The sequence below is a fragment of the Stutzerimonas zhaodongensis genome, from assembly GCF_003696365.1.
GTDB classification, from domain to species: domain Bacteria; phylum Pseudomonadota; class Gammaproteobacteria; order Pseudomonadales; family Pseudomonadaceae; genus Stutzerimonas; species Stutzerimonas zhaodongensis.
On the sequence record NZ_RFFM01000008.1, the window covers coordinates 1 to 57,035 of the forward strand.

A 57,035-nucleotide genomic window follows, 5' to 3' on the forward strand; every position below is an offset into this window, starting at 1 on the left:
TGCGCATTATAGGCACTGCAATTCTCACGTCAACGCCTTTTTTGCCTCTTTAGAAATTAGGCTTCTTTAATATGAGCATGCACGTATAGCCGAGGTGTCATCCACGGCGATCTCAAGCCGAGCAACGTGATACTTGCCGAGGATGGCCTACGCCTCTTCGATTACGGGCTAGGTCAGCCCATCGACGGAATTCTCAGAACGCTGCCGCGGTTGTCGCGCAACCGTTTCAAGGCGTGGACCACACGCTATGCCGCACCAGAGCTACTGGACGGCGCCGAGCCCTGCGCCGCCAGCGATGTCTACGCGCTTGCCTGCCTGCTGTTCGAACTTGCGAGTGGCCAGCACCCCTTTCGACGATTGAGCGCCAAGCAGGCCAAGACCGTGGCCCTCGACAAAGAGTTGCGGTGCCCTGCTACTTTCCCGACCCACGGGTGGCCAGCACTGCGCTCCGCACTGGCGTTCGATAGCGACAAGCGTACGACCAGCGTCGCCGACCTGCTGAACATTTTTCGTCGCCCCGCACCCAGCCGCCTGCAGCGCTGGTTCGGGCGTACCCATGGATGATATGAGAACAAGGAAGCGCTATGTTCAACGCGGCCAATGACACCCATTTCAGCCTCACTATCGAAGGTATCGAGCATGACCTGCAGGTGCTCGCCTTCACCGGTCGCGAGGCCATCAGCCAGCCCTTCCACTTCGACCTGGAGCTGGTCAGCGAGCGCCCTGATCTGGATCTCCAGAGCCTGCTGCATCAACCAGCTTTCCTGACGCTATCGCCGACCGGTAACGGTATTCATGGATTGATCTACCGCGTCGCCCAGCGCGAGTCGGGCAAGCGCCTGACACGCTACCAGCTGGCCATCGTCCCGCAGTTAGCCTATCTGGCGCATCGCACCGACCAACGCATCTTCCAACACCTGACCGTACCGCAGATCATTGCTCAGGTACTCGACAGTCACGGCATCCAAGCGGACGCCTATCGTTTTCAGCTCGGACCAGTGGTCTATCCGGAGCGTGATTACTGCACCCAGTACGACGAGACCGACCTGCACTTCATCCAGCGTCTGTGCGAAGAAGAAGGTATTCACTATCACTTCGAGCACAGCGAGCGAGGCCATGTGCTGGTGTTTGGCGACGACCAGACCAGCTTCCCCAAACTCGGCCAGCCCACCGCCTATCTGCAGGACAGTGGGCTAGTTGCTGACGAACCGGTGATCAAGCGCTTCGCCGTCCGCCTGGAAACCCGCACCAGTCGAGTCAGCCGTCGCGATTACGACTTCGAGCAGCCGCGTCTGGTCATGGGGGCCACCCACAACGGCCAGCCAGCCAACAGCGAAACCCCGTCAGAGCCGGACCTGGAAGACTATGACTACCCTGGTCGTTTCACCGATCGCGCAAGGGGCAAGCACCTGTCCCAACGCGCCCTGGAGCGACATCGCTCGGACTATCGCCTGGCGGAAGCCAGCAGCGACCAGCCCAGATTGATCAGCGGTCATCTGCTTGCGATTTCCGACCACCCGCGTCAGGAATGGAACGACCTCTGGTTGCTCACCGAGGTGAATCATGAGGGCAAGCAACCGCAGGTTCTGGAAGAGTCGGTAACCAATCCGTCAGCTCACATGGAGCACGCTGCCGGTGATTTTCGGCAGGGCTACCGCAACCGTTTTACCGCCACCCCGTGGAACGTTCCGTTTCGCCCACCCCTGCTCCATCCTAAACCGCGCGTGCTGGGTAACCAGACCGCCGTGGTCACCGGGCCCGCTGGCGAAGAGATCCACTGTGATGAATACGGGCGTATCAAAGTCCAGTTTTTCTGGGACCGTGTAGGACAGGCTGATGACAAGAGCAGCTGCTGGCTACGCGTGACTTCAAGCTGGGCGGGCGACCGCTACGGCGGCATCGCCATTCCTCGGGTCGGCATGGAAGTGTTGGTCACTTTTCTGGAAAGGGACCCGGATCAACCACTGGTCACCGGCTGCCTGTACCACAAGGAGCATCAGGTCCCCTACGACCTGCCAGCCAACAAGACCCGTAGCGTCTTCAAGACGCTCAGCTCACCCGGCGGTGGCGGCTACAACGAGCTGCGCATCGAAGACCGCAAGGGCGCCGAGCAGATCTACATCCATGCCCAGCGCGACTGGGACGAGAATATCGAGCACGACCAGAAGATCCGCGTCGGCCACGAACGCCACGACACGGTGGAAGCCAACAGCTACAGCGACCTCAAAGCTGAGGAACATCTCATCGTCGCCGGCGACCGCAAGGTGGAAGTCAAACCCGACGACCACCTCACCGTCGGCCAGACCCAGCACATCAAGCTCGGCACCGCCCAGCTGACCAAAGCCGGCCGCGAGATCCATCTCAAGGCTGGCCAGAAGATGGTCATCGAAGCCGGCATCGAACTGACCCTCAAGGCCGGCGGCAGCTTCATCAAGCTCGACCCAGGCAGCATCACCGTCTCCGGCCCGCTGGTACGAATCAACGCCGGCGGCGCGCCGGGCAAGGGCTCGGGGATCAAGATCAAATCACCGGTGTTGCCGGGAGTGGCCGATAGGGATAAGGCCGGGAGGCTGTTGGAGCAAGCGTCCGCCAGTCCGGTCAAGCCAAAACAGAAAGTCAAAAGAATGATGAATTTTTCAGGCTGAACCAAACGATGATTATCAACTTCAAGTACCGTCGCCCCTTTCACCACCCTGCACGCCAGGTCCTCCTGTTCGTCCTGTCCTGCGGGTATCTGGTTGGCTGCTCCGCGCTCGAACTCGAACCAATCACTTATCAGGAAGCCCTCACTCGGTATCAGGAAACAGGCGGTATCGAGAATTACCGCTGCGCACTGGTTCCAGCCGATGACCACTATCGGGCTATACGTGACGCCCTGCCAATTGCTGTTGAGATAGATGAAATGTTGTTCGTGAAAACTGCCGGTACCGTTCAACAACTGCAACAGACCGACATGTCTGAAACCCATACGGGTTACGCGGCTGATGGCATGACTGCCACCCTCACCATAGTCCGCCAGTTCAATTATTCGGAGTACAACGAGTCGGGCGACCGGCACGTTGACCTTGCCTTTGTATTACAAGGCAAAACAGCGATCCACAAGACCTTCGGAGCGGCCTGCGGCCTCTAAGCGCACGACTACAACCAAGGAATGAACATGACAGGACGTCGCTACAAAATTGTTGAAAGTGTCGGAAACCGCATCGAGGATGTGTTCCGCTACGAAGACCTCGCCAAACATCACCCTTCCTCAGGGCGTGAGCCAAACCGCGACTACGAGACCATAAATGGGCAGCTCGAAGAGGTGCGCTATGTCGGTGGCCGCACGCTCATCAAGAAGGATTTCGTGTTGCTTGTGGATGGCAGCAACCAATCCATCCCAGTCCCCAGCCCGTTGGCCGGCTACGCCAGGACCGACAGGTCTTACGGCACGCTGCAGATTTATGACTCCCCGAGCAACGGGCAGCTGCTCGGGCAGATCCTACATCTTCATCCGACATTCAAAGTCAACGATGGCGATGCGGTTACTTACGGCCAGCATGTTGGCCTACAAGCCGGAACTGACAGGGTAGGCGGGCAGCGCTACGCCATTCACGTTCATGCTGAACTCGAGGAAAGCGCCTTCAAGCGCTATATCGCGGACATAGTCGACGGCACCCTGCATCCTAATGACAAAACGCCAAAAACCGCGGTTAATGGCAGCGAAGACGCAGCCATAGGGGACTGGTGCTACCCGTGCAAACCATTAGCAGGCCATCCGTTACAACCACTGGCCGCCCTATGCAAGGCCCAGGCAGGGTTCTACCCCATCGGCGGGAACGGGCTGTGGCATGGCGGCATTCACTTCGACGAGGGCACATCCGGCGCCTTCGATCAGAGCCGCGTCAACTGCATCACCCATGGCGAAGTGATCGCTTATCGGATCGACGACGAATATCCACTCAGCACCTACGCCGGCAATTTGCCGCTCCAGATAAGAGCCCCGTTTTCCACGGGCTTCGTGCTGGTTAAACACACTCTTCAGGCCAAGGTCTCCAATACCGAGGATCACGCAAATCCGCCGGCGCTGACAATCTTCAGCCTGTACATGCACCTCAAGTGCTGGAAAGAATATCGCCAAGACGAGAAGCTGGAGCGACCATCGTTCTGGGCTTCTGGTGTGTATACCGTTAGTACCGGCAGCGGCGAACTCAACGTCAGAGCGGAAGCCCGGATGAACTCAGCTGTCGTGGGCAAGCTTAGTAAAGGCGCCCAGATCCGCGCATCGGGCGAAGGTGTGTTTCTCAAGCTCGAACAGGTGATTAGCGGCAACAACGAGCCGGCGCTGACGCCACAGGTAGATGGGTCTATGCCTGGCTATGTCTCTTCTTCCTTTCTGACGGCCCAATCGAAACCCCAGGCGCTGGACTCCGTGGTGCTTCTTGATCCACCCGTGCCCATCAAGACCGGTGGCCTGATCGGCCATTTAGGCAAGTACCAAAATCAGAGCCACAATTCACCTCATGAGCTACTGCATCTGGAAGTTTTCAGTTGTGAAGATGTGCCAGCGTTCATAAGTGAATGCCGCAAATGGGCGAAAAATCTGCCCGATGAGAAAAAATCCCTGCTCAAAATTCATGCAGGTGCCAGCAAGTTGATCCCTCACCGGGAGGACATCAATAGCGAAAACCCTCCGAATCAAAATGAAGAGGGAAGCGAGATCGGCGTCGACCTGATCCTGCCGCAAAGTCTCCTAGATGCGCTTCCAACCGAAGCCAAGATCAAGACTCCTACGAGTAACAAAACAACCGGCTACTCGCCCAAGACCATTTGGTGGCGACTCGATGACCTGCTAGCCGACAAGAATGGCCGACCCGTCAGTGGCTGGCTACTGGAACAGGACCTGATCACCACCCGTCACAGTCCCTGGGAATGGGAAGGCTTCGACTTCCTTGAGGATACTGATACCCCCAGTTCCGGGCTGGCCTATTACCTCAACTCGGCTCGCCGCCTGTCTGCCGACGAGAAGGCCCGCTACCAGGCCGCTATTGACCAGAGCGACAAAGGCCCTGTACGCAGCCGTCTCTACGACATCATTGACACCAACCGGGACGGCAAGATGACATCCGCAGAGATTCAGGCAGCTCTGGAAAAGCCTTGGCACGCTCAATCCATCTCGCAACTCATTACGCGGCATGAAAGTGAGTGGTTCTGGAATGCTACGCGTTGGGACGAGCTCGATGAGCTTATGGGGCACAGTCCGGATGACCCCAATCTGGATTGGGTTACGGAAAAACTAAGGATAAAGGCTTTATCTTGGTGGACGGTGCTAGCTGGCCAGCACGGAATTAATTCAGATGGTTTAGCTTGGCATTTTCACCCAATGGCATTGATCAATCCCGACCCCGCCGATCTCGGTGAACTAAGAGTTCGTGCATTTTTACGAATGGTACGAGTTGGAGAAGGAACCGAAGGGGATACTGGGTATGAAAAACTGTTTGGAGGCTCATCTTTTATAAGAGACTACGGCAAAACATTCTCTGATCACCCACAAATAAAAATCAAAAAAAGTGGCTACACATCTTCAGCCGCTGGCGCATATCAGGTTATGGGTTATACATGGACAGACAAATCCGTTATGAAATTCAGGAACAGGCTGAACATCCATGATTTCACCCCAGAGTCCCAAGATAAGTTTTGCGTAGCGTTACTAAAATTCAAAGTTAGAGGAGAAACTTTGGATTTAGTTATCGCCGGTAAAACTAGAGAAGCAATAGAGAACAGCAGCTGGGAGTGGGCTAGCCTTCCCCCAGGCCGGTATAGTCAGCCCATCGAGACCATGGATGACGCCATCGCCAACTATGATAAGTTTCTCGAAGAGGAATTAGAAGGCATCACAGACCTTCACCTCAAAAAAGGATTTCTAAAGGAATTTGGATACTAATGAGAACCTTGAGATTCACTGTATTTACCGTAGCTTTTTTTTCCGCAGCAAGTTGCTCTATGGCTTCATATCAAAGCTCTAACATTCAAATTCAATCGCCGAAGCCCATCAATTTTCAAGGAAGATGGTCCCCAGACTGCGACAAACTCAGTGGAATAAAAATAATCGATAACGAAAACATTATAATCGAGGTAAACTTAAATCAGATATACGTAAGTTCCGCCGGAGTTTTAAAGGGCGACACGTTAATTATTAATTTACAAGCTCCAGAGGACCTAGGAAGAGGTGGCATGATGTTAAACTGGGATGATTTCTCAAAGAAAATCCCCATTGCAAAGATGATGATGATCACTGAAAACATATCGAAAGTAGAATGGCTAGGCTTCTATGACGAGAGTTTGAAAGCTCGAACCTGGACCAATGAGGCGGACTTTCTTACAACGAAGAGTGACACTTTCGCCAAGTGCAACGACCACTAACCTAACATCAAACAAACAGGGTCCAATACTTACATGATTAGGCGATGGCAGCATTAACGCGATTATTGAAACCAATACTTAGCAGCATCAAGCGGACATCGGCACGCAGATCTTTAAATCTTGGCTTGTGCATCTCACCATTCCGGCTTTTTCTCAATCAGCCGCTTCACCAAGTCGACTCGATATCCACGCCCTACTGTATGCAAGAACGCCGGCGGCCATCCTCGTCGGGAAATGAATGAAACCGTGCGGGCAATGGGGCAGCAGGTGCACCTCGACAGCCGCCGAGGTATTCCACCGAGCAGCGATGTCGAGGGTGTCGTCTCGGAGTGGATCCAGTTCACCAGCAAACATGAGCGCGGGCGGCAATCCCTCAAATTCACCATACAGGGGCGACAAGGGCGGCTGCTTGCGTTGCTGGTCGGTCATGCCTGGCGTGAGCATGCGAAACGCTTCAACCATTCCCGGCCCATCCAGCACAAGCGTCTCAGGCGGTGCTGTGCGAACGCTGGCCGTTCCGGTCAAATCGTAGACGCCGTAATACAGAACTGTGCCCCGCACGCGTTTAAGCAAGTCAGGCCAGCGTTTCAGTGCGAGCAAGGTAGCAGCGGCAAGATGCCCGCCGGCCGACTCCCCCACGACGACTACGGGTAGATCCGCGAACTCTTCACAGCTATCGCTCAGTAGCCAACGCGCAGCAGATAGACAGTCTTCCATCAGACCCTCAACAGGCGTCGACACGGCCAGCCGATAATCGACCGAGACGACCGTAACGTTGCACGCATCGACGATGGCAATGTTCATGTCGTCATTCATCTGGGCATTGCCGATAACCCATCCGCCGCCGTGGAAGTCCAGCACCACGCCTTTGGATTTTCCTCTCGGCCTGATGATTCGTACGGACACGGGCGCGCCGGGCAAACCCACCACACGGCTTTCAGCCTCAAGCCCATGCTTACGCAACTTGTTCGCCCCGCCGATCTGGCTGGCCCGCAATAACGCCTGGATCACACGGGGCGTTATGCGATTGCGGATTCGAAAGCGCGGTAAGCGGACAAGCTTCCGGTTGAAGCGCAGCACTTGCTCGATGTCTTTCCTGGCCGGCCAGCGTTCATTGATATCCAACTTCATGCTCCGTTCTATGGATTACACGACCACACATATCGGCGGTTTCGCCAAGTCAGCGGGCGAGCGAGTGAGCCGTGATGACTGCTGAGAGTGTACCGATGGGTGTCAATCTGGTGGGCTGGAGCCCACCCTGCACTGCTGTACAAGAAGCGGTTTGCCTGATGATGCTTCGCTTGCCTCACGAATGAAATCAGCCCTCTTCTCCCTCGCTGAGGGAGCGCACGCTCCGCATGCCGAGCACCGCCACACTGCCCACTGTTGATCCGCTCCCAACGTTGTTCCCATACTCCCCCTTTGCCTTCAGCTAGAGGGATCCCATGTTCACCTTCAGCGAAACGCTGCAACGCCGCTTCGCCGCCTTGCATTCGACGGCCGACTTCTGGTCATTGCGCCATATACGCGAAACCACCGAGCGCTACTGGGTGCGCCGCAACGTGGCGCTGGCGCCGTCGTTCACCGACGATGCCGGCGCCATGCTCAGTGTGCGTATCGCCGGGGTGGAGGCCTATGCGGCGACCAGCGATCTCAGCCAGGCGGGATTGCAGGTGGCGCTCGACCAGGCCGAGCATCTTGTCCGCCAACTGGCCGGTCGCAACCTGCTGGATATGCAGGAGCTGCCCGTACCCCATGAGCAGGCCGATGACGTGATGCCGGGCTATGAGCAAAGCTTGGCCAGCCCAGCGCATTGGTACGAGCTACTTGCTGCGGAGTCTGCGCGGGTGCCGGCGGATGAGCGCATGGTGGACTGGTATGCGGGGCTGACTTTCACTGCAACCGAGCAGATCTACCTCAACAGCGTCGGTGCCCGTTTGCGGCGTGCCCAGCGTTACGTGTTCCCGCAACTGGGCGTGACCGCCAGCGATGGCGCGGACAGCCAGCACCGAAGCTTCGGCGGCATGCACCTGGCTCGTCAGGGCAGCTCCGAGGTGATCGATCACCTGGGGCTGGTCGGCACCGCCAGCCGTATCGCCGACGAGGCACTGCAACTGCTGCTGGCGCCCAATACGCCGAGCGGGCACCGAGACTTGCTGTTGACGCCGGACCAGATGATCCTGCAGATCCACGAATCCATCGGCCACCCGCTGGAGCTGGATCGCATCCTAGGCGACGAGCGCAACTTCGCCGGCACCAGCTTTATCCGCCAGGACGATTTCGGCAGCTATCAGTACGGCTCGCCACTGCTCAACGTCACCTTCGACCCGACGGTTTCCGGCGAGCTGGCCAGCTACCGCCATGACGACGACGGCACCCCGGCGCAGCGCGAATACCTGATCCGCGAGGGCGTGCTGCAGCGACCGCTCGGTGGGGCGCTGTCGCAGTGGCGCAGCGGCCTGGACGGTGTCGCCAACAGCCGCGCCTGCAGTTGGAACCGGCCGACGCTCGATCGCATGGCAAATCTCAATATCGAGCCGGGCACGAAAGCGCTGGACGAGCTGATCGGTAGCATCGAGCGCGGCATTCTGATGAGCAACAATCGCTCCTGGTCGATCGACGATGCGCGCAACAAGTTCCAGTTCGGCTGCGAGTGGGGCCAATTGATCGAGGACGGCGAACTGAAGACCGTGGTGAAGAACCCCAATTATCGCGGCATCTCCGAGCGGTTCTGGCGCAACCTCAAGGGACTCGGTGATGCCAGCACCTTCGAAATGCTGGGCACGCCTTATTGCGGCAAGGGCGAACCCAACCAGGTAATCCGCGTCGGCCATGCCACGCCGGCCTGCGTGTTCGCCGATATCGATGTATTTGGAGGGGCCGCCTGATGGACGCACGTCGACACTTCGAGGCGCTGCTCGGCCACCTTGAAAACCAGATGCAGGCTGGCGAAGGCTTCACGCTGGAATATCAGGCCGAGGCCTCGGACTTCATACGCTTCAATCATGCCCGCGTGCGCCAGGCCGGCAAGGTGCAGCAGGCATACGCCACCCTTGCGCTGTATCAAGGCGAGCGGCACGGAGAGTTCGAGCTGGCCCTGAGCGGAGTGTCCGAGGATGACCAGCTACGCCTCGACCAGTCCCTGCAAAGACTGCGTACGGTACTGCCGACGCTGGCCGATGACCCATACCTGCGCCTGAATCGTGAGGCGTGGCGCAGCGAAACGGCTGCTGGAGTGGCGACTCAGGACAGCGCCGCCGCCATCAGCCAAATCGTCGAAGCGTCGGCCGGACTGGATCTTGTCGGTTTCTATGCTGCTGGCCCCCAATACCAGGGCTTTGCCAGCTCCTGGGGCGCGTTCGGCTGGCATGCGGCGAGCAGCTTCAACTTCGAATTCAGCCTGTTCCATGAGAACGGTCAGGCGGTGAAGAGCAATTACGCCGGAGAACGCTGGGACGCTCAGGCCTTCGCCAGCAAACTCGCCTTCGCCCGTGAGCAACTCGAGCACCTGGGCAAGCCGGCCCACAAGCTGCAACCCGGTGCCTATCGCGCGTACCTGACGCCCGCGGCGCTGGAAGAATTGTTCGGTCTGTTCGCCTGGGGTTTTTCCGCCCAGGCGCTGGCCACCGGCGGCAGCCCCTTGCAGCGACTGTTCGCCGGCAGCGCAAGCCTCAGCAACAAGGTAACCCTGGAAGAGCGCATAGAGGGCGGCCTGGCACCGGCATTCACGCGTGAGGGGCCGCGCCAACCGTTGCGGCTGCTGAGCGCAGGGCAACCCGGCGAGCGCTTGGTCAGCTCACGCAGCGCCGCCGAATACGGGCTGCTCGCCAATGGTGCGGGAAGCGGTGAATACCCGCTGTCACTACGCATGTATGGTGGCGAACTGGACGAGCGCGAGATTCTCGGGCGCCTCGGTACCGGGCTGTATATAGGCAACCTGTGGTACGGCAACTTCTCCGACCTCCCGGCCGGGCGCCTGACCGGCATGACTCGCTTCGCTACCTTTTGGGTAGAGGATGGCCGTATCCAGGCGCCGATCAATACCATGCGCTTCGACGATTCACTGTTCGATTTCCTCGGCCCCAACCTTGAAGCCCTGACCCGCGAGCCGGAGTTGCTGCTGCCCAATAGCACCTATGGCGCCCGGCAAACCGGCTCAATGGCGCTGCCGGGTGCGTTGCTGTCGCGGTTTACCTTGACCTTGTAGGGCGACCTTGCCCGATAGCCCCAGCTCGGATTACCAAGCAACTCGAGCAGGTCGGTTCAGGATGGGGCAGGGTACGACGTCAGTTACTGGCGCGCTGCTTGGTCGAATCCAGCTCGGCCTTCTTGGCGGTGGTAACTTCGGTGACCCTTGCAGACTTCTCGATGGCGAAGTCGAACACGTCCTGCATCTTAGCGATGGCTTCTGTCGAAGTACCTTTCAAGCCGCCGTCAGCAGCCCAGTCGAAGTTCCAGACGCCAGACAGGCTGTCGGCTCCGGCGACATCATGGGTCTCTATAGCGGTGAAGACGTCCGGGTGACGCTGCAGATACTGGGCCGCAGCCGAGACATCTGCCGGGACCTGGCCCGATCCGTTCTCGGCCAGCTTCGCCAGCTCCTGCCCGGTGATGGCGGATTTGCCTTCCTGCCGCAGATAGTCGGCAATGATCTTGCTCGACTTGGCAATGTTCAATTTCTCGTCGAACAAAGAGGTGGAGGTGTTCTGAGGCGTCGTGCTGCCGCTGGTAGGGGTTACTGTCGACATCGGCTCGGCTTCCTGTGGAGGTTAGACACACCGCAATGACAAGTCATACGCCCCTGACCCTAGCACGCGGCCATTAGCCACTGTGCAGTCGCGCCACAGCATTTCGCAAAAGCTGGGAGATTTCACAGCGGTTCACAGCCACAGAAAATGGAACAGATTATCTGCTCGGCCAACCAGCCTAGAAAATAACCTATTCCCTTTCGCTTTGACCAAGTAGTGCAGTGACGACGGCAAGCCTTGCTGGTGCCAACCGATAACTAAGATCGGCGAATAGTCTCGCCGTTTTAGCGGCTTCCATCGCATCTCCTGAAAAACAGATCAGAGGGTGTAAACCCTATTCGGGTCGGGACACCCATCGAGGAAAACCTGATCCTTTTTCGAACTTGACTACGCCACCAGGCAGCGACAACAAAGCGATTACACCGTTCAGTCGAGCACCTAAACCATCTTGTGATCAGCTTCACAGATATATGTAAGCCATACGCCATAACCCGTTGAGCAACATTATCGGTTCCTAGAGGATGCCGTGCTCGAAGCGGCAAGCGCCCTTCGCAGTATCAAGCAGTAACTGATCAGGCGGTCTCAGACCATGGAGCGAAGAGTGAGTATTGCGAGCAGGAATTCAGCACCGTTGAACGCCGGTTTCAGGCATCTACGTTTGGCAAGTGTCATTCTACTTATCACGGCCAGTCCGACTTGGGCTAACGGGTTGACAGACCTCGGGCTGCTTGGAGACGAGACGTTTCTCAGTGCGGACGGTACGACTTTAGGAAGTATTTACCGACTCGGATCCGACGGGCAGTACTACAGCGGAATCTGGACAGCGAAGAACGGCTTTCAAACCATCAGCGTTGCGGGCGAACGGACGATACTCAGCAGCCTCAGCGCTGACGGTAATGTCGCAGCCGGGACTGTCCTTAGTGCCGGCGGACCTACTACCGCATTTCGCTGGACGCGTGAGCTAGGCATCCAAACGCTAGCAAGCTTGGGTGGCGCAGAGACGCTTGCGCATGACATCAGTGCCGACGGAAAAGTAATTGTAGGCGCCAGCAAACTGGCTAACGGCGATCAACATGCGGTTCGCTGGACAAACCAAGGGGTTGCTGACCTGGGTACACTCGCAGGCAGCACGCACTCTTACGCTCTAGCAACAAGCGCAGATGGCGCTGTCGTTGTGGGCGGCAGCGTGATGGGCAGCGGTACTCGCGCTTTTCGCTGGGCTGATGGCACCATGAGCGATCTGGGCACGCTGGGTGGGAGCTTCACAGTTGCTAAAGCGGTCAGTGCTTCAGGCAAAACCGTTGCTGGAGAATCCTATAACAGCCTTAGTCAGACGCGGACATTCGTCTGGACAACAGAAAGTGCCATGCGCGATATCGGAACCCTCGGCGGCTCGCGAACGTATTTTTCGAACCTCAGCTCCGATGGCACCACGATAGTGGGTGCGAGTGATACTGGAACTGCAAGCCATGCATACCGTTGGACGGCCACTTCTGGGATGAGCGATCTGGGAACGCTTGGTGATGGCGGCTCCTGGGCATTTGCCGTCAACGCTGACGGGAGCGTGGTGGTCGGTGAGTTCGATCTAGGCCAGCGAAACAGAGGGTTTCGCTGGACGCAAGCAACCGGCATGCAGACCATCGAGCAATGGCTGGACGCCAATGGCGTGGCTATCGACCCCGCTTCCTCGCAGGTCGCCTATGCAGAGGCCGTAAGCGATGACGGAAAGGTAGTCGCCGGTATCCTTCTGAACGACCACACCTTCATCGCGCGCGCTGGGGAGCCTGGCTCAGGTGGCTCAACGAGCGGGATGATCGACCTGCAGGAATTCAGCGCCAGCCTTGATGCGACTGCAGCCGCACCAGCTGCAGCGCTGGCCAATACCGATATGATCCTCAACGGAGCCCATGGCAGCCCGATGCGCAACCTGGTTCCCGAGGGCCGCTACAGCGTCTGGGCCGGCGGTGACTACGGCCAGCAGGATGATACCGATGCCGATCAAGGCTCTCTTGAAGTAGGCGTGGCGACCAATATCGGAAATGGCGTGCAACTGAACGTTGCGCTCGGACGCAGTTACGCCGAGAGCGAAACAGGGCTGGGTGGCGAGACGAAGCTACGCGGCACATACCTGATGCCCGAAGCCATTATCAAGCTGGGCACGCTTCCGCTCTATGCAACTGTTAGCGGCTTCTACTCATCAGGCGATGCCGACATTGACCGCGGATACCGCAACGCTGGCAACATCGTTCAGTCGCACGGCGAAACGGATATCACCATCGTCGGCGGCAAGCTGCGCCTCGATTGGCTTAATGCGTTTACAGTCGCGTCCACCGCATTTACGCCCTACACCAGCGTTGGTCACGTTGAAGTCAAATTCGATGGCTACACCGAAACAGGCGGCGGCTTCCCGGTTCGTTGGGACGACCGCACCGAGCGAACCACAACCGGCCGCGTCGGCATGGACGCCGTGCATACCTTCAACCCAACCGTCAGCTTGCTGGGACGGCTCGAAGGCGTGCATCGGTTTGACGATAAAAGCGACAGCGCAAGTGGCGAGCTGCTTGGCCTGTCGACGTTTGAACTTCCGGGCCAGGCCTATCGGCAAAACTGGGTTCGCGCTGCGGTCGGGGCAGAGGCGGCACTGGGTGGCGGCGTCGGCTCGGTCATGCTCAACGGCACCAGCGAAGGCGGCGATGCGGACTACTGGCTGGCACTGAACTACAAATGGTTGTTGTAAGCCGTTAGCCTTGAGTGATGAAAACGCCCGGTCTTTGATCGGGCGTTTTTGTTTTGGGGAAAATGGGGACTGGGGAAAATGGGGACAGATTTATTTCCCCGTGCAGGCCCGCGGCCTGCCTTGCCCTCTTCGCTCGATCCGCAGCCCGGCAATCCGCTCTACTTCGTCTACAAAGCGGCTACTGCCCGTCAGCTGGCCGCGCTGGAGACCCTCACGGATCAGGGATAGCTCCGCCTGCGATACTAATCCACGAACAAATGCCTGATATCGCTCGCTCCGCTGTTGTGCAGTGTTCCCTAAAGCCAAGTAGCAAGGATCGGTATCCAGCCATTCAGTCGACTGCCCGACGGTTACGTGACTGCTAAAGCTAGACCAGCGGTATTCGCTTGGGTCAACCACCATCCGTGCTCGGACGGGGTTCAGTTCGATATAACGAGAACAGGCAAGTAGATAAGTCTCAGTCTGTACGACGCTCGATTTGTAACGACTTTCCCAAAGCGTTCCAGACCGGCCTTCCAACCGATTTCTATACCGTGTGGCTCGGGCGGCGAGCGCTTTCGTCAACTGACCAAGCCCTGCTATCGAATCGCCTGGAGCCAGCAGCAAGTGAACATGGTTGGTCATCAAGCAGTAGGCGTAGACCTTGACGCCAAAGGCATCCTTCAGCTCACGCAGATCAGCCAGGTATCGCTGGTAATCTTCGTCAGCGGCAAACACAACCTGACGGTTGTGCCCACGCTGCACGACATGGTGCGGATAATTCGGCAAAACAAGACGGCCCATCCTGGGCATAGCGGCGCTCTCCATTCCTTGGAAAGACGTCATGCTAGCGGAGGCGCAAGAAGCGGTTTGCAGCGCATCTCACGAACGGGACTGGAAAATAATCTGTCCCCTTTTTGCTCTTGATGCGATGCATCGGGCGTTTGCTATTTCAAAGGCAGGTGTAGCCCTATTTCAAGACTGAACAACGGGTGCCTTGATTTACATCCTGCTCTTCTCGCGGACGTTCTGCTCGTGCTCAGCGCAGCTCATGAAGCCCTTCGACATGACGCGGTCGTTGACGTCGAACGCGACGTAGTAGGGTTGCTGCTTCCCTTCACGATTGAGCACGTAATCGTTACAGGTCCCGCGGTTGCCGGACAGCGTGTGCTCGGACGACGCGGGGCCTCCGAGTTCGATCGCGCGCTGCTTGGTCATGCCGTCCTTGATCTGGTCCACAAGCGGCTCGTTACGGTAGGTCACGTGATCAACGGGGTTTTCGACGTTGTAAGCACAACCAGAGAGCGCGGCTAGGGTCAACGCTGAGGCGATAATCGACTTGTACATGTGCAGCTTCCTTATGAGGTTTGCCCTCATATGGAGTCTGGCGCTGCGCCAAGGGTTCGATTCGGCATCAAACAAAAACATAAAAGGAAAGACAAAAGGGGCCGGAAGATAAATCTGTCCCCTTTTTAACGCACTTTTTAACGTGTCCCCTTTTTAACTGCTATTCAACCAAATAAACATCTAAGAAAAAACGCGGCCTGCCCCCTATTGGCTCTCTTACCTCACATATATAGCAATTTTTTTATAGTTAAAAATCCCTAGCAAAAATATACTAAAAAATATTCCACCTCCGATGTATAGGACGGCAACACGCTCGCTCAGTTCAAAAGTTATCTTTATTACACCCGCAATAATTAAACTCCAAAATGCAGACGTAGAGGCAAGCATTAACAAAACCATAAAAACTTCCTTAATTGATCGCCAGCGAGTTGAATTTCTATTCTTCATTTTTACTCTCAGTATATCTTTTGTAAAAATCTATTGATTTACCGCCAGCGTCCAACATAAAAAGTCCTTCGGTGGTATACATGGGTAGCTTTGCACCCGTGATAGGCAGAAGCGTTGGATTGTCAAGCTGGCGCTCCATGACACCAAATATTGAGTTCGGCCGACCCAGCCCATCCTTAACGCCCATAGCCAGAGGAACTTTCACTGTCGCACCAAATACAGAGGTTGCGATATCTACTCCCGAATACACTAACGAACCATATTGAGGAAAAACTCTCTCTGCCGCATATCGGCCGGGATTAAAGCCCTGACCACCTGCTCCGTTTAAATAACTCGCCAAACCACTCGCACCTTTGGAATAGGGGACAGACCACGATTTCGCGTCGATAACTAGCTACATAGAACGCTTCGGACGCCCCGCCCTCCCACGCACCGCTCGACGCCCTAGAGCCTGCTCGACCTCCGATGCAAACCGGGCGTTGCCCAAGGCATAGTTGCCATTGGTTGCTGACCGAATCTGATCAACCAAGCCAGGATCAAGCTGATACCTGAAGAGCTCACGGTAGGCACTAGCTCGTAGATCGTCCGTTTCACCAAGTTGGGTATAGAGCGGATTCGCCTCGATGATTGCTGAAGGTAACCCATGCGCGTTAGCGCCGTAGCTGGACCAACGATACTCGGCGGGATGCTCGACCATGCCGGCGCGTACAGGGTTCATCTCGATGTAGCGATAGCATGCAAGCACGTAATCCTCTTCTTGCAGCAAGCAAGACCTAAAACGCCCTTCCCACAGCGTACCGCTACGGTCATAGGTTCGATTGATGTATTGCACGAACCGCTGGCCCAAGCCCTTCATCATAAGGCTGGCGCTTTCAGGTTTTAATGGGGTGACTAGCAAATGAACATGATTGGTCATCAAGCACCAAGCATGAACAGCGCAGCCATGTAGCTCTGCCTGAAGCTTCAGGTTGTCCAGATAAAATAAATAATCTTCTTCAGCATAGAAACAAGCGCTGCGATTATTACCGCGCTGTATCAAATGCAACGGCACACCCGGCACCAAAAGCCTTGCTCGACGTGGCATAGGAAATCCTTTTCCCTTCAAGTTAACTGCTATTCAACCACGTCAGCACCTAAGAAAAACGTGGTCTGTCCCCTATTGTTACGGCTAGAACATCTGGATTATTTACCGTATTTTTCGTAGTGCAGCCTACGGCCTCCTTGAAGCCGCTGGGGAACTTCGGCGCTTGTCGAATCGAGTCATATACATTCTTGATCTCCGAGTCACTATACATGTTCCCCGGATTCAACTGGTGCTCCGGCGTCGTATAGTTCGTGTCACCTTGCTGTCCGTCTAGCTGACTCCCTCCTGTATGCGGGACAGTGATAATTGTCTTACCAGCATTGTAGCCACCGCTTGATGCATTGCCACCGGCCAGTGGATTGACTATCGGGCTTACTAGCGCTCTATCCTCGGGATCAAGCACATGGATTGGGAAAGCCGTACCGAGGACCAAAGGCCATAGCTCGACATATAAGCGCATTTGCAGTTCAAAGTCAGAACTGTCTTTTGCACCATCAATTATGGAACTCGCCGCTTTTGCTAAGGCGTAATAGGGGACAGACCACGATTTACCGAATATTAATTGTGGCCTGTCCCCTAATATTCTTTTTTCTCTAAATAAATAGCCCCGGCAGTGCCGAGGCTATTTATTATGCGGAATTAGAAAGAGAGATTATCCAAGTGTCTCTTTACTTTCGCAGTATCTTCAGGATGGCGTTGAAGATATTTTTCACAAGATAACCGAATGTATTCAGCGCAAACCTTTTCGCTCGCAACGACTGTGTCTTCATCCTTAGGGGGATTGCCATAAGCAAATTCAACCCCCTCAAAGTGCTCCTCATCAAACGGACTACTTTCATCGGGAAAGTTACAGTACGCCCCATCCGTACTGAACCCCCACCGTTTCACGATATAGCCGACCGCATCAATGAAGTAATCATCATTGTACATTCTGTCAAAATAGCCTTTAACGATCCAGTAAGGGTCTGACTCGCTGTATGGCTGTCCAAACAATTCTTTCACAAGCACCTCGCCTTTACTTCGGATGAAAGTCTCTCACCCTTCCTGCGGCTTTATCTAAATACACCCTAAAGGTGACGCCTCCGGCAACAGAGTCATATTGATTCAGCCCTTTAGATAAAGCGTCTTTATATCCACTGGCTGCGGCCTGCTGCCCTAAATCAAGCATTTTCTGATCGGTAAAAACTTTCGGATCATAGACAGTTTTAGCGAAGACCTTGTTTTTAAACCCATCAAGGTTCCCTGCCCGATCATATGCTGGTATTTGGTACCTGATTGTGGTAATCCCTCCAACTGAGGTTGGCGTTTCGCTGAGTACCTTCACGCCATTCGCAGTAGCAGCCTGATTGAAAAAATTCTGGTTATGTGTAAAAAGGGGACAGATTTATTAATCCCGGCCCAACCAGCCTAGAAAAATAAATCTGTCCCCTTTTCCTCTGTTAAAGCTAGACCAGCGGTATTCGCTTGGGTCAACCTCCATCCGTGCTCGGACGGGGTTCAGTTCGATATAACGAGAACAGGCAAGTAGATAAGTATCAGTCTGTACGACGCTCGATTTTTAGCGACTTTCCCAAAGCGTTCCAGACCGGCCTCCAAACCGATTTCTATGCCGTGTGGCTCGGGCGGAGAGCGCTTTCATCAACTGACCAAGCCCTGCTATCGAATCGCCTGGAGCCAGCAGCAAGTGAACATGGTTGATCATCAAGCAGTAGGCGTAGACCTTGACGCCAAAAGCATCCTTCAGCTCACGCAGATCAGCCAGGTATCGCTGGTANGCCAGCAGCAAGTGAACATGGTTGGTCATCAAGCAGTAGGCGTAGACCTTGACGCCAAAGGCATCCTTCAGCTCACGCAGATCAGCCAGGTATCGCTGGTAATCTTCGTCAGCGGCAAACACGACCTGACGGTTGTGCCCGCGCTGCACGACATGGTGCGGGTAATTTGGCAAAACAAGACGGCCCATCCTGGGCATAGCGGCGCTCTCCATCCTTGGGAAAGACGTCAGGTTAGCGGAGGCGAACAACAGCGGGCGCATCGCAACCATCCATGGTTAGGTAAAGCGGAGTCGGCGATGATGGCCGGTGTGCCACTACCGGACAACTACCTTCGATCCTGCGCGCGCGGAGAAACTGCCAACAAATGACATTCTCAGAATTAGCCAAAGCTCAGCAGGGAACTAGAGCGAGGCGTATNTCCTTGGAAAGACGTCATGCTAGCGGAGGCGCAAGAAGCGGTTTGCAGCGCATCTCACGAACGGGACTGGAAAATAATCTGTCCCCTTTTTGCTCTTGATGCGATGCATCGGGCGTTTGCTATTTCAAAGGCAGGTGTAGCCCTATTTCAAGACTGAACAACGGGTGCCTTGATTTACATCCTGCTCTTCTCGCGGACGTTCTGCTCGTGCTCAGCGCAGCTCATGAAGCCCTTCGACATGACGCGGTCGTTGACGTCGAACGCGACGTAGTAGGGTTGCTGCTTCCCTTCACGATTGAGCACGTAATCGTTACAGGTCCCGCGGTTGCCGGACAGCGTGTGCTCGGACGACGCGGGGCCTCCGAGTTCGATCGCGCGCTGCTTGGTCATGCCGTCCTTGATCTGGTCCACAAGCGGCTCGTTACGGTAGGTCACGTGATCAACGGGGTTTTCGACGTTGTAAGCACAACCAGAGAGCGCGGCTAGGGTCAACGCTGAGGCGATAATCGACTTGTACATGTGCAGCTTCCTTATGAGGTTTGCCCTCATATGGAGTCTGGCGCTGCACCAAGGGTTCGATTTGGCATCACACAAAAAGAAGGGGACAGATTTATTTATTCCGGCCCAACCAGCCTAGAAAATAAATCTGCCCCCTTTTTCTTGCTATTTATTCAGGCCTTCACCAACTTAGAAAATAAATCTGCCCCCCCTTTTTCGCTTGTGTCCGTATAATCAGGGTCAGTTCAATCTGTTCCCTTTTCTCCCCTTTTTTTCCGCCAATTCACTTTGGTGCTTTTTCTTTTAATGATTTCTTACGCAGCAGAATAAAAATTCTCAGGAGAGAGAGCGCCATTCCGCTCCCACCAAAAATCAAAGCCCAAAAGCGCCCTAAACTAACCTCGCTATCTGAAAACTTATGTGGATCGACCCCTACCAAAACCTGAACCCACGGAAACCAACCGGGCATCCACCAGACAGCAGCAAGTGAAACACCAAAGATGAAAAACATTCGACTTTGACCAATGCAACTATTAAAGTCGAATATGGCGCCATCACGAAATTCCCGCCCATTGAAATTCATCCCCGGCACTAATCCTCTTTTCATTCAAGGCTACCCTCGATAATTATAGGCAGCGCCCCGCTACTAAGCGATAAAGGGGACAGATTTATTTATCCCGGCCCAACCAGCCTAGAAAAATAAATCTGTCCCCTTTTCCTCTGTTAAAGCTAGACCAGCGGTATTCGCTTGGGTCAACCTCCATCCGTGCTCGGACGGGGTTCAGTTCGATATAACGAGAACAGGCAAGTAGATAAGTATCAGTCTGTACGACGCTCGATTTTTAGCGACTTTCCCAAAGCGTTCCAGACCGGCCTCCAAACCGATTTCTATGCCGTGTGGCTCGGGCGGAGAGCGCTTTCATCAACTGACCAAGCCCTGCTATCGAATCGCCTGGAGCCAGCAGCAAGTGAACATGGTTGATCATCAAGCAGTAGGCGTAGACCTTGACGCCAAAAGCATCCTTCAGCTCACGCAGATCAGCCAGGTATCGCTGGTAATCTTCGTCAACGGCAAACACGACCTGACGGTTGTGCCCGCGCTGCACGACATGGTGCGGGTAATTTGGCAAAACAAGACGGCCCATCCTGGGCATAGCGGCGCTCTCCATCCTTGGGAAAGACGTCAGGTTAGCGGAGGCGAACAACAGCGGGCGCATCGCAACCATCCATGGTTAGGTAAAGCGGAGTCGGCGATGATGGCCGGTGTGCCACTACCGGACAACTACCTTCGATCCTGCGCGCGCGGAGAAACTGCCAACAAATGACATTCTCAGAATTAGCCAAAGCTCAGCAGGGAACTAGAGCGAGGCGTATAACTCACGTGTGTGCGAATAGCAGGCGTAAAAAAGGCGCCCTAAGGCGCCTTTTCTTTACCAGCTATTCCAACATCAGTTCTTAGCTTTCTTCGCAGCGCGGTTACGCTCGCCTTCGTCGAGGATCTTCTTACGCAGACGGATCGACTTCGGTGTCACTTCGCAGAGCTCGTCGTCCTGGATGAATTCCAGTGCCTGCTCAAGGGTGAAGCGAACCGGCGGGACCAGGGCGATGGTTTCGTCCTTGCCCGAAGCGCGCATGTTGTCGAGCTTCTTGCCCTTGGTGGGGTTCACGCCCATGTCGTTGTCGCGGCTGTTCAGGCCGACGATCTGACCGTTGTAGATTTCCTGGCCGTGCTCGACGAACAGCTTGCCGCGCGCCTGTAGCGTTTCCAGGGAATAGGTCAGTGCCTTGCCGGTATCGATCGATACCAGTACGCCGTTCTGACGGCCGGACATCTGGCCGGACTTCATCACGTCGTAACGATCGAAGATGGAGGTCAGGATGCCTGCGCCGTTGGTGATGGTCAGGAACTGGTTACGGAAACCGATCAGGCCACGGGCCGGGATATTGTACTCAAGGCGCACACGGCCTTTGCCATCCGGAACCATGTTGCTCAGGTCGCCCTTACGCAGGCCCATCTCTTCCATGACTTTGCCCTGCGCTTCTTCAGGAATGTCGATGGTGACGTTCTCGTACGGCTCGTGCTTGACGCCGTCCACTTCGCGGATGATCACTTCCGGACGGCCCACGCCCATCTCGAAGCCTTCGCGGCGCATGTTCTCGATCAGTACCGACAGGTGCAGTTCACCGCGACCGGAGACCTTGAACTTGTCTGCCGAGTCGCCTTCTTCAACACGCAGAGCCACGTTGTACAGCAGCTCCTTGTCCAGACGGTCCTTGATGTTACGGCTGGTGACGAACTTGCCTTCCTTGCCGCAGAAAGGTGAATCGTTGACCTGGAAGGTCATCGAAACGGTCGGCTCATCGACGGTCAGCGGTTTCATGGCTTCGACGTTGTTCTGATCGCATAGGGTGTCGGAGATGAACAGCTCATCCATACCGCTGATGCAGACGATGTCGCCGGCAGTGGCTTCTTCGACGTCGACACGGTGCAGACCGTGGTGACCCATCAGCTTGAGGATACGGCCGTTACGCTTCTTGCCATGCATGTCGATTGCAGTGACCGGAGTGTTCGGCTTGACGCGACCACGGGCGATACGGCCAACGCCGATAATGCCGAGGAAGCTGTTGTAGTCCAGGGCAGAGATCTGCATCTGGAACGGGCCGTCGATATCGACCTTCGGTGCCGGCACGTGGTCGACGATCGCCTGGTACAGCGGGGTCATGTCTTCGGCCATGTCGGTGTGATCCAAACCGGCGATGCCGTTCAGGGCTGAGGCGTAGACGACCTGGAAGTCCAGCTGCTCTTCGGTCGCGCCAAGGTTGTCGAACAGGTCAAAGATCTGGTCCAGAACCCAGTCAGGACGCGCGCCCGGACGGTCGACCTTGTTGATCACCACGATCGGACGCAAGCCGGCTTCGAACGCCTTTTTGGTCACGAAGCGGGTTTGCGGCATCGGGCCGTCTTGAGCATCGACCAGCAGCAGCACGGAATCGACCATCGACATCACGCGCTCTACTTCACCGCCGAAGTCGGCGTGGCCGGGGGTGTCGACGATGTTGATGCGGTAATCGTTCCAGCGAATGGCAGTGTTCTTGGCCAGGATGGTGATCCCGCGCTCTTTTTCCTGGTCGTTGGAATCCATCACGCGCTCGTCGTTGAGCTCGCCGCGCTCCAGGGTGCCGGACTGACGCAGGAGCTTGTCGACCAGGGTGGTTTTGCCATGGTCAACGTGAGCAATGATGGCGATGTTGCGAAGATTATCGATCACAGTAGTGGTCTCGTAGTTGGGTCGGGCTGCTTAGCAAATGCATCGAGCGGCCCAACGCGAAAAATCGGGTGAAAGGGGGGCAGATCGCTAGCGACGTGTCGCGGCAGTTAGCCGCGAAGCGGGTCGGGAGGGCGGTGGCGGATACTGCCGCCCAGCAGGCCGGGCTGTTTAGCTCGGACGATAAACGCGCACATTGACATGCCCCTCGCTCAGCAAATGATGAGCATGCAGGCGGCTCATGACACCTTTATCGCAATACAGCAGGTACTGGCGATTGTCGTCCAATTCCTTGAAGCGGTTGTTCAGTGCATAGAACGGCAGTGTTTGCACTTCGATGCCCTGCAGTTGCAGAGGTTCGTCTTCGCTAAGGTCAGGATGACGAATGTCGATCACCACCTGGCCGGCACTGGCCTCAGCAACCTCCTCGACCTGAAGATCCTGACCCAACTCGTCGATGACCCTGTCGATCGCAACCTGCCGAGCATTGGCCAGTGCGCGCTCGAGGATAGCCATGTCGAACTGCTTTTCTTCGTGCTCGACCCGATAGCGCTTGGCTTTGGTCGTCGGGTTCACCGAAATGACACCGCAATACTCCGGCATGTTCTTGGCGAACTCGGCCGTGCCGATCTCGAATGCCGTATCGATGATGTCCTGCTTGTGGCTGGCAATTAGCGGACGCAGCACCAGCATATCGGTGGCTGAGTCGATCACAGACAGATTCGGCAGCGTCTGGCTTGAAACCTGTGAAATGGCCTCACCGGTAACCAGCGCGTCGATATGCAAACGCTCAGCGATCTGGGTCGAGACGCGCAGCATCATGCGTTTTAGCACGACGCCCATCTGGCTGTTATCGACCTTTTCCAGGATCTCGCCGACGACTTCCTCAAAGGGCACGCTGATGAACAGCACGCGATGGGAGCTGCCGTACTTCTTCCATAAATAGTGGGCAACTTCCATCACGCCCAGCTCATGTGCACGGCCACCCAGATTGAAGAAGCAGAAGTGAGTCATCAGGCCGCGGCGCATCATCTGATAAGCAGCTACGGTAGAATCGAACCCCCCAGACATCAGCACCAGGGTCTGCTCGAGCGCGCCAAGGGGGTATCCACCGATTCCGTCGTGCTGTGCGTGCACGACGAACAGGCGCTGATCGCGGATTTCCATCCGCACTTCTATTTCTGGCGCTTTCAGCGAGATACCCGCGGCGCCGCACTGAACACGAAGCTCGCTGCCGACATGGCGCTCGACATCCATCGAGCTGAACGAGTGCTTACCGGCGCGCTTGCAACGCACGGCGAAGATTTTGCCCTTCAGCCGATCGGCGTAGTGGGCCTTGCACTTGGCGAAGATGTCATCCAGATCGCCTAGCGGATATTCGTGCACTTCCAGGCAATGGGCGATGCCGGGCGTGCAGCGCAGGCGCTCGATCATCTGATGCAATGTCTTCGCGTCACTGAGCGTGGTTTCCACCTCGACGTTGTCCCACACCCCCTCCACCCGCAGTTCGGGATCGAGGTCGCGCAGCACGGTACGGATGTTCTTCGCCAGTTGACGAATGAAGCCCTTGCGTACCGGTGGGCTCTTTATGGTGATTTCGGGGAAAACCTTGACGATCAGTTTCATGAAAACAGCGCGGCGCCAACCTGGCGTGAAAAGAGGGGGGCGGAGTATATCGGAAATTGATCAAGCTTTAGTCAGTTTTATCTGTGAGACGGAGTTTGCACTCAAATGGAACAAGCAGCTTTTTATAAGCACCAATATAGTGCAGAGCGAGTGCCGTATTTCGGTTACAACCGGTATAGCGGCGCTCTAACAGCCTTTAAATAGCGCCTGGACCCATCTCGGAGCACTGGCATGCAATTTGCTCCCTTGTGAGGCAGGTCGCCGTGACGGAGTATCCTCGCTCGGCTTCACCCCTAGATATCGGAAGCAACCTGTCAACGCTTCCACCACTTGGAGAGCACCATGTCGAAGTCGCTTCAACTGATCAAAGATTACGATGTGAAGTGGATTGATCTGCGCTTCACCGACACCAAGGGCAAGCAGCACCACGTGACCGTCCCGGCGCGTGACGCTCAGGACGATGATTTCTTCGAGCACGGCAAGATGTTCGACGGCTCGTCCATCCATGGCTGGAAAGGCATTGAAGCCTCCGACATGATCCTGATGCCGGTTGATGAAACCGCGGTACTGGATCCGTTTACCGAAGAGCCGACTCTGATTCTGGTCTGCGACATCGTCGAGCCGAGCACCATGCAGGGCTACGACCGCGACCCGCGCTCCATTGCCAAGCGCGCCGAGGAATTCCTCAAGTCCACCGGCATCGGCGACACTGTATTCGTCGGCCCTGAGCCTGAATTCTTCATTTTCGACGAAGTTAAATTCAAGTCCGATATCTCCGGCTCCATGTTCAAGATCTACTCCGAACAGGGCTCCTGGATGACCGATCAGGACGTCGAAGGCGGCAACAAGGGCCACCGCCCTGCCGTTAAAGGCGGCTACTTCCCGGTTCCACCGTGCGACCACGACCATGAAATCCGTACTGCCATGTGCAACGCCATGGAGGAGATGGGCCTGGTTGTCGAGGTGCATCACCACGAAGTGGCGACTGCCGGCCAGAACGAAATCGGCGTCAAGTTCAACACGCTGGTCAACAAGGCTGACGAAGTTCAGACCCTGAAGTACTGCGTGCATAACGTGGCCGATGCCTATGGCAAGACCGCGACCTTCATGCCCAAGCCTCTGTACGGTGACAACGGTTCGGGCATGCACGTCCACATGTCCATCTCCAAGGACGGCAAGAACACCTTCGCTGGCGAAGGCTATGCCGGTCTGTCCGAGACCGCTCTGTACTTCATCGGCGGCATCATCAAGCACGGCAAGGCGCTGAACGGCTTCACCAACCCAGCGACCAACTCCTACAAGCGTCTGGTCCCAGGCTTTGAAGCACCGGTCATGCTGGCCTACTCGGCTCGCAACCGTTCTGCCTCGATCCGTATTCCTTACGTCTCCAGCCCTAAGGCTCGCCGTATCGAAGCACGCTTCCCGGATCCGGCTGCCAACCCTTACCTGTGCTTCGCCGCACTGCTGATGGCTGGCCTGGACGGCATCCAGAACAAGATTCACCCCGGCGATGCTGCTGACAAGAACCTCTACGATCTGCCGCCGGAAGAAGGCAAGCTGATCCCGCAGGTTTGCGGCAGCCTGAAGGAAGCCCTGGAAGAACTCGACAAGGGCCGTGCGTTCCTGACCAAGGGCGGCGTGTTCTCCGACGACTTCATAGATGCCTACCTCGAGCTGAAGAGCGAGGAAGAAATCAAGGTCCGTACCTTCGTTCACCCGCTGGAATACGATCTGTACTACAGCGTCTAAGCCAGTCCGTGTGACAGAAAAGCCTCCTTCGGGAGGCTTTTTCGTTTTGAGCTGTCATTAGGCTATGACGCCAATGCCTCCGAGCAGTACCGATGGTGGCGTCCCTCCCAATTCGCAACGCTTGTACTTGCCTAGCCGTCAGCACGGTGCAAGGCTTCCTGCATCCAACCCCGCGGAGCTTCCCATGCGCATTGCATTGTTCAGCCTGCTACTCGTTCTCATGGCGCCTGCCATGGCCCAGATCTACAAGTACACCGACGACAAGGGCAACACGGTCTACACCAATCAGCCGCCGGAGGGTGTCTCGGCAGACACGGTAGACTTGCCGCCGGCCAATACGGTGAATATCAAGACGCCAGAGCCGCCACCGCCACTGCCCAACGAGCAAAGCAGTCAAGGTCAGCAGCAGCCTTACAGCAGCTTATCTATCGGAGGCATTCCGGATGAGCAAGCGTTGCGCGCGAACAACGGAACCTTTGTGGTCAATGCGCAACTGGATCCGCCGCTGAGGCAGGGCCATCAGGTTCGCTTCCTGCTGGATGGCGAGCCACAGGGCAAACCGAGCAGCGGGACAGTCTTGCAGTTGAACAACGTAGACCGCGGCACGCACGTCCTTGAAGTCGAAGTGCTCGATGGAGGCCAGGTCGTGCAACGTGCTCAGGAGCAGTTCACCGTCCAGCGCGTCCATACCTCCAGCCCGGCTCGTCGATGAGCCGGGGCCTGCGCTTGGGAGTGCTTGGGCTTCTGCTCGTTCTCTCCCTTCCCTCAACCGCTGCGATCTATAGCTACACCGACGCCGATGGCAATCGGGTTTTCACCGATCGCCCCGGCGGCCGCGCAGCAGAGCCGGTCGACACCAAACCTTCCAACAGCATGCCCGCGCAGCCGGTCCCGCTTGCGCAACCACCGGTAAAGGTCATGAAGGCGCCGACGCCAAGTTATGCGTCGGTCGCAATCGTGCAGCCGGAGGCAGAGGCCACTATCCGCAACAATGCGGGTGAGTTAACCGTAAGCGTAACCAGCGATCCGCCACTGCATCCTGGTCACCGATATCGTCTGCTAATGGATGGTGCTGCGGCTGCCGAGCCAGATGTAAGTCCAGCCATAGCTCTGGAGAACGTGGATCGAGGTAGTCATCAGCTGATAGCCGAGGTTATCGACATCAAGGGCGAGACGGTGCAGAGCAGCGCACCGATAACGGTCTATATGATGCGCACTTCGCTTGCGCAGCGACGGATGGTCAATCCCTGCAAGAAGGCCGATTACGGCGTTCGCCCGGAATGTCCGATCAAGGACAAACCAAAAGAGAAGAAAGATATTCCCTTCGTGCCCTTTCTGTGAACATGCTATGCACCTGATTGGTGCATAGGCTTACCCATCTCGACCACAGCTTCATCTTTCGAAAGACGCCCCGGTCTGGAGCGCCAGCATGCGCGGTGCCGCGCCGAAAAGGAGCGCTTTGGTTTGCTTCTTGCATTTCCAGTCCCACATACCGGATGCAGACTGCCATGATCAACGAAGCCCTACAGCGCCTGCTGATCGAGAATCTCACCACCGCCACGCTGTTGCTCAATTCACGCCTGCGCCTGGAGTACATGAATCCGGCAGCCGAGATGCTGCTCGCCGTGAGCGGCCAGCGAAGCCATGGTCAGTTCATCAGCGAGCTTTTCACCGAATCCTCCGAAGCACTGGCCGCATTGCGTCTGGCCGTCGAAGAAGCGCATCCGTTCACCAAGCGCGAGGCGACCCTGACCTCAGCGAGCGGCCAGTCACTCACCGTCGACTACGCCGTGACACCGGTGTTAACGAAGCAAGAGACGATGCTGCTGTTGGAGGTACTGCCACGAGACCGCCTGCTGCGCATCACCAAGGAAGAGGCCCAGCTGTCGACGCAGGAAACCACAAAGATGCTCGTCCGCGGGCTCGCCCACGAAATCAAGAACCCGCTGGGCGGTATCCGCGGTGCAGCCCAGCTATTGGCTCGGGAGCTTCCCGAAGAGCACCTTAAAGACTACACCGGCGTCATCATCGAGGAGGCTGACCGGCTGCGTAATCTGGTTGACCGCATGCTTGGGTCGAACAAGTTGCCATCGCTTTCGATGACCAATATTCATGAGGTGCTGGAACATGTGGCTAGCCTCATCGAAGCCGAATGCCAAGGCAGCATCATTTTGGTGCGCGATTACGACCCCAGCATTCCAGAGGTCCTGATGGACCGCGAACAGATGATCCAGGCTGTGCTCAATATCATGCGCAACGCCATGCAGGCACTGGCCGCGCAGACCGAGCTTGGCCTTGGAAGATTGACCCTGCGTACCCGCACCCTGCGACAGTTCACGATCGGCCACATCCGTCACCGCCTCGTTTCACGCATCGAAATCATCGACAACGGGCCGGGCATCCCAGCCGAACTACAGAACACCCTCTTCTACCCGATGGTCAGCGGTCGCCCGGACGGCACCGGGCTCGGACTGGCCATCACCCAGAACATCATCAGTCAGCACCAGGGGCTGATCGAATGCGAAAGCCATCCCGGGCACACCGCGTTCTCGATCTTCCTGCCGCTGGAACAAGGAGCACCTACCGCATGAGCCGCAGCGAAACTGTCTGGATTGTCGACGATGACCGCTCCATCCGCTGGGTGCTGGAAAAAGCGCTGCAGCAGGAAGGCATCACTACCCAGAGCTTCGACAGCGCCGATAGCGTGCTGGCGAAACTTGCTCGCCAGCAGCCGGACGTGATCATTTCCGACATTCGCATGCCTGGGGTGAGCGGCCTCGACATGCTGGCGCAGATCCGTGACCTCTATCCGCGTCTGCCCGTGATCATCATGACGGCGCACTCCGACCTCGACAGCGCAGTGGCTTCCTACCAGGGAGGTGCGTTCGAGTACCTGCCCAAACCCTTCGACGTGGATGAGGCGGTGTCGCTGGTCAAGCGCGCCTACCAGCACGCCAAGGAGCAGCAAGGCCTTGGCAAGGCGCCAGCGGATCAGCGCCAGACACAGGAAATCATCGGCGAAGCCCCAGCGATGCAGGAGGTCTTCCGCGCCATCGGCCGCCTCTCCCATTCTAATATCACCGTTCTGATCAACGGCGAGTCAGGCACCGGCAAGGAACTGGTCGCACACGCGTTGCACCGTCACAGTCCGCGCTCGGCCTCACCCTTCATCGCGCTGAACATGGCGGCCATCCCGAAGGATCTGATGGAGTCCGAACTGTTCGGGCATGAGAAAGGCGCCTTTACCGGTGCGGCGAATCAACGTCGTGGGCGTTTCGAGCAGGCTGACGGCGGTACCCTCTTCCTCGACGAAATCGGCGATATGCCTGCCGACACCCAGACCCGGCTTCTGCGCGTGCTGGCCGACGGCGAGTTCTACCGGGTCGGCGGACATACGCCGGTCAAGGTCGATGTCCGGATCATCGCCGCTACGCACCAGGACCTGGAAACCCTGGTACAGGCCGGTAAGTTCCGCGAGGACCTGTTTCACCGCCTGAACGTCATTCGCATTCATATCCCCCGCCTGTCTGATCGGCGCGAGGACATCCCGACGCTGGCCGGGCACTTCCTCGCCAATGCCGCAACAGAGCTATCGGTCGAGACCAAGCTGCTCAAGCCGGAAACCGAGGAGTATCTGCAGAGCCTCCCATGGCCGGGCAACGTGCGCCAGCTGGAGAACACCTGCCGCTGGATAACGGTCATGGCATCGGGGCGTGAAGTGCACGTCAGCGACCTGCCGCCGGAGCTGCTTAGCCAGCCCGCCGACGCCATGCCCTCGAACAACTGGGAACAGGCGCTTCGCCACTGGGCCGACCTGGCCCTGTCGCGTGGTCAGTCGAACCTGCTCGATGAGGCAGTCCCGGCATTCGAGCGGATCATGATCGAAACCGCACTCAAGCACACCGCAGGCCGCCGTCGGGACGCGGCGCTGCTGCTGGGCTGGGGCCGCAACACCCTGACTCGCAAGATAAAGGAACTGGGCATGGGCGCTGATGGTGGCGATGACGACGAAGGTGACGACAGCTGACCGAACGGGGGTCGCGTTTCGTTCAGCGTGGCGCGACCCGCACCTGCAGCAGCCAGTCCCCGTCCTGCTTCTTGCCATCCCATTCGGCGGTGAGTGGGCGGGTTGCAACGAAATGCAGCAGCAGCCCTTTCTCAGTGTTTTGCACGCGCCAACTCACATTGGTGCCTGCGCTTTCAAGTCGACCATTCGCAGCACTGCCCTCGGCCTGAAACAGCATGCCGACTGCACCGTCGACGTCCTGGCTATACAGCTCCGGCTCGCGGTCGAACCAGACATGCAAGCCACCTGGAACCGGCTCGACACGCAGCAACTGTACCGGCCCAGGCGCCGTGACACGGCCTATAAAAGAACCCAGCAGCAACCCGAGCAGCACCAGCGAGGCGAAATAGCGTCGCCGCAAGCGAGGTAGCGGGTTCTCATACGCGGGGTCGCCTGCCGCAGGGCCGCCTGCCGCAGTAGAATGCCGATCGTCTTCAGAGTCGGTGCCGCGCATGTTCCATGTGATCCTTTTTCAACCGGAAATCCCGCCGAATACCGGCAACATTATCAGGCTCTGCGCCAATGCCGGCTGCAGCCTGCATCTCGTAGAACCCCTTGGCTTCGAGCTGGACGATAAACGCCTGCGCCGCGCGGGACTCGATTATCACGAATACGCGCCCCTGCAACGCCATCCGGATCTGGACAGCTGCCTGGCAAGCATTGGCCAAACTCGTTTGTTCGCTTTCACCACCAAGGGCTCACAGCCATTCCACCAAGTGCAATTCCAGCGCGGAGACGCCTTTCTTTTCGGTCCTGAAAGCCGCGGCCTGCCGCCGGAGATTCGCGATGCATTGCCCAATGAGCAACGACTAAGGCTGCCTATGCGGCCCGACAGTCGCAGCCTGAACCTCTCCAATACCGTAGCCGTTGCGGTATACGAGGCCTGGCGGCAGCTGGATTTTGCGCTCGAGTAACAAGCGTAGCGCCGGCAAAACCCTGTCATCAGTGAGGTTGAACATTCATATCCCCACCACGTCGTACCTAGTAGTCATTTGACGCTACATGCCGCAGCGGGAGCCTCCCGCCTCGCACAGGAGAACGACGTGAGCCAGCCAACGTTCAAGCCCTACCATGCACCGTCCGGGGGATGGGGCTCCGCCTTTTCGGTCGCCAATATCCTCATCCGCGAAAAGGTGCGGCTTTCAGGCGCTGCGCTGCTGCTTAAACAGAACAAGCCCATCGATGGATTCGCCTGCGTCAGCTGTGCCTGGGCCAAACCGCACCCATCGAGGCCGCTGGCCTTTTGCGAGAACGGCGCCAAGGCCACCGCCTGGGAAACCACCTCGCGCCGATGTGGCCCCGAGTTCTTCACCCGCCACACGGTGACCGAACTGCTGAACTGGACCGACTTCGATCTCGAACAGCAGGGCCGGCTCACCCGCCCAATGCGCTACGACCCCGCCTCGGACAAGTATGTCGAAGTCAGCTGGGATCAGGCCTTCGAGGAAATCGGCAGAGAGCTCAAGGCGATGGCCGACCCCAACGAGGTTGTCTTCTACATGTCTGGCCGGGCTTCGCTGGAGACCGCGTACATGTTCGCCATCCTTGCGCGCCTGTACGGGACCAACAACCTGCCCGACAGCTCCAATATGTGCCATGAGAGCTCGTCTGTCGCATTGCCCGAGAGCATCGGCGTGCCCGTGGCCACCGTAACTCTGAACGATCTGCACAAAATGGACGGCATGCTCTTCTTCGGCCAGAACACCGGCACGTGCAGCCCGCGGATGCTCCATCAGCTGCAGGAAGCCCGCGAGCGCGGCGCGCCGATCATTACCTTCAATCCTCTGCGAGAAAGGGGTCTCGAGCGCTTCGTAAATCCCCAGTCGCCGCGGGAAATGATGACCCCGGACGAAACCAAGATAAGCACTCAGTATCATCAAGTGAAGATCGGCGGCGACATCGCTACGATCGCCGGGATGTGCAAGGCGCTGTTCGAAATGGACGATGCTGCCGTAGCCACCGGCCGCCCAAGGGTGCTGGATGTAGCCTTCATTGAGGAACACACCCATGGCTTCAAAGACTTCGAGGCCCGCATGCGTAGCTACAGCTGGCCAGTACTCGAGCGCCGCTCCGGCCTGACCCGCGGAGCCATGGAGGCCGCAGCGGTGGGTTATGCCGGCTGCGAGCGCGTCATCGCGGCGTACGGGATGGGCGTGACACAGCACCGATACGGGGTGCAGACCATCCAGATGATCGTGAACCTGCTGCTGATGCGCGGCAACATGGGCAAGGAAGGCGCAGGCATTCTGCCCGTTCGTGGCCACTCCAACGTGCAAGGCCAGCGCACCGTGGGCATCACCGAGAAGGCAAAAAAGGTCCCGGCGGACAACTTGCGCCGCCAGTTCGGCTTCGAGCCGCCTGCCGATGACGGCATGAACACGATCGAGGCCTGCGAGGGCATTCTTGCTGGCAAGGTCAAAGGCTTCATTGCATTGGGCGGCAACTTTGTCCGCGCGATTCCGGATACGCTGCGCATGGAACCGGCCTGGCGCCAGTTGCAACTCTCGGTTCAGGTGTCGACCAAGCTCAATCGCAATCACCTGGTGACCGGCAAGGTGTCCTACATTTTGCCCTGCCTGGGACGCACCGAGATCGATCGTCAGGCCACGGGCGAGCAGCGCAACACCACCGAAGATAGCACCGGCTGCATTCGCGCATGGCGCGGCGTAGCAGAACCTGCGGGTGACATGCTGCTGTCGGAACCGGCCATTGTCGCGAGGCTGGCCAAAGCTTCGCTGCAAACCAACGCGCACCTCGACTGGGATGCCTGGGTCGGTGACTACGGGTTGGTGCGCGACGCCATCGCCGAAAGCTACCCGGAGATCTTTCACGACTTCAACGTGCGCATGATGGAGCCGGGTGGCTTCCATCGGCCACTGGGCGCTAGCAAACGCGAGTGGGACACCGAGACCGGCAAGGCCAACTTCATCAATCCGCCTTCGCTGTCCGAAGACCCGGACACCGAAGAAGGTGGTCATGAGCAGCGAGACGTGCTGCAGTTGATGACGCTGCGTAGTAACGACCAGTTCAACACCACGGTGTATGGCTATAACGACCGTTTCCGCGGCATTCAGGGCACCCGTGCGGTGATTCTGATGAACAGCAACGACATGGCGCGGCTCGGGCTGGCCGAAGGCGACAAGATTGAGGCAGTCACCGTGGTGCACGACGGCGTGCACCGGTCGGTCGGCCCCCTGCGCGTGACCCCTTACAACATTCCCGAAGGTTGTTGCGCCGGGTATTACCCCGAATGCAATGCGTTGCTGCCGGTCTGGCACCATGCCGAGCGAAGCAAGGTCCCGGCAGCCAAGTCGATCCCGGTCCGGTTGCGCAAGGTGATTGCGTTCACCGACGATCCGAAGGTTCCGATCGAGCCTGACCCACCGGCCGGAGTCGGTGCTGCCTGAACCACCCGCCCCGAATCAAGCCCCGGCCATGAGCCGGGGCTTTGCCGAGTGAATCCTGTCACCGGTTGAAATGCGCCGCGGCGTCCCCCATATCAAGCGCATTCGGGCATTCATCGCCCCATTGCGTGGAGATTTTCTTTTGACCACCATCGTTTCAGTACGCCGCAACGGCAAAGTCGTCATGGGCGGCGACGGCCAGGTTTCCCTTGGCAATACCGTGATGAAGGGCAACGCCAAGAAGGTGCGCCGCCTCTATCACGGGCAGGTCTTGGCAGGCTTCGCCGGCGCCACGGCTGATGCCTTCACCCTCTTCGAACGCTTCGAAGGCCAGCTGGAAAAGCATCAGGGTCACCTGGTTCGCGCCGCTGTCGAGCTGGCCAAGGATTGGCGTACCGACCGTTCGCTGAGCCGCCTGGAAGCCATGCTCGCCGTAGCCAACAAGGACGCATCGCTGATCATCACCGGTAACGGCGACGTCGTGCAGCCAGAGAACGATCTGATCGCCATGGGCTCGGGCGGCGGCTTCGCTCAGGCTGCGGCCATGGCGCTGATGCAGAAAGGCGACCAGAGCATGTCCGCCCAGGACATCACCGAAACCGCGTTGAACATTGCCGGCACCATCTGTGTCTTCACCAACCAGAATCTCACCATCGAGGAGCTCGACAGCGCCGTTTGATGGCCCCCGAGCCCCGGAGTACCGCACCATGTCCATGACGCCCCGCGAGATCGTCCACGAACTCAACCGCCACATCATCGGCCAGGACGACGCCAAGCGTGCCGTCGCCATCGCCCTGCGCAACCGCTGGCGGCGCATGCAGCTCTCCGCCGAACTGCGCCCTGAAGTGACGCCAAAAAACATCCTCATGATCGGCCCGACCGGTGTTGGCAAGACTGAAATCGCCCGTCGCCTGGCCAAGCTGGCCAATGCGCCCTTCATCAAGGTCGAGGCGACCAAGTTCACCGAAGTCGGCTACGTAGGCCGCGACGTCGAGTCGATCATCCGCGATCTGGCCGATGCTGCGCTGAAAATGCTGCGTGAGCAGGAAGTGGTGAAGATGCGTCATCGCGCCGAAGATGCCGCCGAAGAACGCATCCTGGATGCTCTGCTGCCTCAGGCGCGCCCGGTGGGCTTCAGCGAAGAGCCGATGCAGAACAACGATTCCAACACCCGTCAGCTGTTCCGCAAGCGCCTGCGCGAGGGCCAGCTCGACGACAAGGAAATCGATATCGAGGTCGCTGAGAACCCAGGCGGCGTAGAGATCATGGCGCCGCCCGGTATGGAGGAGATGACCAATCAGCTGCAGAGCCTCTTCTCCAACATGGGCAAGGGCAAGAAGAAGAGCCGCAAGCTGAAGATCAAGGACGCGCTCAAACTGGTTCGTGATGAAGAAGCCGCGCGCCTGGTCAATGAAGAAGAGCTCAAGGCCCGCGCACTGGAAGCCGTCGAGCAGCACGGTATCGTCTTCATCGACGAGATCGACAAGGTCGCCAAACGCGGCAACACCAGCGGCGCTGACGTGTCCCGTGAAGGCGTACAGCGCGACCTGCTGCCGCTGATCGAAGGCAGCACGGTCAACACCAAGCTGGGGATGGTCAAGACCGACCACATCCTGTTCATCGCCTCCGGCGCTTTCCACCTGTCCAAGCCCAGTGATCTGGTACCCGAGCTGCAGGGTCGTCTGCCGATTCGCGTCGAGCTCAAGGCGCTGTCGCCGGAAGACTTCGAGCGCATCCTTACCGAGCCGCACGCCTCGCTTACCGAGCAGTATCGTGAGCTGCTGAAGACCGAAGGGCTGGGCATCGAATTCACCGAGGACGGCATCAAGCGCTTGGCGCAGATCGCCTGGCAGGTCAACGAAAAGACCGAGAACATCGGTGCGCGCCGCCTGCATACCCTGCTCGAGCGCCTGCTGGAAGAAGTCTCTTTCAGCGCCGGTGATCTCGCTGGTCAACAGAACGGCGAACCTATCCGCATTGACACCGCCTACGTCAACAGTCACCTCGGTGAGCTGGCCGAAGACGAAGACCTGTCGCGCTACATTCTTTGATCGGCACGATGACGGGCCAGACGTTGTGCGCAGGCATGCACGGCGTCTGGCCCGCCGTCGGCAGCCTGGAGCCACCGCATGCGCATTCCCACCGCTATCAAGCTGCACAAGCTTTCCAAGACCCTCGAGCTTGAGTATGGCCCCGAGCAACGGTTCGTCCTGCCGGCCGAGTTCCTTCGGGTGCACTCTCCTTCTGCCGAGGTCCAGGGTCACGGCAACCCGATTCTGCAGACGGGAAAGATCAATGTCGCGCTGGAGGGCATCGAGCCGGCTGGTCAGTACGCGTTGAAGCTGACCTTCAGCGATGGCCATGACAGCGGGCTGTATACCTGGGATTACCTGTACCAGCTGGCGAGCAATCAACAGCAGATGTGGCAGGACTATCTCGATGCCCTGGCCGCCGCAGGAAAATCGCGTGACCCGGACATTTCCCCAGTGAAGATGATGCTCTAAAGCGACTGAAGTGAATATCGCAAGGTGGATCGCGCCTCATCGATCCACCGGCAGGGTCCGGATGGGTGAAGGCGCCATCCAATCCTGCATCGAAAACAGGTCAGACCTTTAGCGCCTTGTCCAAAGCATGTTCGATCTGCGCCTTTACGCTGCTACCCATCGCCGACAGCAGCAGGCCCAGATTCAGCAGCACACGGACCCGATCATCCTCTACCTCTATACGGCCATCCGCGCCGCTTCGCCGGACTTCGAGCACATCACCCTGCCATTCGCAGCGCACGCCGTAATCGCTCGCCAACTTCGCTGCCAACACTTCTGCCTTCTCGCGCGCCAGCGCTCGACCAAGGGTGTGGGTGCGTTCAACGATGATGCGAGCCATGACCACTCCTGCCTACTGACCAAAAAAAGGCGCGCACTATAGCAGCCATGGCATCCGGTCACCGGTTGTCGGGACGGTTGCCTGCCTGACTCCGCTGCGCTGACTTGCCGCTCGCCCCTTCGCGCTCGCCATCACTTTTAGGTTTAGAATGCCGACACATTCTTCCGGTGACAGTGACATGACCGATCCCCGCAAAGAGCGTGACGCAGAGCCCACCACTCACTTCGGCTACAAGAACGTGCCGGAGAGCGAGAAAGCGCAAAAAGTGGCCGAAGTATTCCACTCTGTAGCCGCCAAGTACGACCTGATGAACGACCTGATGTCCGGCGGCGTGCATCGCCTCTGGAAGCGCTTCACCATTGAGCTGTCCGGTGTACGCCACGGCAACCGTGTACTCGATATTGCCGGCGGCACGGGTGATCTGGCGCGCCAGTTCTCGCGCATCGTCGGCCCCACCGGCGAAGTGGTCCTTGCCGACATCAACGCCTCGATGCTCAAGGTCGGACGCGACCGCCTGCTGGACAAGGGGGTGGCTGGGAACGTTAAGTTCGTCCAGGCTGACGCCGAAAAGCTGCCCTTCCCCGATAACCACTTCGATGTGGTGACCATCGCCTTCGGCTTGCGCAACGTGACGCACAAGGAAGACGCCATCGCCTCCATGCTGCGGGTACTCAAACCCGGCGGCCGGCTGCTGGTGCTGGAATTTTCCAAACCCACGAACCAGCTGTTCTCCAAGGCTTACGATGCCTATTCGTTCAGCCTGCTGCCGATGATGGGCAAGCTGATCACCAACGACTCGGAAAGCTATCGCTACCTCGCCGAATCGATCCGCATGCACCCGGACCAGGAGACGCTCAAAGGCATGATGGCTGATGCCGGCTTCGAGCGAGTCACCTACCACAACATGACCGGCGGCATCGTCGCCTTGCACCGCGGCATCAAACCCTGATGTTGCGCGCTGCCCTGCTGGCCGGCGCCGAGCGAGCGATCAATGCCGCGCTGCGCCTGGACCCCACTGCCCTGCCGCGGCTGGCCAGGCTCAACGGTCGCATCATTGAGATCGACTGCACGGCGCCGGCCTGGCGGTTGTTCGTTCTCGCAGATAGCGAAGGCCTGCGCCTTGCCCAAGACTGGGGCAGCGAACCCGATTGCCGTCTGCGCGCCCCCGCTAGCAGCCTTGTTCGTCTGGCTACCAGTGGCAACAAGACGGCAATCCTGCACGGCCCCGACGTCGAGATAGACGGCGACAGCAGCGCCCTGATGAGCCTTGCCGAAGTACTGCAGGATCTCGATCTGGACTGGGAATATGAAGTGTCCCGCCTGCTCGGCCCGGTCGCCACTCAACTGCTTGGGTCCGGCGTGCGTGGCCAGGCAGCATGGGTCCGTAAGAGCGCAGAGAGCCTGCGTCAGGACCTTGCCGACTACCTCAACGAAGAGTCGCGTGCGCTGGTGGGTCATGCCGAAGCCGAAACCCGGTTCGCTGAACTCGACCACATCAAGCTCGACCTCGACCGACTCGAAGCCCGCGTCGAGCGGCTCACCCACTCCCTGAAACTAGACCGATCCGAATGAAGCTGTTCGCCGCGACTCGCCGCCTGTTTCGCATCCTGCTGGTGGTGATCCGCTACCGCCTGGACGACATCATCCTCGACCTGCCGATGCCCTGGTGGCTGCGCGCGAGCAGCTACCTGCTGCCGTGGCGCTGGCTGCCACGGCGCAACTCGGAGCTGTCCCGTGGCGCGCGGCTGCGCCTGGCACTGGAGGGGCTTGGCCCAATCTTCATCAAGTTCGGCCAGATCCTCTCGACCCGTCGTGACCTGCTACCGCTGGACATCGCCGAAGAGCTGGCGATGTTGCAGGACCGGGTGCCCCCCTTCGACTCTGCGATTGCTACGGCGCTGATCGAACGTCAGCTTGGTGCTCCCGTGGGCGAGGTGTTCGCCCGCTTCGACAGCAAGCCGTTGGCCTCTGCCTCGGTCGCCCAGGTCCACGCTGCCAAACTGCGCAGCGGTGAAGAAGTGGTGGTCAAGGTCGTGCGACCGAACCTGCGGCCCATCATCAGTCAGGACATCGCCTGGCTGTTCCTCTTGGCCAAGACCGCCGAACGCGCCTCGAACGAAGCGCGCCGCCTGCACCTGGTGGAAGTGGTCGACGACTACGCCAAAACCATCTACGACGAGCTAGACCTTTTGCGCGAGGCAGCCAATGCCAGCCAGCTCAAGCGCAACTTCCAGGGTTCGCCGCTGCTGTACGTGCCCCAGGTCTACTGGGATCTGTGCCGCCCACAAGTGCTGGTGATGGAGCGAATATACGGCGTACCTGTTACGGACATGGCTCGTCTGGCCGAGCAGCGCACCGACATGAAACAGCTGGCCGAACGTGGCGTGGAGATTTTCTTCACCCAGGTCTTTCGCGACAGCTTCTTCCACGCCGACATGCACCCCGGCAACATCTTCGTCAGCACCCACCAGCCCTGGAACCCCCAGTACATTGCTGTTGATTTCGGCATCGTTGGCAGCCTCACGCCGGAAGATCAGGATTATCTCGCACGAAACCTGATGGCTTTTTTCAGGCGCGACTACCGCAAGGTGGCACAGCTGCACATCGACTCGGGCTGGGTGCCGGCCGAAACCAAAGTCAACGAGTTCGAGGCAGCGATCCGCACAGTCTGTGAGCCTATCTTCGAAAAACCGCTGAAGAACATCTCCTTCGGCCAGTTGCTGGTGCGCCTGTTCCAGGTTGCCCGACGTTTCAATATGGAGGTCCAGCCGCAGCTCGTGCTGCTGCAAAAGACCTTGCTGAACATCGAGGGGCTGGGACGCGAGCTCTATCCCGAGCTGGATCTCTGGGCCACCGGCCAACCCTACCTCGAGCGCTGGATGCGCGAGCGCATGAGCCCCAAGCAGTTGCTCAAGAATGCTCAGGCACAGGTCGAACAGCTGCCGCATCTGGCTGGCATGACCCGCGAGCTGCTCGAGCGCATGTCCAATCCCCATGCGCACAATTTGCCGCCACCCTGGCGAAATGAGCGACGGCATTGGCCGCTGCGCCTCGTGGGTGCCGTGCTGCTGGGCGGCGGCGCGACGCTGGCAGCGAGCGCCGAAAGCTATTCGCTGGTCGTCAGCTGGCCGTCCTGGCTGATGCTGGCCGCTGGCATATACATCGTGGTGCGCCGATAGCCAGCGGTCGGCGAGGCTGGCACACTTGAGGGCATTGAGCGGAGAATTCGATGGACTGGCTGGACCAAATCAACTGGAACGAAGACGGCCTGGTGCCGGCTATCGCCCAGGATCATCAGACCGGACGCATCCTGATGATGGCCTGGATGAATCGCGAAGCGCTGGCTCTGACGGCGGCAGAAAATCGCGCCATCTATTGGTCACGTTCGCGTGGCAAGCTGTGGCGCAAGGGGGAGGAATCGGGGCATGTGCAGCATCTCCATGAGCTTCGCCTCGATTGCGATGCCGACGTGGTCGTGTTGATGGTCGAGCAGATTGGCGGCATCGCCTGCCACACGGGCCGCGAGAGCTGCTTTTATCGCGTGTTCGATGATGGAGACTGGAAGACTGTCGAACCTGTCCTCAAAGACCCGCACGCCATTTACGCGGAGCACAAGCATGACTGACACCTTCGCCCGACTGGCTGAAGTTCTGGAAGCCCGCAAGGGCGCAGCGGCGGACAGCTCCTACGTGGCCAGCCTGTATCACAAGGGCCTGAACAAGATTCTCGAGAAGGTTGGCGAGGAGTCGGTCGAGACGATTCTGGCCGCCAAGGATGCAGCTGCCAGCGGCGACGCCAGCAACCTGATCTATGAGACTGCCGACCTCTGGTTTCACAGCCTGGTAATGCTGGCCGCTCTGGATCAGCATCCGCAGGCGGTACTGGACGAACTGGACCGGCGATTCGGTCTATCTGGGCACGCGGAAAAAGCCGCACGCCCACAATCCTGATAAAACAACTACGGAGTACTGCAGCATGGGTTTTGGTGGAATCAGCGTCTGGCAACTCCTGATCGTTCTGCTCATCGTTGTCATGCTTTTCGGCACCAAGCGCCTCAAGGGCCTGGGCTCCGACCTGGGCGACGCGATCAAGGGTTTCCGCAAATCCATGGGCACCGATGAAGAAAAGCCCAGCGTGGAAGAGAAGCAGAGCCACACGATCGATGCCGAGGCCCGCAAGGTCGAAGATCCGACTAAGAAGAACTGACGCGCCATGTTCGATATCGGCTTCACTGAACTGCTGCTGATCGGCCTGGTGGCGCTGTTTGTACTGGGGCCGGAGCGCTTGCCTGGTGCCGTGCGCACCGCCGGCTTGTGGATCGGCCGGGCCAAGCGCAGCTTTGCCAACATCAAGTCAGAGGTCGAGCGCGAGATTGGCGCAGACGAGATACGCCGTCAGCTGCACAACGAGCGCATTCTCGACCTCGAGCGGGAGATGAAGCAAAGCATCATGCCCAGCTCTCCGAGCGCCAGCAGCCCGTCCCCACAATCGGCCACCCCTCCGCCGGATGCAGCCAATCTCAGCGCAACCTCGCCGGCTGAAGAAGCCAAGCCCGCCGAAACGGCTCCCGTACCACGTCCGGACAGACCCGCCGAACCATGAGCAAGACCTCCACTGATGACCAGGAAATGCCGCTCGTTGCCCATCTGACAGAGCTGCGCAAGCGTCTGCTGCGTTGTGTGGTCGCAATCCTGCTGCTGTTTGGTGCGTTGTTCTATTTCTCCCAGCAGATCTACTCGCTGGTAGCCGCACCGCTGCGTGCCTATCTGCCCGAAGGCGCGACGATGATCGCAACCGGGGTAGCCTCGCCGTTCCTGACGCCCTTCAAACTGACCATGATGGTGGCGCTGTTCCTCTCGATGCCGGTGATCCTGCATCAGATCTGGAGCTTCATTGCGCCAGGCCTGTACAAGCACGAGAAGCGCGTTGCGGTTCCCTTGCTGATCTCCAGCATTTTTCTGTTCTACGGCGGTATGGCCTTCGCCTATTTCGTCGTCTTTCCGATCATGTTCGGCTTCTTTGCCAGCGTGACGCCGGAAGGCGTCGCCATGATGACCGACATCGGGCAGTACCTGGATTTCGTACTGACGCTGTTCTTTGCCTTTGGTGTGGCCTTCGAGATCCCGGTGGCGACTTTTCTGCTGATATGGGTTGGCATCGTCGATGTCGCCACGCTTCGTAAAAGCCGGCCATATGTCATCGTCGGCTGTTTCGTGGTCGGGATGGTGCTGACCCCACCGGATGTGTTCTCCCAGGCGCTGCTCGCCGTGCCGATGTGGATACTGTTCGAAGCCGGCTTGATCTGCGGCAGCATGGTCAAGAAACGCGACGAGGAATTCCGTGGCGATGCTGACGATGGTCAGACGCATACCGGCGACCAGCCGCCTGCTTCACGCCCGTGAACCTGTTGCTATTGGAAGCGGCCGACTTCGTCGCCGCCGATCGGGTGGTGGTGCGTGATCGCCGCCTGACGCACATCCAGGAGGTCCATCGTGCCGAAGCCGGCGAAAGCTTGCGGGTTGGCCTGCTCGGCGGCGGTATGGGGGTGGGACGGTTGGTACGCCTCGAGCAGGCCGAAGCGGAGCTGACGGTAGAACTGACGCAGGCGCCGCCGGCAAAATTACCGATAACCCTATTGCTCGCCCTGCCACGGCCGAAGATGCTACGTCGCGTACTCCAGACGGCTGCATCCATGGGCGTGCCGCGACTGGTGCTGCTTAACAGCTACCGGGTGGAAAAGAGCTTCTGGCAGACACCATTTCTTGAGCCGCATGCCGTTCGCGAGCAACTGCTGCTCGGCCTGGAGCAAGCGCGGGACACGGTCTTGCCAGAGGTAATCCTTGAGAAGCGCTTCAAACCCTTCGTCGAGGACCGGCTGCCGCAGTTGGTCAAGGGTACACGCGGGCTGATCGGGCACCCCGGCGACTACCCAGCCTGCCCTCGCGCGCTCGACGAGCCGGTGACGCTGGCGATCGGGCCGGAAGGTGGATGGATACCCTACGAAATCGAAAAACTGACAGCCGCCGGTCTGCAGCCAGTACAGCTAGGTGAGCGGATTCTGCGCGTCGAGACAGCTGTCAGCGCCTTGCTGGCACGTCTGTTCTGACCATTGGTCGTTGAAGAATGCGAGGCAGTACCGATGAACGTATTGCACGCATTCGGTGCGTACCTGTCACAAACTGTGAACCCTAATCACAGTTGTTTGCCATGCGCCCGTTGACCATAGATCTTCACCGCTTGGAATACGCCTTGGATAACCAGGATGCCAGTGAGCACTATCTGGATCTGGAGTCCGGCAATATTCGCGCAGTCTTCCCCGGCGATCCCGCACCGGGTGTCAATGAGAAGTACGACGTGCAGGACGACCGTTACCTGCACATAGAGCCGCTCGGGCTGGCTCAGTCAATCGCAATGCGGGAGGCGTTTCTCTTCACCTTGAACGACCCCAATGCGCATGCATTGCTGAGTAGCGCCCTTCAAGGTCGCAAGCCACTGAGGAACTTCGACTTCAAACTGGAGGATTTTCCGCAAGCGCGCCAGGCGTGGCTGGACTATCAAACCGTCCAGCTCCGCGATTATGCGATCACTTGGTTGCAGGAGAACGGGCTCGAAGCATCGAAGCGCTGAAAGCGGTTACCTCGCCGCAGCCGTTCAGCTCTCGAGCAGGAAGGTCACCGGTCCATCGTTCTGAAGATGTACCTGCATGTCGGCGCCAAAGCGCCCGGAGGCGACTTGCGCATGCTGTAAGTGCGCCTGGGCGAGCATGTAGTCGTAGAGTTCTTCGCCCTGCACAGGCGGGGCCGCACTGGAAAAACTGGGCCGTAGGCCGCTGCCAGTGTCCGCGGCCAGGGTGAACTGCGAGACGAGCAACAGACCGCCGCCAATGTCAGTCAGCGAGCGGTTCATCTTGCCCTGCTCATCGCTGAATACGCGGTAGCGCAGCAGCTTGTGCAACAGCTTGTCGGCGCGGGCACGATCATCGCCACGCTCCACCCCAATCAAGACCAGCAAGCCCTGGTCGATGCCTCCGACCACCTCACCTGCAACCTCGACCCGCGCGTGACGCACGCGCTGGATCAGCGCCTTCATCAGGCTTCCTCAGGCGGCAGGTCAAGCAGGCGGTGGGCGATATCGGCCGCCGCACGAACCAGGGCGTCGCAGATGCCATGCTCGGATGCTGAATGGCCGGCCTCGCGGATGATCTGGAGTTCGCTGTTGGGCCAGGCCTCGTGCAGTTCCCAGGCGTTCTCCAGGGGGCATATGACGTCATAGCGACCGTGGACGATGATGCCCGGCAGGTGCGCGATCTTGTGCATGTCTCGCAATAGTTGATCCGGTTCGAGAAATGCGCCATTGACGAAGTAATGGCATTCGATACGAGCCATGGCCAGCGCACGATGGGTATCTGAGAACCGATCGACCACCTGGGTGTTCGGCCGCAACGTAGCCGTACGCCCCTCCCAGCAGGACCACGCCTTCGCCGCATGCATCTGCGCAATCTGATCGGTGCCGGTCAGGCGCCGGTAGAAAGCCTGCATGAGATCGCCGCGCTCCTCAGGGGGAATGGGCGCCAGGAAATCCTGCCAGTAATCGGGGAACAGGCGACTTGCACCTTCCTGATAGAACCAGGAGAACTCCTTGGGCCGGCAGAGGAAGATGCCGCGCAGGATCAGCGCATGCACATGTTCGGGATAAGCCTGAGCGTACGCCAGTGACAATGTCGAACCCCATGAGCCTCCGAACAGCACCCACTTATCGACGCCCAGATGCTCGCGGATGTGCTCCATGTCGGAGATCAAATGCGCGGTGGTGTTATTTTCAAGGCTGGCGTGAGGCGTTGAGCGGCCGCAGCCGCGCTGATCGAAGGTGATGATGCGATACAGGTTCGGATCGAAGAAGCGCCGGCTCAACGCATCGCAACCGCCACCCGGGCCGCCATGCACGAACACCACGGGCAGGCCCTCCGGTGAACCACTCTCGTCGACGTAAAGCACATGCGGCGCTTCCACCGCCAGCTCATGCCGCGCGTAGGGTTTGATCTCCGGATACAAGGTCTGCATGGCACACTCCGTGGTCGGTGCGCGGGCTTGAAGTCCCGCCTGACGTTTCCGGCATCATAACGAGGTTCGAGAGGTTCGGCATGTCCGTATGGAAATTAGCAGCCGCAGCTGCGGCGCTATCACTGTTACTCGTCGGTTGCGGCCGGGAAGATTCCCAGGCAGCGCTCGATGCCGCTGCGAAATCATTGCAGGAAAGCATCGAAGACAAAGACAACCGCGCGTTGATGGCGCTGATTCATCCAGAGTTCAGCGCTAACGAGGGACTGGATAAGGACTGGGTAAAGCGCACGGCCACCTTGATGTTTCTGCGCCATCGCAACGTGCGAGTGGTCGCACTCAACAACCGCAGCTGGATCGACCCAACCTATCCGGATAAAGGCTACAGCGAAGCCCAAGTGGCATTGACCGGGGCGGAGGGGTTGCTGCCGCAGCGCGTCGGGCATTACAACGTGAAACTCGAATGGTGGCGTACGGAGGGCGACTGGCAGCTGGCGCGCATGAACTGGGACTAGTTCGCTCAGTATTCGAGCCATAGCAACCACTGCTCAAGTTGCCTGCCATTTACTCCCAGACATGCTTTTGGACGAGCGCGGCCAGCTAGTGGACCCCATACACCTCGAATGGCAGCTGGAGAAACTCAGGACTATTCGCCGCGCCAGATCAGCTCACTCACATCGTATCCGCGCGCTCGGGCTTGCTTGAGCAGCGTGTCGCGTGTCGCGGCGTCGATTTCTTTTTCTCTGGACAACAGCCAGAGATAGTCACGATCCGGGCTACCCACCAGCGCAACCTCGTAGCCTTCATCGAGATAGAGAATCCAGTAATGCCCTTTGGTCAGGCCGGGGAACAGCTTGCTGAACCAGTTATCGAAGCGCACCCAGAGCTTGTCGGTCTCGCCGGGCTGTTGCAGCACCGCTTCGCCGGTTGCCTGCTGCCACTCACCGTCGCGGGTTTCACAGCGATTGGTCACCGCGACGCTGTTGTCAGCCTGCAGGCGGTACTCAGCTTGCGAGCGCAGGCAGTTGCGCTGAAAGAACATGGGTAGCCGGGCGATTTCATACCAGGTGCCCTGATAACGATTCAGGTCCACTTGGCCTACGGTCTCAGGACCCTCGGCATCAGCACCGGAGCGGGCGCATCCCACGATCAACAACGTGCAGCACAGCGCAATGAATAAACGCATGGAAGCTCCTTACTTGAGGCCCTGGCCAGAAAACATCATCACCTTGTCGCCGGCAAACTGAACGCTGATGAAACGGTTCTTCTGTCCCCAGGTGCAACTCGACATTCCCAAAGCACCTGCACATTCGCCTGGCTTGCCGAGTAACTTCTCGACTTCTGCGCGGGACATTCCGGCCTGGAGCTTGGCGAAATTTTCCTGGGTCACCGGGCTGCACGCTGCCAACAGAACGACAGCGGCGATCAGCGATAAATGGCGCAAAGACATGACAGGTTCCTTTAGTGATTGGCAGCTGGCCGTGCTTGGCTGCGCCTCGGGTATGTGATTAGGAAGCGAGTCGCCTGGGAAGGTTCCTCGGCTGCGCTAAAAGCGGGAGCCCGGCTGGGCGAGGAAGGCCTGCTCAGCCTCACTGGAAGACCGCCCCAACACTTCGTTGCGATGCGGGAAGCGACCAAAACGGGCTATGACCTGCCGGTGGCGCTCTGCAAAATCGAGGAAATCCGCGAACACCTTCTGCTCGCCGGCATCGGCAATGCTGTGCAGCGATTCGAATTGCTGCACGGCCTGATCCTGCACACTGAGATTTTCCGAGTGTTCGAGAACGAGATAGATGAAGACGCGCTGAATCGGCGCCAGGAGAACATCGCCCCCATGAGCCATCCCGTCGCGAACGAGCTGAAACGCATGTTCATCGCCCGCGAATGCTTTAGGGGTACCGCGATAGATCATGCGCGGCAGCTGATCCAGCAGAAGCACCAACGCTAGCCAGCCTTGAGGTGATTCGGCCCAATCGTCCAGCTGGCCTGCCAGTGCTTTTCCGACCAATTCACCGAAGCGCTCTCGGGCTTCGGCATCCTGTTCCGGGGTGTAGCCAAACCAGAGCCGGCTTTTCTCGTTGGAGGTTTCGACGGCCGTCGCGCCCTCACCGAACCACCAGTTCAGTAGATCCCGCGAGGGCGAGGACAAACCCTCAGCCCTGGTGGTAGCCAGTGACACGCTCCACTTCTTCCTTGGAGCCCAGGAAAACCGGTACGCGCTGGTGAAGGGATTCAGGTTGAACATCGAGGATGCGCTGGGTGCCGGTGGTGGCGGCGCCGCCGGCCTGCTCGATGATGAAGGACATCGGATTGGCCTCGTACATCAGGCGCAGCTTGCCGGCCTTGCCAGGCTCGCGGGAGTCCTTGGGATACATGAACATTCCGCCACGGGTCAGGATGCGATGCACGTCGGCAACCATCGAGGCGATCCAGCGCATGTTGTAGTTCTTGTTCAACGGGCCTTCGGTGCCCGCCAGCAGCTCGCCAACGTAGCGCTGCACCGGAGCTTCCCAGTGACGCTGATTGGACATGTTGATGGCGAACTCGGAGGTGGTTTCCGGAACCCGGATGTTCTCGTGGGTGAGCACGAAGCTGCCCAGTTCACGGTCCAGCGTGAAGCCCATGACGCCATTGCCCAGCGTCAGCATGAGCATGGTCTGCGGTCCGTAGATCGCATAACCGGCTGCAACCTGCTTGGTGCCAGGCTGGAGGAACGCTTCTTCGCCGAGCGCGTCGTTCTGCGTGAAGCACTCGCCCGGGCAGCGCAGTACGGAGAAGATAGTACCGACCGACACGTTGACATCGATGTTGCTGGAGCCATCCAGCGGGTCGAACACCAGAAGATAGGCACCCTTTGGGTACTTGCCGGGGATCTGGTAGGCGTTGTCCATTTCTTCGGAAGCCATGCCAGCCAGATGGCCGCCCCACTCGTTGGCTTCAAGCAGAATTTCGTTGGATAGAACGTCCAGCTTCTTCTGAACTTCGCCCTGGATGTTCTCGGTCTCGGTCGCACCGAGCACGCCGCCCAGTGCACCTTTGGAAACGGCGTGGCTGATTTCCTTGCACGCTCGAGCCACTACCTCGATTAGGAAGCGCAGATCTGCAGGAGTGTTGTTGCTGCGGGTCTGCTCGATCAGGTAGCGACTCAGGGTTACGCGTGACATGGAATGGCTCCGGAGGATGTAAAAACCCGCGCAGTTTAGCAGGCCAAGGGAAAACTAACCCCCCTCAGACCTGCCGACGCCCCGCATAGTTCAGCGAAGCGGCAAAGTGCCTGCACCGCTATCCTCAAAGCACCCCTGGGACGGCCGCAGCCTGAAGAAGGCCTGCTCAGCAGACCTGCCTTCAGGCCAGCCACGCCCTCACAGCACCTTCCAGATTTCCTCGGCGTACTCACGAATGGTGCGATCGGATGAGAACCAACCCGTGCGCGAGGTATTGAATACTGCCGAGCGCCACCAGCTGTCCGCGTCTCGCCAGCGCGCCTCGACTTCCAACTGCGCCTTCCAGTAAGACTCGAAGTCGGCACAGACCATGAACGTGTCGTGCCACTTGAGCCCATCGATAAGCGCGGTGTAACGCGCGGGGTCATCTGCCGAGAACGCGCCGTTGCGGATCGCCATCAGCACTTCGTTGAGCCGGGGCGAGCCGATGATGGTGGCTTCGGCGTTGTACTCGTTGGCCTGCTTGCGTGCTTCCACTTCCTGCGCAGTCATGCCGAAGATGAACATATGATCGGCACCGATCTGCTCGCACATTTCGACGTTGGCGCCATCGAGCGTACCGATGGTCAGCGCACCGTTGAGGGCGAACTTCATGTTGCTGGTGCCTGACGCCTCGAGACCCGCGGTGGAGATCTGCTCTGAGAGATCAGCGGCCGGGATGATGCGCTCGGCCAGGCTGACGTTGTAGTTGGGCAGGAATACCACCTTCAGCAGACCGCGCACCGTCGGGTCGTCATTGATGGTCCGCGCAATGTCGTTGGTCAGTTTGATGATCAGTTTCGCGGTGTGATAACTGGCTGCCGCCTTGCCGGCGAAGATCTTCACTCGCGGCACCCAGTTACCGCCTGGATCGGACCGGATCGCCTGGTACAGCGCGACGGTGTGCAGCAGGTTGAGCAACTGACGCTTGTACTCGTGAATGCGTTTCACGTGAACATCGAACAGCGCATTCGGGTCGACGGTGATGCCCAGGCGATCCTGGATCATTCGCGCCAGGATCTGCTTGTTCTCCAAGCGCTGCGCAGCGAACCTGGCACGGAAGTCGGCTTGATCGGCGAAGGGGTCAAGCTTGCGCAGCATGGTCTCCGGCGCGTCGAGCAGCTCCTCCCCGACGTGTTCGACCAGCAGCCGCGTCAACTGGGGGTTGGACTGATATAACCAGCGGCGGAACGTGATGCCATTGGTCTTGTTGCTGATCCGCTTGGGATACAGCGAATGCAGGTCGGTAAATACCGTCTCACGCATCAGGCCGGTGTGCAGCGCAGACACGCCATTCACGCAATGGGAGCCCAGGAACGCCAGGTTACCCATGCGCACGCGACGACCGTGATCCTCTTCGATCAGCGAGACCGAGCGCAACAGTTTGAGATCGTGCACGCCGCGCTCGCGCAAGGCGTCGAGGTGCTGAGCATTGATAAGATAAATAATCTGCATATGGCGCGGCAGCAGGCGTTCCATCAGCCCGACCGGCCAGGTCTCCAGCGCTTCGGGAAGCAGTGTGTGGTTGGTGTAAGACAGCGTACCAACCGTAAGCTCCCAGGCCTTGCGCCACGGGACGTCATGTACGTCGACCAGCAGGCGCATAAGCTCAGCGACGGCGATGGCCGGGTGGGTATCGTTGAGCTGGATGGCCGCGAACTCCGGCAGATTCATCAGCGTGCCGCGCTGCTCGAGATGCCGGCGAAGCAAATCCTGCAACGAAGCCGCAACGAAGAAATACTCCTGCCGCAAGCGCAGCTCCTGGCCTGCTTCTGTGCTGTCGGCCGGATACAGAACCCGGGAGATACTTTCCGCACGCGCTTCTTCGGCGACGGCGCCGATGTGGTCGCCCGCGTTGAAACGCTCAAGATGGAAGTCGGCCTCGGCGCGCGCACGCCACAGCCGAAGCGTATTCACGCTCGCGCCCCGCCAACCCACCACGGGGGTGTCATAGGCGATGGCGCGAACCCCTTCGGCCCAGTGCCAGAAGTGCCTGGACTGCTCTGGATTGCTGCCGGTGCCCGGCATCGCAGCAACGCTGCCGCCAAAGCCGATCAGGTAGCTGACTTCCGGACGCTCGAATTCCCAGGGGTTGCCGAAATTCAGCCAGGTTTCGGTCTGCTCGTGCTGCCAGCCATCGACGATCGCCTGGCGAAATAGGCCGTGGTCGTACCGGATGCCATAACCATGGGCAGCAATCCCGAGCGTCGCCATGCTCTCCATGAAGCAGGCTGCCAAACGGCCCAGACCGCCATTACCCAGCGCTGCGTCAGGCTCGAGGCCACGGATGCGGTCGAAATCGACATCGACGCCAGCCAGCGCCTCGCGCGCAACCTCCAGCAGACCAAGGTTGCTCAAGCTGTCGGTGAGCAACCGGCCGATGAGGAATTCCAGCGAGAGGTAGTAAACCCGCTTCTTGCCTTCCTGATAGACCTGGCGTGTCCGGGCCATCCACTCATCGGTCATGCGGTCGCGAGTAGCCAAGGCGACAGCCTCGAACCAGTCATGATCGGAGGCATGCTCAGGATCCTTGCCGATCGAGTAGGTCAGCTTGCTGATCACGTTCGCGCGAAAAGCGGCGACTTCTTCAGCGGTGGGAGCAGTCGTTTCTTGCGTCATGGACAGACCTCGTGGAGCTGGAAAGAGGAAATGAGGGGGTTCATGGCGGCGCCGGGCCACCTCGGCAAACGGCAATACAGACAGGTTTGCAGGTTTCAGCCGACTCTGCGCGACCGTCTGTCCGGCGTTCGACTCGTCGGATTCGCTGGAAATTCCGCCGTGTGTCGTTATGATCGCGCGCCGCCATTACCGATACCGCCGCCTTGAAGACTCGATTGATCGCCTCCGCCGAACCAGATCGCCTGGAAACCTGGGCTCGTTACAGCAACGGGCTGTGCCGCGATTGCAAGGCTACCTGCTGCACGCTACCGGTCGAAGTGCGCATCGACGACCTGATTCGCCTGGAAGTGGTGGATGCCTTCGAACGCGACGAGCCGGCGAAAAACGTCGCGAAACGCCTCAGCAAAGCCGGCATCGTCGAGCATTTCAATCAGAAGCGTGGGGTTTTTACGCTGACGCGCCTGGCCAATGGCGATTGTCTCTACCTGGATCGCAAGACCCGTCTGTGTACGGTCTATGCCAAGCGGCCAGATACCTGCCGCAACCATCCGCATGTCGGCCCACGCCCCGGCTACTGCGCCTATCAGCAGAAAACCCCGCTTCGCTGAAGGAGCGCGCTCGAGGTTCGAAGCAGGCCCCGGCTGCTCAAAAAAAAGCGCCGGTTGAAACTGGCAATATCGTGACTCAGCAGTCATGCTTGGCGTCTGCCTGTATCTGCAAACGTCTTGGGAACCACCCGGCATGAGCCGCGATAGCCGCTACCTGGAAGCCATTCTGCATCACGACATCCCACTGACCCGGGCGATGGGCCTGCGAGTCGAGCATTGGGAAAATCACGAACTGCGTCTGAAGGTTCCGCTACAAGCGAACATCAACCACAAGAGCAGCATGTTCGGCGGCAGCCTTTACTGCGCCTCGGTGCTGGCGGGCTGGGGTTGGCTGCACCTGCGGCTCCGGGAAGCGGGAATTGAAGACGGTCATATCGTGATTCAGGAAGGCCAGATCGATTACCCGCTACCGGTAGTCGATGACGCCACGGCCATCTGCGCTGCACCCGCCGACGATGCCTGGAACCGGTTCGAAGCAATCTACCGCCGTCGCGGCCGCTCTCGCCTGACCCTCAATAGCCGCATCCTTGCCGCCGATGGCCGCGACGCCGTGCGCTTCACCGGGCAGTTCGTACTGCACAAATAGCCCGTCCAAGCCCGACCCGCCATCAGCTTTACGGCACCGGACCTTTCGAGCGAGAAGCGGCAGCCACTCTTGCTCGGCTGATGCGCAACCCGATGCGTACACACACCGGGTCACGGCGGGCTTACACGTAGCGCGACTTGGGGGTGGCCATAGGTAGCGGGCCATCGCCGATCAGGCGGAACTCACCACGTGCCGCATCGTAGGCGCGGATCTCGCTGGTGCCGATGTTGTAGACCCATCCGTGAATGAACAGCTGCCCGCTGGCCAACCGCGCCGCCACCGATGGATGGGTTCGCAGATGATCGAGCTGCGCCAGCACGTTCTCCTCGGTCAGCACACCCAGAGTATTGTGGTCAGCACAGCCGCAATTTTCTTCCACTACCGTCCGCGCCACCTCAGCGTGACGCAGCCAGCTCCTGACAGTCGGCATCCCATCGAGGCTGGACGGGTTCAGTACCGCTTTCATCGCACCGCAATCGGAATGGCCGCAAACGATTATGTGATGCACCCCAAGCGCCATTACAGCGAACTCGATGGCAGTCGACACGCCACCGTTCATGATCCCGTATGGAGGGACTATATTGCCGACGTTGCGCGTGACGAACAGGTCGCCAGGTGAGCTCTGGGTAATCAACTCGGGCAGGATGCGCGAGTCCGCACAGGTAATGAACATCGCACGCGGCGTCTGCTCGTTGGCCAGCTTGCTGAACAATTCGCGCTGCTGCGGGTAGATTTCTTCGCGAAACTGGATGACCCCCGCGACCAGGTTATCGAGCGCCTCCTGCGCCGTTTCGCTCGTCTTGTCTTCGAGACTCATAATTCGATCTCACTTTATGGTTGGTTAGGTACGACGTTGCACGCCTGGGTTCAGACACCAGATAAATGTGACAGGCCTTGACGACGCCAGAGCGCAAAGCCCTAGCGCCCTGACTCAGCTGTTACCGATGGTCAAAAGATAGACCAGCCAATGCGCTGCGACAGTTTCTCCAGCGCCGCCATGCCGATCAGCGAGTTGCCGGCCTGATTCAATTCGGGGCACCAGACGCACACCGTGAAGCGGCCTGGCACCACCGCGACGATGCCGCCACCCACCCCGCTTTTGCCAGGCAAGCCCACACGGTAGGCAAAATTACCGGCCTCGTCATAAAGGCCGCTGGTGGCCATGATCGCATTGACCTGTTTCGCCTGCCGCGGGCTCAGCACCGACTCGCCACCCTCCAGGCAAGCGCCGTCACGCGCAAGAAAGCCGAACGCCCGGGCCAGATCGACGCAGCTCATACGCAACGCGCAGTGATGAAAATAGCTGCGCAGTACCGCTTCGACATCGTTATGAAAGTTACCGAACGCCTGCATCAGATAAGCCATCGCCGCATTTCGGGCACGGTGTTGATACTCCGACTCAGCGACCCGGCTGTCGGAGACGATCAGCGGATTGCCCGACAGATGCCGAACAAAATCTCGCATCGACAGCGCAGGCACCGCGAAGCGCGACTGATTGATGTCGCAGATCACCAACGCACCGGCGTTGATGAATGGGTTGCGCGGCCGGCCACGCTCGAACTCCAGCTGCACCAGCGAGTTGAACGGCTGCCCGGAAGGCTCATGCCCCAGCCGCTCCCACAGGGTTTCGCCACCATGCTGGATCGCCTGGACCAGGCTGAACACTTTGGAGATGCTCTGAATCGAGAACGGAGTCGTGGCATCCCCCGCCTGGTAGACCTCACCCTCCGCGCTATAGACCGCAATTCCCAGCTGATCAGCCGGCACATCCGCCAGCGCCGGAATGTAATCCGCCACCTTGCCCTGCCCGAGCAACGGGCGCACTTCATCAAGGATTTCGCTTAAAAGGTTCTGCATGCAAGTCCTGTGGAAGGTAAGTCGCGTGACGCGCAATAGGCTACTAGACGCCATTCAAGCGGTGCTCATCACAGCATTCCCAGATCTCCATTCATACCGGACAGCAAGTGGAGCAGCTCCATCGCTCAGGTTCAGAGGCTGAAGCCGAAGCAGTGAGACCTAAAGCCATTGGATACATCCCTGCGCTTACGGCAGCAGCGCCGTTTTCGACTTCACGATGGCCTCAGGTATAGTGCCGCCCGCTTTACGGGGCACGGCCTGTGCTCCGGGCGTCACCACAAGGAATGAATGATGATACTGAAACGTGCTGCGGGCCTGTTGGCGCTCGCATTGGCGATCACCGGCTGCTCCACCGCGAGTTACTTCAAACTGCCGGAGAACAGCAAGGTCGCCGTCTACGAGCGACCGCAGCAATACTCTCAGGGGCTGGTCAAGACACGTCCGTTCTTCTGGACGGCGGCTGGCGGCATTCCCTACAAGCTCAGCAGCGACGATGGCGAACTGCTGCAGCAAGGCAAACTGCGTGCGCGCTTCCGCGTTGCGTCTATTTTCTGGCCACCGGGCGGCATCATTTACTGGCCGATGGGCTTCGGCCAGCGCTGCTATGACCTGACCGGTGCCGAGCCACTCAGCTGCACTCAGGCCGACCTCAAGACCCTGCGCAGCCAGCGCCGGCTAGAGCGCTAGGTTCAGCGGCTGTCCATCGCCTTGGAGTGAGCGAGGCGATGGATGAACCGAGCACCTCACCGTCCGGGCAGCGACCGGTCGATTCATCACTCGGTCTAGAATTTTTGAGGCCGCAGCACCTCGACCTCTGCCAGATAGCAAACCATCGCAAAGTTGTCGTAATAACGCGCCTGCAGATGCCCGGCGATGCGTTCGGCCGTTTCACGGTTGCAGATGATTTCCAGCCGGATATTGCCGTCATTGTCCCAACCGGCGCTACGCATGCCACGGCTGCCGCGGCCGCGGGCGTCGGAGAATGTCCAGCCTGGCGCACCGAGGTGGTCGAGATCGACCTCCAGCTTTTTCTCCAGCGCCGCCTCACAGATCACGGTGAGCAGGGTTCGGGTCGCGGTCGTCATGTCTACAGTCCCCATGCGATCAGGGTTTCGGCCAGCAGGAGATACAGTGGAATGCCGACCAGGATGTTGAACGGAAAGGTGATTCCCAGCGACGCCGTGAGGGACAGCGAGGGATTGGCTTCAGGTAACGCTAGACGCATGGCCGCTGGCACCGCGATATAGGAGGCACTGGCCGCCAGCGTCGCGAGCATGGCGGTGCCGCCTAGTGAAAGCCCCATGAAGCGCGCCAGCAGCGCGCCGATCACGGCGCCCGTCAGGGGCATTCCAAGGCCAAACAGGGCCAGTCGCAGGCCATAACGCCGTAGCGATCCAAGCTGGCCGGAAGCGATCAGGCCCATCTCCAGCAGGAAGAGCGCCAGCACTGGCTTGAACATGCTGGTGTAGAAGGGTTCCAGCGGCTTGATCCCCTCCTTGCCCGCAATGGCACCAATGATCAGCCCGCCGAGCAGCAGCATGATGCTCTTGCCGAGGAAGATTTCTCGCCCCAGCTCACGCCAGTTGGTGTCGCGCGTGATGCCCTTGGCAAGCACAATCCCGATGAGGATCGCCGGTATTTCCAGAATCGCCACGAACAGCGGCATGTAGCTCTCGAAATCGATCCCTTTGGCGAGCATGAACGCCACGACCACGGCGAACGTCCCGGCGCTTACCGAGCCGTAATGCGCAGCGACACTGGCCGAGTCAACCCGCGAAAACCCCAGCACGCGCAGCAGCGGGAAGGCCAGAAGCGGCAGCGCGCAGCCCAGTAGCAATACCAACGCAGACTGGCCCAGCAGCGCAGCGCTCGCCTGTTCGGCAAGCTCGACACCGCCGTGCAAGCCGATCGCCAGCAGCAGCAGGATGGACAGCGTTTCATACAACGCTGGTGGCAGTTTCAACTCGCTTTTAACAAGCCCGGCAAACAGGCCGAACAGGAAAAACAGCACTACTGGGTCAAGCCCCATCGATACCTCCCGGTCCTTCAATCATCAGCCCGCACTATAGGCAAAAAAAGGGAGCCTTTCGGCTCCCCAAGGGACATCTGTTAAGCCTCGATCTCAATCAGCAGATCGCCCGGCGTCACCCTGTCACCCTTGGCCACGTGTACCGCCTTGACTGTACCTGCTATCGGCGCCTGGATCTCGGTTTCCATCTTCATCGCTTCGCTGATCAGTACGGCCTGGCCGGCTTTGACCGCATCGCCCTCCTTGACCAGCACATCAACCACGTTGCCCGGCATGCTGGTGCTGACATCGCCCGGCCCATTGGCCTGCTTGCGCTGACCGCCGCCACTGCCGCCGACGAAATTGTTCAGCGGCTCGAACACCACTTCCTCCGGCATACCGTCGATGGAGAGGAAGAAGTGCCGCTTGCCTTCGCCTTTGACGCCCACGCCGGTGATGTCGACGCGGTAGGTCTCACCGTGCACATCGATGACGAATTCGGTCGGTACGCCCTGCCCGCCCGCGGCGGTAGCCGTGCTGCCGTCAGGAATCGGCAGCAAGGTCTCGGGCACCAGCGTGCCGGCCTCGCGCTCCTCGAGAAATTTGCGGCCGATGTCGGGGAACATGGCATAAGTCAGCACGTCTTCTTCGGACTTGGCCAGCGCGCCGATTTCGCGCCGCAACTTGTCCAACTCGGGCTTGATCAGGTCCGCCGGGCGCACCTCGATGAACTCCTCCCCGCCGATCGCCTGGCGCTGCAGCTTGGCGTCGATGGTGCCCGGTGCCTTGCCATAGCCACCCTGCAGGTAGAGCTTCACCTCGTTGGTGATGGTCTTGTAACGCTCGCCGGCCAGCACGTTGAAGAACGCCTGGGTGCCAACGATCTGCGAGGTGGGCGTGACCAGCGGCGGGTAGCCCAGGTCCTTGCGCACGCGCGGGATCTCGGCCAGCACTTCGTCCATGCGGTTTAGCGCGCCTTGCTCCTTGAGCTGGTTGGCAAGGTTGGAAATCATTCCGCCCGGCACCTGATTGACCTGCACGCGGGTATCGACGCCGGTGAAGTCGCTCTCGAACTGATGGTACTTCTTGCGCACCGCATAGAAGTACAGCCCGATCTCCTGGATCAGTTCCAGATCGAGGCCGGTGTCGTAGGGCGTGCCGCGCAGCGCGGCGACCATGGACTCGGTGCCGGGGTGGCTGGTGCCCCAGGCCATGGAGGAGATCGCGGTGTCGATGTGGTCGGCGCCATTCTCGATGGCTTTGAGCTGACACATGCTGGCCACGCCTGCCGTGTCGTGGGAATGGATGAACACCGGTAGATCGATCTCGGCCTTCAGCGCACGGACCAGATCACCAGTAGCAAACGGCGTCAGCAACCCGGCCATGTCCTTGATCGCGATCGAGTCGACGCCCATGTCACGCATCGCCCGGCCCTGCTCGACGAACGCCTCGACGGTGTGCACCGGACTAGTGGTGTAGGCGATGGTGCCCTGCGCGTGCTTGCCGGTCTTTTTCACCGCACGTATGGCGATTTCCAGGTTCCGCACGTCGTTCATCGCATCGAAGATGCGGAACACGTCGATACCGTTTTCCGCCGCCTTTGCGCAGAAGGCCTCTACCACGTCATCGGCGTAGTGCCGATAGCCCAGCAGGTTCTGGCCGCGCAGC

57 protein-coding genes and 2 pseudogenes (1 of these 59 running past the window's edge) are annotated in these 57,035 nt (G+C 58.8%); 31 read left to right on the plus strand and 28 right to left on the minus strand.

Annotated features, from left to right (window positions below):
- Window positions 1–75: 75 nt before the first annotated feature.
- The 4 genes and pseudogenes from EA797_RS19885 to EA797_RS19900 form a co-directional block, all read left to right on the plus strand.
- A pseudogene (locus EA797_RS19885) lies at window positions 76–564 on the plus strand (protein kinase domain-containing protein); the annotation flags it as partial.
- A 20-nt stretch (window positions 565–584) separates the two neighbouring features.
- Window positions 585–2,645 (plus strand): type VI secretion system Vgr family protein, encoded by a 2,061-nt coding sequence (locus EA797_RS19890; protein ID WP_122168443.1) that lies wholly within the window; start codon window positions 585–587, stop codon window positions 2,643–2,645.
- Window positions 2,646–2,653: 8 nt separating this feature from the next.
- The gene (locus EA797_RS19895) at window positions 2,654–3,130 is read left to right on the plus strand and encodes a hypothetical protein (RefSeq protein WP_122168445.1); all 477 of its coding nucleotides are present in this window, start codon (window positions 2,654–2,656) and stop codon (window positions 3,128–3,130) included.
- A 27-nt stretch (window positions 3,131–3,157) separates the two neighbouring features.
- Window positions 3,158–5,923, plus strand: coding sequence for a glycoside hydrolase family 104 protein (locus EA797_RS19900; RefSeq protein WP_244214172.1), 2,766 nt, complete (start codon window positions 3,158–3,160; stop codon window positions 5,921–5,923).
- A 632-nt stretch (window positions 5,924–6,555) separates the two neighbouring features.
- On the opposite strand, the gene EA797_RS19910 is transcribed toward EA797_RS19900, so the two are convergent.
- On the minus strand, window positions 6,556–7,527 hold the full coding sequence (locus tag EA797_RS19910) for an alpha/beta hydrolase (RefSeq protein ID WP_167468836.1): 972 nt from the start codon (window positions 7,525–7,527) through the stop codon (window positions 6,556–6,558).
- A gap of 320 nt (window positions 7,528–7,847) precedes the next feature.
- Here EA797_RS19910 and EA797_RS19915 point away from each other — a divergent pair, with 320 nt between their 5' ends.
- Both EA797_RS19915 and EA797_RS19920 read left to right on the plus strand, forming a co-directional pair.
- Window positions 7,848–9,290, plus strand: coding sequence for a TldD/PmbA family protein (locus EA797_RS19915; protein ID WP_122168450.1), 1,443 nt, complete (start codon window positions 7,848–7,850; stop codon window positions 9,288–9,290).
- On the plus strand, window positions 9,290–10,609 hold the full coding sequence (locus EA797_RS19920; protein ID WP_122168452.1) for a TldD/PmbA family protein: 1,320 nt from the start codon (window positions 9,290–9,292) through the stop codon (window positions 10,607–10,609). Before EA797_RS19915 ends, EA797_RS19920 begins: the two co-directional genes overlap by 1 nt.
- A 79-nt stretch (window positions 10,610–10,688) precedes the next feature.
- Here the strand turns inward: EA797_RS19920 and EA797_RS19925 are convergent, their stop codons facing one another.
- The gene (locus EA797_RS19925) at window positions 10,689–11,150 is read right to left on the minus strand and encodes a hypothetical protein (RefSeq protein WP_122168454.1); all 462 of its coding nucleotides are present in this window, start codon (window positions 11,148–11,150) and stop codon (window positions 10,689–10,691) included.
- Window positions 11,151–11,739: 589 nt separating this feature from the next.
- On the opposite strand from EA797_RS19925, the gene EA797_RS22190 reads away from it, so the two are divergent.
- Window positions 11,740–13,887, plus strand: a complete 2,148-nt coding sequence (locus EA797_RS22190; protein WP_122168456.1) for an autotransporter domain-containing protein — start codon at window positions 11,740–11,742, stop codon at window positions 13,885–13,887.
- Between the two features lie 90 nt (window positions 13,888–13,977).
- Here the strand turns inward: EA797_RS22190 and EA797_RS19935 are convergent, their stop codons facing one another.
- The 12 genes and pseudogenes from EA797_RS19935 to thiI form a co-directional block, all read right to left on the minus strand.
- A complete protein-coding gene (locus EA797_RS19935) occupies window positions 13,978–14,679 on the minus strand; it encodes a transposase (protein ID WP_122168458.1) in 702 nt (233 codons plus the stop codon).
- A 189-nt stretch (window positions 14,680–14,868) separates the two neighbouring features.
- A complete protein-coding gene (gene osmE, locus EA797_RS19940; RefSeq protein ID WP_122168460.1) occupies window positions 14,869–15,213 on the minus strand; it encodes an osmotically-inducible lipoprotein OsmE in 345 nt (114 codons plus the stop codon).
- Between the two features lie 436 nt (window positions 15,214–15,649).
- A complete protein-coding gene (locus EA797_RS21720) occupies window positions 15,650–16,000 on the minus strand; it encodes a hypothetical protein (RefSeq protein WP_147456826.1) in 351 nt (116 codons plus the stop codon).
- Between the two features lie 54 nt (window positions 16,001–16,054).
- Window positions 16,055–16,744, minus strand: coding sequence for a transposase (locus EA797_RS19950; protein ID WP_122168464.1), 690 nt, complete (start codon window positions 16,742–16,744; stop codon window positions 16,055–16,057).
- A gap of 639 nt (window positions 16,745–17,383) precedes the next feature.
- Window positions 17,384–17,746 (minus strand): ribonuclease toxin immunity protein CdiI, encoded by a 363-nt coding sequence (cdiI, locus tag EA797_RS19955; protein ID WP_122168631.1) that lies wholly within the window; start codon window positions 17,744–17,746, stop codon window positions 17,384–17,386.
- Between the two features lie 13 nt (window positions 17,747–17,759).
- Window positions 17,760–18,128: a CdiA family toxin C-terminal domain-containing protein gene (locus EA797_RS19960; RefSeq protein ID WP_122168466.1), complete on the minus strand. Its 369-nt coding sequence runs from the start codon at window positions 18,126–18,128 to the stop codon at window positions 17,760–17,762.
- Between the two features lie 174 nt (window positions 18,129–18,302).
- A complete protein-coding gene (locus EA797_RS22195; protein ID WP_425275593.1) occupies window positions 18,303–18,716 on the minus strand; it encodes a transposase in 414 nt (137 codons plus the stop codon).
- 395 nt (window positions 18,717–19,111) lie between these two features.
- Window positions 19,112–19,456 carry an osmotically-inducible lipoprotein OsmE gene (gene osmE, locus EA797_RS19970; RefSeq protein WP_122168460.1) on the minus strand — a complete coding sequence of 115 codons (345 nt, stop codon included), beginning with the start codon at window positions 19,454–19,456 and terminating at the stop codon, window positions 19,112–19,114.
- A gap of 262 nt (window positions 19,457–19,718) precedes the next feature.
- Window positions 19,719–20,042, minus strand: a complete 324-nt coding sequence (locus EA797_RS21725; protein WP_147456827.1) for a hypothetical protein — start codon at window positions 20,040–20,042, stop codon at window positions 19,719–19,721.
- Window positions 20,043–20,109: 67 nt separating this feature from the next.
- Window positions 20,110–20,589 (minus strand): annotated as a pseudogene (locus tag EA797_RS19975) (transposase); the annotation flags it as partial.
- A gap of 294 nt (window positions 20,590–20,883) precedes the next feature.
- Entirely contained in the window at window positions 20,884–22,704 is a 1,821-nt protein-coding gene (gene typA, locus EA797_RS19980) for a translational GTPase TypA (protein ID WP_122168468.1), read from the minus strand.
- Between the two features lie 168 nt (window positions 22,705–22,872).
- Window positions 22,873–24,327, minus strand: coding sequence for a tRNA uracil 4-sulfurtransferase ThiI (thiI, locus tag EA797_RS19985; RefSeq protein WP_122168469.1), 1,455 nt, complete (start codon window positions 24,325–24,327; stop codon window positions 22,873–22,875).
- A 342-nt stretch (window positions 24,328–24,669) separates the two neighbouring features.
- On the opposite strand from thiI, the gene glnA reads away from it, so the two are divergent.
- The 5 genes from glnA (at window position 24,670) to ntrC (ending at window position 30,103) form a co-directional block, all read left to right on the plus strand.
- Complete coding sequence (glnA, locus tag EA797_RS19990) at window positions 24,670–26,076, plus strand: glutamate--ammonia ligase (RefSeq protein WP_122168471.1); 1,407 nt, start codon at window positions 24,670–24,672, stop codon at window positions 26,074–26,076.
- Between the two features lie 184 nt (window positions 26,077–26,260).
- Window positions 26,261–26,788, plus strand: coding sequence for a DUF4124 domain-containing protein (locus tag EA797_RS19995; RefSeq protein WP_122168473.1), 528 nt, complete (start codon window positions 26,261–26,263; stop codon window positions 26,786–26,788).
- On the plus strand, window positions 26,785–27,417 hold the full coding sequence (locus tag EA797_RS20000; RefSeq protein WP_122168475.1) for a DUF4124 domain-containing protein: 633 nt from the start codon (window positions 26,785–26,787) through the stop codon (window positions 27,415–27,417). The genes EA797_RS19995 and EA797_RS20000 overlap by 4 nt, the downstream gene beginning before the upstream one ends.
- Window positions 27,418–27,584: 167 nt before the next feature.
- Window positions 27,585–28,667: a nitrogen regulation protein NR(II) gene (gene glnL, locus EA797_RS20005; protein WP_122168477.1), complete on the plus strand. Its 1,083-nt coding sequence runs from the start codon at window positions 27,585–27,587 to the stop codon at window positions 28,665–28,667.
- Window positions 28,664–30,103: a nitrogen regulation protein NR(I) gene (ntrC, locus tag EA797_RS20010; protein ID WP_122168479.1), complete on the plus strand. Its 1,440-nt coding sequence runs from the start codon at window positions 28,664–28,666 to the stop codon at window positions 30,101–30,103. Before glnL ends, ntrC begins: the two co-directional genes overlap by 4 nt.
- A 22-nt stretch (window positions 30,104–30,125) precedes the next feature.
- On the opposite strand, the gene EA797_RS20015 is transcribed toward ntrC, so the two are convergent.
- Window positions 30,126–30,596, minus strand: a complete 471-nt coding sequence (locus EA797_RS20015; protein ID WP_122168481.1) for a hypothetical protein — start codon at window positions 30,594–30,596, stop codon at window positions 30,126–30,128.
- Here EA797_RS20015 and trmL point away from each other — a divergent pair.
- The 5 genes from trmL to EA797_RS20040 all read left to right on the plus strand — a co-directional run bounded on the left by trmL (window position 30,595) and on the right by EA797_RS20040 (window position 36,050).
- Window positions 30,595–31,056, plus strand: a complete 462-nt coding sequence (gene trmL / locus EA797_RS20020) for a tRNA (uridine(34)/cytosine(34)/5-carboxymethylaminomethyluridine(34)-2'-O)-methyltransferase TrmL (protein WP_122168483.1) — start codon at window positions 30,595–30,597, stop codon at window positions 31,054–31,056. The two genes, EA797_RS20015 and trmL, sit on opposite strands and share 2 nt — an antisense overlap.
- A 129-nt stretch (window positions 31,057–31,185) precedes the next feature.
- Entirely contained in the window at window positions 31,186–33,549 is a 2,364-nt protein-coding gene (locus tag EA797_RS20025) for an FdhF/YdeP family oxidoreductase (protein WP_122168485.1), read from the plus strand.
- Between the two features lie 139 nt (window positions 33,550–33,688).
- Window positions 33,689–34,225, plus strand: a complete 537-nt coding sequence (gene hslV / locus EA797_RS20030) for an ATP-dependent protease subunit HslV (protein WP_122168633.1) — start codon at window positions 33,689–33,691, stop codon at window positions 34,223–34,225.
- A 28-nt stretch (window positions 34,226–34,253) separates the two neighbouring features.
- The gene (gene hslU / locus EA797_RS20035) at window positions 34,254–35,597 is read left to right on the plus strand and encodes an ATP-dependent protease ATPase subunit HslU (RefSeq protein ID WP_122168487.1); all 1,344 of its coding nucleotides are present in this window, start codon (window positions 34,254–34,256) and stop codon (window positions 35,595–35,597) included.
- Between the two features lie 78 nt (window positions 35,598–35,675).
- Window positions 35,676–36,050, plus strand: coding sequence for a gamma-butyrobetaine hydroxylase family protein (locus EA797_RS20040; protein WP_122168489.1), 375 nt, complete (start codon window positions 35,676–35,678; stop codon window positions 36,048–36,050).
- Window positions 36,051–36,150: 100 nt separating this feature from the next.
- Here EA797_RS20040 and EA797_RS20045 read toward each other — a convergent pair whose 3' ends face one another.
- Window positions 36,151–36,429: a polyhydroxyalkanoic acid system family protein gene (locus EA797_RS20045; protein WP_122168491.1), complete on the minus strand. Its 279-nt coding sequence runs from the start codon at window positions 36,427–36,429 to the stop codon at window positions 36,151–36,153.
- Window positions 36,430–36,607: 178 nt separating this feature from the next.
- On the opposite strand from EA797_RS20045, the gene ubiE reads away from it, so the two are divergent.
- The 10 genes from ubiE to EA797_RS20095 all read left to right on the plus strand — a co-directional run bounded on the left by ubiE (window position 36,608) and on the right by EA797_RS20095 (window position 43,056).
- Complete coding sequence (gene ubiE / locus EA797_RS20050) at window positions 36,608–37,378, plus strand: bifunctional demethylmenaquinone methyltransferase/2-methoxy-6-polyprenyl-1,4-benzoquinol methylase UbiE (protein WP_122168493.1); 771 nt, start codon at window positions 36,608–36,610, stop codon at window positions 37,376–37,378.
- Window positions 37,378–38,001, plus strand: a complete 624-nt coding sequence (locus EA797_RS20055) for a ubiquinone biosynthesis accessory factor UbiJ (RefSeq protein WP_122168495.1) — start codon at window positions 37,378–37,380, stop codon at window positions 37,999–38,001. Before ubiE ends, EA797_RS20055 begins: the two co-directional genes overlap by 1 nt.
- Window positions 37,998–39,608, plus strand: a complete 1,611-nt coding sequence (gene ubiB / locus EA797_RS20060; RefSeq protein ID WP_122168497.1) for a ubiquinone biosynthesis regulatory protein kinase UbiB — start codon at window positions 37,998–38,000, stop codon at window positions 39,606–39,608. The genes EA797_RS20055 and ubiB overlap by 4 nt, the downstream gene beginning before the upstream one ends.
- 50 nt (window positions 39,609–39,658) lie before the next feature.
- Entirely contained in the window at window positions 39,659–40,054 is a 396-nt protein-coding gene (gene hisI / locus EA797_RS20065; protein ID WP_122168499.1) for a phosphoribosyl-AMP cyclohydrolase, read from the plus strand.
- Window positions 40,047–40,379, plus strand: a complete 333-nt coding sequence (locus EA797_RS20070; protein WP_122168501.1) for a phosphoribosyl-ATP diphosphatase — start codon at window positions 40,047–40,049, stop codon at window positions 40,377–40,379. Before hisI ends, EA797_RS20070 begins: the two co-directional genes overlap by 8 nt.
- A gap of 25 nt (window positions 40,380–40,404) precedes the next feature.
- Window positions 40,405–40,635 (plus strand): twin-arginine translocase TatA/TatE family subunit, encoded by a 231-nt coding sequence (tatA, locus tag EA797_RS20075; RefSeq protein WP_122168503.1) that lies wholly within the window; start codon window positions 40,405–40,407, stop codon window positions 40,633–40,635.
- 6 nt (window positions 40,636–40,641) lie between these two features.
- Window positions 40,642–41,031, plus strand: a complete 390-nt coding sequence (gene tatB, locus EA797_RS20080; RefSeq protein ID WP_122168505.1) for a Sec-independent protein translocase protein TatB — start codon at window positions 40,642–40,644, stop codon at window positions 41,029–41,031.
- Window positions 41,028–41,831: a twin-arginine translocase subunit TatC gene (tatC, locus tag EA797_RS20085; RefSeq protein ID WP_122168507.1), complete on the plus strand. Its 804-nt coding sequence runs from the start codon at window positions 41,028–41,030 to the stop codon at window positions 41,829–41,831. Before tatB ends, tatC begins: the two co-directional genes overlap by 4 nt.
- Window positions 41,828–42,535, plus strand: a complete 708-nt coding sequence (locus EA797_RS20090; protein WP_122168509.1) for a 16S rRNA (uracil(1498)-N(3))-methyltransferase — start codon at window positions 41,828–41,830, stop codon at window positions 42,533–42,535. Before tatC ends, EA797_RS20090 begins: the two co-directional genes overlap by 4 nt.
- A 101-nt stretch (window positions 42,536–42,636) precedes the next feature.
- Window positions 42,637–43,056, plus strand: coding sequence for a UPF0158 family protein (locus tag EA797_RS20095; protein ID WP_122168511.1), 420 nt, complete (start codon window positions 42,637–42,639; stop codon window positions 43,054–43,056).
- A 24-nt stretch (window positions 43,057–43,080) separates the two neighbouring features.
- On the opposite strand, the gene dtd is transcribed toward EA797_RS20095, so the two are convergent.
- Window positions 43,081–43,518: a D-aminoacyl-tRNA deacylase gene (gene dtd, locus EA797_RS20100; RefSeq protein WP_122168513.1), complete on the minus strand. Its 438-nt coding sequence runs from the start codon at window positions 43,516–43,518 to the stop codon at window positions 43,081–43,083.
- The gene (pip, locus tag EA797_RS20105) at window positions 43,518–44,489 is read right to left on the minus strand and encodes a prolyl aminopeptidase (protein WP_122168515.1); all 972 of its coding nucleotides are present in this window, start codon (window positions 44,487–44,489) and stop codon (window positions 43,518–43,520) included. The genes dtd and pip overlap by 1 nt, the downstream gene beginning before the upstream one ends.
- 80 nt (window positions 44,490–44,569) lie before the next feature.
- Here pip and EA797_RS20110 point away from each other — a divergent pair, with 80 nt between their 5' ends.
- A complete protein-coding gene (locus tag EA797_RS20110) occupies window positions 44,570–45,001 on the plus strand; it encodes a hypothetical protein (protein ID WP_122168517.1) in 432 nt (143 codons plus the stop codon).
- 131 nt (window positions 45,002–45,132) lie between these two features.
- Here EA797_RS20110 and EA797_RS20115 read toward each other — a convergent pair whose 3' ends face one another.
- From EA797_RS20115 to EA797_RS20135, 5 genes are all read right to left on the minus strand, one after another.
- A complete protein-coding gene (locus EA797_RS20115) occupies window positions 45,133–45,672 on the minus strand; it encodes a lipocalin family protein (RefSeq protein ID WP_122168519.1) in 540 nt (179 codons plus the stop codon).
- A gap of 9 nt (window positions 45,673–45,681) precedes the next feature.
- Complete coding sequence (bamE, locus tag EA797_RS20120) at window positions 45,682–45,936, minus strand: outer membrane protein assembly factor BamE domain-containing protein (RefSeq protein WP_122168521.1); 255 nt, start codon at window positions 45,934–45,936, stop codon at window positions 45,682–45,684.
- A gap of 96 nt (window positions 45,937–46,032) precedes the next feature.
- Window positions 46,033–46,635: a DUF924 family protein gene (locus EA797_RS20125; RefSeq protein WP_122168635.1), complete on the minus strand. Its 603-nt coding sequence runs from the start codon at window positions 46,633–46,635 to the stop codon at window positions 46,033–46,035.
- Between the two features lie 4 nt (window positions 46,636–46,639).
- Window positions 46,640–47,650 carry a class 1 fructose-bisphosphatase gene (locus EA797_RS20130; protein WP_122168523.1) on the minus strand — a complete coding sequence of 337 codons (1,011 nt, stop codon included), beginning with the start codon at window positions 47,648–47,650 and terminating at the stop codon, window positions 46,640–46,642.
- Window positions 47,651–47,848: 198 nt separating this feature from the next.
- The gene (locus EA797_RS20135) at window positions 47,849–50,308 is read right to left on the minus strand and encodes a glycogen/starch/alpha-glucan phosphorylase (protein WP_122168525.1); all 2,460 of its coding nucleotides are present in this window, start codon (window positions 50,306–50,308) and stop codon (window positions 47,849–47,851) included.
- Window positions 50,309–50,511: 203 nt separating this feature from the next.
- On the opposite strand from EA797_RS20135, the gene EA797_RS20140 reads away from it, so the two are divergent.
- Complete coding sequence (locus EA797_RS20140) at window positions 50,512–50,916, plus strand: YkgJ family cysteine cluster protein (RefSeq protein WP_122168527.1); 405 nt, start codon at window positions 50,512–50,514, stop codon at window positions 50,914–50,916.
- A 133-nt stretch (window positions 50,917–51,049) separates the two neighbouring features.
- A complete protein-coding gene (locus EA797_RS20145; RefSeq protein WP_122168529.1) occupies window positions 51,050–51,502 on the plus strand; it encodes a thioesterase domain-containing protein in 453 nt (150 codons plus the stop codon).
- A 121-nt stretch (window positions 51,503–51,623) separates the two neighbouring features.
- Here the strand turns inward: EA797_RS20145 and EA797_RS20150 are convergent, their stop codons facing one another.
- Together EA797_RS20150 and glsB are read right to left on the minus strand one after the other, a co-directional pair.
- On the minus strand, window positions 51,624–52,319 hold the full coding sequence (locus EA797_RS20150) for a carbonic anhydrase (protein ID WP_122168531.1): 696 nt from the start codon (window positions 52,317–52,319) through the stop codon (window positions 51,624–51,626).
- A 131-nt stretch (window positions 52,320–52,450) separates the two neighbouring features.
- A complete protein-coding gene (gene glsB, locus EA797_RS20155) occupies window positions 52,451–53,359 on the minus strand; it encodes a glutaminase B (RefSeq protein WP_122168533.1) in 909 nt (302 codons plus the stop codon).
- A 291-nt stretch (window positions 53,360–53,650) separates the two neighbouring features.
- On the opposite strand from glsB, the gene EA797_RS20160 reads away from it, so the two are divergent.
- On the plus strand, window positions 53,651–54,046 hold the full coding sequence (locus EA797_RS20160; RefSeq protein ID WP_122168535.1) for a hypothetical protein: 396 nt from the start codon (window positions 53,651–53,653) through the stop codon (window positions 54,044–54,046).
- Between the two features lie 95 nt (window positions 54,047–54,141).
- Here EA797_RS20160 and EA797_RS20165 read toward each other — a convergent pair whose 3' ends face one another.
- The 3 genes from EA797_RS20165 to oadA form a co-directional block, all read right to left on the minus strand.
- Window positions 54,142–54,444, minus strand: a complete 303-nt coding sequence (locus EA797_RS20165) for a P-II family nitrogen regulator (protein WP_122168537.1) — start codon at window positions 54,442–54,444, stop codon at window positions 54,142–54,144.
- Between the two features lie 2 nt (window positions 54,445–54,446).
- Window positions 54,447–55,388, minus strand: coding sequence for a sodium-dependent bicarbonate transport family permease (locus tag EA797_RS20170; RefSeq protein WP_122168539.1), 942 nt, complete (start codon window positions 55,386–55,388; stop codon window positions 54,447–54,449).
- Between the two features lie 80 nt (window positions 55,389–55,468).
- Window positions 55,469–57,035: the 3' portion of a sodium-extruding oxaloacetate decarboxylase subunit alpha gene (gene oadA, locus EA797_RS20175; RefSeq protein WP_122168540.1), read on the minus strand. Its footprint extends 251 nt past the window's final position; 1,567 of the gene's 1,818 nt are visible here — the last part of the coding sequence; the start codon falls outside the window, past its right edge — the gene reads right to left on this strand; the stop codon is at window positions 55,469–55,471.

Coding starts and splice junctions, on each gene's coding strand:
- EA797_RS19890 (WP_122168443.1), top strand. CDS start 585: ATGTTCAACGCGGCCAATGACACCCATTTCAGCCTCACTATCGAAGGT.
- EA797_RS19895 (WP_122168445.1), top strand. CDS start 2,654: ATGATTATCAACTTCAAGTACCGTCGCCCCTTTCACCACCCTGCACGC.
- EA797_RS19900 (WP_244214172.1), top strand. CDS start 3,158: ATGACAGGACGTCGCTACAAAATTGTTGAAAGTGTCGGAAACCGCATC.
- EA797_RS19915 (WP_122168450.1), top strand. CDS start 7,848: ATGTTCACCTTCAGCGAAACGCTGCAACGCCGCTTCGCCGCCTTGCAT.
- EA797_RS19920 (WP_122168452.1), top strand. CDS start 9,290: ATGGACGCACGTCGACACTTCGAGGCGCTGCTCGGCCACCTTGAAAAC.
- EA797_RS19925 (WP_122168454.1), bottom strand. CDS start 11,150: ATGTCGACAGTAACCCCTACCAGCGGCAGCACGACGCCTCAGAACACC.
- EA797_RS22190 (WP_122168456.1), top strand. CDS start 11,740: ATGGAGCGAAGAGTGAGTATTGCGAGCAGGAATTCAGCACCGTTGAAC.
- EA797_RS19935 (WP_122168458.1), bottom strand. CDS start 14,679: ATGCCCAGGATGGGCCGTCTTGTTTTGCCGAATTATCCGCACCATGTC.
- osmE (WP_122168460.1), bottom strand. CDS start 15,213: ATGTACAAGTCGATTATCGCCTCAGCGTTGACCCTAGCCGCGCTCTCT.
- EA797_RS19950 (WP_122168464.1), bottom strand. CDS start 16,744: ATGCCACGTCGAGCAAGGCTTTTGGTGCCGGGTGTGCCGTTGCATTTG.
- osmE (WP_122168460.1), bottom strand. CDS start 19,456: ATGTACAAGTCGATTATCGCCTCAGCGTTGACCCTAGCCGCGCTCTCT.
- EA797_RS21725 (WP_147456827.1), bottom strand. CDS start 20,042: ATGAAAAGAGGATTAGTGCCGGGGATGAATTTCAATGGGCGGGAATTT.
- thiI (WP_122168469.1), bottom strand. CDS start 24,327: ATGAAACTGATCGTCAAGGTTTTCCCCGAAATCACCATAAAGAGCCCA.
- glnA (WP_122168471.1), top strand. CDS start 24,670: ATGTCGAAGTCGCTTCAACTGATCAAAGATTACGATGTGAAGTGGATT.
- EA797_RS19995 (WP_122168473.1), top strand. CDS start 26,261: ATGCGCATTGCATTGTTCAGCCTGCTACTCGTTCTCATGGCGCCTGCC.
- EA797_RS20000 (WP_122168475.1), top strand. CDS start 26,785: ATGAGCCGGGGCCTGCGCTTGGGAGTGCTTGGGCTTCTGCTCGTTCTC.
- glnL (WP_122168477.1), top strand. CDS start 27,585: ATGATCAACGAAGCCCTACAGCGCCTGCTGATCGAGAATCTCACCACC.
- ntrC (WP_122168479.1), top strand. CDS start 28,664: ATGAGCCGCAGCGAAACTGTCTGGATTGTCGACGATGACCGCTCCATC.
- trmL (WP_122168483.1), top strand. CDS start 30,595: ATGTTCCATGTGATCCTTTTTCAACCGGAAATCCCGCCGAATACCGGC.
- EA797_RS20015 (WP_122168481.1), bottom strand. CDS start 30,596: ATGCGCGGCACCGACTCTGAAGACGATCGGCATTCTACTGCGGCAGGC.
- hslU (WP_122168487.1), top strand. CDS start 34,254: ATGTCCATGACGCCCCGCGAGATCGTCCACGAACTCAACCGCCACATC.
- EA797_RS20040 (WP_122168489.1), top strand. CDS start 35,676: ATGCGCATTCCCACCGCTATCAAGCTGCACAAGCTTTCCAAGACCCTC.
- EA797_RS20045 (WP_122168491.1), bottom strand. CDS start 36,429: ATGGCTCGCATCATCGTTGAACGCACCCACACCCTTGGTCGAGCGCTG.
- ubiE (WP_122168493.1), top strand. CDS start 36,608: ATGACCGATCCCCGCAAAGAGCGTGACGCAGAGCCCACCACTCACTTC.
- EA797_RS20055 (WP_122168495.1), top strand. CDS start 37,378: ATGTTGCGCGCTGCCCTGCTGGCCGGCGCCGAGCGAGCGATCAATGCC.
- ubiB (WP_122168497.1), top strand. CDS start 37,998: ATGAAGCTGTTCGCCGCGACTCGCCGCCTGTTTCGCATCCTGCTGGTG.
- hisI (WP_122168499.1), top strand. CDS start 39,659: ATGGACTGGCTGGACCAAATCAACTGGAACGAAGACGGCCTGGTGCCG.
- EA797_RS20070 (WP_122168501.1), top strand. CDS start 40,047: ATGACTGACACCTTCGCCCGACTGGCTGAAGTTCTGGAAGCCCGCAAG.
- tatA (WP_122168503.1), top strand. CDS start 40,405: ATGGGTTTTGGTGGAATCAGCGTCTGGCAACTCCTGATCGTTCTGCTC.
- tatB (WP_122168505.1), top strand. CDS start 40,642: ATGTTCGATATCGGCTTCACTGAACTGCTGCTGATCGGCCTGGTGGCG.
- tatC (WP_122168507.1), top strand. CDS start 41,028: ATGAGCAAGACCTCCACTGATGACCAGGAAATGCCGCTCGTTGCCCAT.
- EA797_RS20095 (WP_122168511.1), top strand. CDS start 42,637: ATGCGCCCGTTGACCATAGATCTTCACCGCTTGGAATACGCCTTGGAT.
- dtd (WP_122168513.1), bottom strand. CDS start 43,518: ATGAAGGCGCTGATCCAGCGCGTGCGTCACGCGCGGGTCGAGGTTGCA.
- pip (WP_122168515.1), bottom strand. CDS start 44,489: ATGCAGACCTTGTATCCGGAGATCAAACCCTACGCGCGGCATGAGCTG.
- EA797_RS20110 (WP_122168517.1), top strand. CDS start 44,570: ATGTCCGTATGGAAATTAGCAGCCGCAGCTGCGGCGCTATCACTGTTA.
- EA797_RS20115 (WP_122168519.1), bottom strand. CDS start 45,672: ATGCGTTTATTCATTGCGCTGTGCTGCACGTTGTTGATCGTGGGATGC.
- bamE (WP_122168521.1), bottom strand. CDS start 45,936: ATGTCTTTGCGCCATTTATCGCTGATCGCCGCTGTCGTTCTGTTGGCA.
- EA797_RS20130 (WP_122168523.1), bottom strand. CDS start 47,650: ATGTCACGCGTAACCCTGAGTCGCTACCTGATCGAGCAGACCCGCAGC.
- EA797_RS20135 (WP_122168525.1), bottom strand. CDS start 50,308: ATGACGCAAGAAACGACTGCTCCCACCGCTGAAGAAGTCGCCGCTTTT.
- EA797_RS20145 (WP_122168529.1), top strand. CDS start 51,050: ATGAGCCGCGATAGCCGCTACCTGGAAGCCATTCTGCATCACGACATC.
- EA797_RS20150 (WP_122168531.1), bottom strand. CDS start 52,319: ATGAGTCTCGAAGACAAGACGAGCGAAACGGCGCAGGAGGCGCTCGAT.
- glsB (WP_122168533.1), bottom strand. CDS start 53,359: ATGCAGAACCTTTTAAGCGAAATCCTTGATGAAGTGCGCCCGTTGCTC.
- EA797_RS20160 (WP_122168535.1), top strand. CDS start 53,651: ATGATACTGAAACGTGCTGCGGGCCTGTTGGCGCTCGCATTGGCGATC.
- EA797_RS20165 (WP_122168537.1), bottom strand. CDS start 54,444: ATGACGACCGCGACCCGAACCCTGCTCACCGTGATCTGTGAGGCGGCG.
- EA797_RS20170 (WP_122168539.1), bottom strand. CDS start 55,388: ATGGGGCTTGACCCAGTAGTGCTGTTTTTCCTGTTCGGCCTGTTTGCC.